This window comes from Hymenobacter elongatus (assembly GCF_004745955.1).
Taxonomy (GTDB): Bacteria; Bacteroidota; Bacteroidia; order Cytophagales; family Hymenobacteraceae; genus Hymenobacter; species Hymenobacter elongatus.
In genome coordinates this window covers 1-56,834 of sequence record NZ_SRLD01000028.1, presented here as the reverse complement: position 1 = coordinate 56,834, position 56,834 = coordinate 1, and the positions used below count along the sequence as shown (strand labels likewise).

The following is a 56,834-nucleotide window of genomic DNA, read 5'->3' as shown; positions in this document are numbered from 1 at the left end:
GACGGCGTGCTTCGGCGGCGCGGGCATCAGCAGCCCGCAATTGCTGATCGTAAGCGGCCCGCCGATTAGCGTCGCCCAGCACCCGATAGGCCGCGCTAACGGCTTTAAATTGCTCTTCGAACCGGGTGTCGCCGCCGTGCTTATCGGGGTGAAACTGAATAGCCAACCGCTTGTAAGCCAGCTTTATTTCCTGCGCATCAGCAGTGGTCGACACCCCTAATACCTGATAATGATTTTGGCTCAAAGCGCGGCAGTATATAGTAAAAGTAACGCAAATCTCAGACACAGACTGCGCTTTTGCGTATGAACGGACAAACCGTAAACTGGCTTGTGAGCTAGATTTACGGGTTCGACCTTACTAACATCTTTTCTCGCTATTCTTCTCCCCGCCGTATGGCTTACGACGACGACGATTCTAAAACGCCCCGCAACGACAGCTTGGTAGGCAATCTTAAAGGCTACCTCGACACCCGCATCGACTTGGTGCGCCTCGAAGTACAGGAGAAAGTCAAGCTGGCTTTCGTGGGCACGGTGCACGGGGCCGCTATGGGCCTGATCGGGCTACTGTTTCTGGTTTTCCTGAGCATCTTTGCCGGCCTAGCCTTAAATGAGGCTTTCGACAGCTCTTACCTGGGATTTGGGGCCGTAGCAGGGTTTTACCTGGTGCTGCTCATCATTTTCCTGGTGGGCGTCGACAAAAAGCTGTTCCAGGGTTTGGCTGACAAGCTCCTGAACAACACCATCTACAAATCTGACAAACGTCAAGCATAATCTACCTCATGGCTGAGCTGACCAACCCACTGTTCGACGACGAAAGAGAGTTTCTGGAGCGCCAAAAGCTCGAATATGAGCGGGCACTGCAAGGAGATGTTGATGAAATAAAGGAGAAAACCCAGCAAGTGGGTAAGTATGCCCTAATAGGTGCCGGCCTGTTGGGCAGCATTTGGCTTATCAAGAAGGCTTTCGGCAGCAAGAAGCACTCCGATTTCGATGAAGGCATGGAGGAACTTGGCTTGCACGAGCAGGTAGCCTCTTCCCGCAAAAAAAACCGTGTTGCTAACAGCCGCCGTGCCGATGTCGATACTTCGGTAGCCGATGACTTAGGATTTGGCTCTGCCCACCCGCACCAAGCCGACCGGGGCGCCATGGCCCCTATGCACGAGCGCGCCCACTTAGCGCCGGACGTATACCACACCGATTCGGAGACGGACCCTTTTTCGCCGGTAGCACCAGCGCAGCGACGGTATGCAATGCAGCCGTATCAGCAGGCTGCTCCTTCTTCGGAAGCGGCTAACCTGATGGCTTCTGCCTTCAAGAGCTTCATGCAATCCGATACCGGCAAGATGCTTCTAGCGCAGGTGACAGCGGTTTTGATGGCTTACGTAGCCAAAAGAGTAGGGGACTATCTACCTATGATCAAAAATCCCGACCTTGCGACTTCCCCGGGTTCGGCGGCTCATGAGCCCGAGACGAAGGATATCGACTTTACGTATCACCACGACGAAGCGGATGCGCCTCACCAGCCTGCATGAAACTCTTAGCAAGCGCCGCGCCCGGGGCCAGAAGTCTCTGGCCGTACTGCTCGACCCGGACCACCTGGACGAAGCGGGGTGCCGGCATTTGCTGGAGCTGAGTGAAGTAAACCCAATTGACTACTTTTTTGTGGGCGGCAGCCTGGTGATGACTTCTCACCAGGCGTCGCTCATTCGTTTGATAAAGAGTTGCAGCGCCGTCCCGGTGCTGCTTTTCCCCAGTCACAGTCTGCATCTCGATGTGCAGGCAGATGGCATTCTGCTTTTATCCCTCATTTCGGGCCGCAACCCCGATTTTCTTATTGGGCAGCATGTGGTGGCCGCTCCGCTGTTGCGGGCCAGCAATCTGCAGATATTGCCAACTGGCTACATGCTCGTCGACACGGGACGGCAGACTACGGCCAGCTACATGAGTGGCACTACTCCCCTACCCTACGACAAGCCCACTATTGCGGCCTGCACGGCTATGGCCGGTGAGCAATTGGGTTTGCGCCTGATGTATCTCGATGGCGGCAGTGGCGCCATGTATCCGGTTTCGGCCGCTATGATCCGGGCGGTGCGCCAAGCTACCGATACACCTCTGATAGTGGGTGGCGGCATCAATACCGCTGAAAAAGCACATACGGCCCTCGTTGCTGGAGCCGACGTCATCGTAATCGGCAATCAGATAGAAAAGGCTCCCGACTTTCTGGCCGAGATGTCGAAAGTGGTACGCACTTTCAACTCCGTGCTGGATATGAAGATATAGCGGGCCACAGCCAGTTCTTATCATTGCTCCCTACAGGGCAGCAACCAAAAAGCCCGGCATCAATTGCTTGATGCCGGGCTTTTTGGTTTGGATGAAACCGATTAGATATTCATAGCCGACTCACGGCGGCGCATCTTACCGGCCGGAATACCGAACATCATCTTGAAGCGGCGGCAGAAGTACGCGGTGTCTTTGTAGCCCACTTCCTTACCAATGTCGCGGATGCTTTTCTTGGTGGTACGCAGCAGGAACACGGCCCGCTCCATGCGCTGGTACTCAATGTAATCCTGGGGATTGATGCCGGTCAGCATCTTGAAGTACTGGCCCACGTAGTCTTCGCTCACGTTGGCCACGCTCGACAGCACCTTGTTGGACAAGTCGCCGCCGATGTTCTCCTTGATGTAGTTGAACAGATCGATGAGGCGCGGATCTTTGAAGTAGGTGCTGTTGGTAGCCAGCTGCTCCACAAACATCTTGTTCTTGAGAATGTAGCGTACAATCTCCACCACGATGTTCTCGGTGTAGATAGTGATGAGACGCTCGCGGCCGGGCAGTTCCTGCATGCTCTCTTCCACCACCTTAATCACCAGATTAGCCAGCTTGGAGTTGCCGGTAATCAGGAAGGCCGGCACATCCAGCGACGCGAAGAAGTTAACGGAGTCGAACACCTTGGCTTCGAAGCTTACGAAGCTATGGCTTTCCTCAGCATCGCCAATCAAGTCAAGATCGGCATTGGAGTGGAAGAACTTGTCCTTGTTGCTAATCAGGTCATCGTTGGTGATAATCTTACCGGCCGCTTCGCCGTAGCTAACCTTCGTAGCCCGCCCGCCGGGAATGAAGAGCATTTCGCCTTCCTCCACTACTTGTTCTTCTTCGCCGAAGGCAACGCGGCCCTTGTGCAGCAGAATCAGGTTGTTGCCAACGTCGTAGTAATTCCGAACGGTAAAGGGCTGCTGCAGAACCAGATTTTTCGCTTTAATGTATCGTACACCAAGCGACTCTATCACTTTATTGTAATCTTCCATATTCTAGGGGGTGGTTGGGGTACCGGGATAAAACCGGCCAATAGACGGCCTGGATTTAGACAATGCAAAATAACATATAAAAATTCACAAAAACGAAAAACCCAGCCAAATTATGGCTGGGTTTAATGCAATGATTCTGACTTTTAGGCAATTCCAGTTTTACTTGAGCAATTCACGAGAGATTACAATTTTCTGAATCTCGGAAGTACCCTCATAAATTTGGGTGATTTTGGCGTCGCGCATCATGCGCTCCACGTGAAACTCTTTCACAAAACCATAGCCTCCGTGGATCTGTACGGCTTCAACGGCCGTGTCCATAGCAGTTTTAGAAGCGAACAGCTTGGCCATGGCTCCCGACTTGGCGTAGTCATTGTGCGCGTCCTTGTCGTGGGCCGCTTGCAGGCACAGCAGACGGGCAGCGTCGATAGTGGTAGCCATGTCGGCCAGCTTGAACTGAATGGCCTGGTGCTTGGAGATTTCCACGCCAAAGGCCTTGCGCTCTTTCGAGTATTTGAGCGACAACTCAAAAGCACCGGAAGCAATACCCAGCGCCTGGGCAGCAATACCAATGCGGCCACCCGCCAGCACCTGCATGGCGAATTTGAACCCGAAGCCGTCGTCACCGATGCGGTTTTCCTTGGGCACCTTCACGTCGGTGAACATCAGCGAGTGGGTGTCGGAGCCACGGATGCCGAGCTTATTCTCTTTCAGGCCCACCACGAAGCCAGGCATGTCCTTCTCCACGATCAGCACGTTGATGCCGCGGTGCTTCAACTCAGGGTTGGTTTGGGCTACTACCAAGTACACGGAGGCCGAGCTGCCGTTGGTAATCCAGTTTTTGGTGCCGTTCAGCAGGTAATGGTCGCCTTTATCCTCGGCCGTAGTGCGCTGCATCGTCGCATCGGAACCCGCCTCGGGCTCCGATAGACAGAAGGCCCCAATGATTTCGCCGGAGCACAACCGGGGCAAATACTTACGCTTCTGCTCTTCCGTGCCATATTGCTCCAAGCCCCAGCATACCAGCGAGTTGTTTACCGACATGATAACGGAGCAGGAAGCATCGACCTTGGAAATTTCTTCCATTGCCAGCACATACGACACGGTATCCATGCCGCCGCCGCCGTATTCGGGGCTCACCATCATGCCCATGAAGCCCAGTTCGCCCATCTTCTTGATTTGCTCAGCGGGAAATTTCTGGTGTTCGTCGCGCTCAATAACGCCGGCCCAGAGTTCGGTCTGCGCAAAGTCGCGGGCAGCAGACTGGACGGCGAGTTGTTCTTCGGTGAGCTGAAAATCCATCGGTAATAGGCTTGGGTGGGAGAGAATTGCACTGCCCGAAGGCGGCTGAAGTAGAGTTCAAAATTAACCCGTAGATGTTGGACAATAAGCAGGTGGCCTGCATTTTTTATTTAACGGCTACCCCGTAATAACTGTGAGCCGCCCGACAGGTTTAAAGCCGATGGCTACCCCAGGGCGCCAATTGGGAGCGACTGAAGACGACGTAACAGGGTAAGGTTGGGTTTCCATAGGCTGGCAACGCAAGCGTACCGCCTAAAAAGAAAGCCACTTCAGCAACTGAAGCGGCTTTCTTTGGAAGCAGGAAGCTTACCGGACTCGTGCACTAGCGCCGGTCGCGGCCGCCCATGAAGATGCTGACATAGTACAGCAGCGTGGCCAGGGAGCTGAGTGCGGCTACAACGTAGGTCATAGCGGCCCACCAGAGTGCGTCTTTGGCCATGGCATGCTCTTGGGGTGTCACAATGCCACGCTTGTCAATCCAGGCCAGAGCCCGGCGGCTGGCATCAAATTCGACGGGCAGCGTGACAAATGAAAACAGGGTAGTGAGCGAAAACAGTGCAATACCCAAGCCCAACGGTATCAGCGTGGTCCGAATCATGAAGACGCCACCCATCAAAATCCAGGGCATGTAGGTAGCAACGCTGCTCAGGGCCGGTACCATAGCCGAGCGAAACTGCAGCATGCTGTAGGCAGTAGCGTGCTGCACGGCGTGGCCGCACTCGTGGGCAGCTACGGCAGCGGCGGATGCGCTACGCTCTTCGTAGACAGCCTCGCTGAGGTTCACGGTTTTGTCGGCGGGGTTGTAGTGGTCGGTGAGGCGGCCTTCGGTCGAGATGACGCGCACATCCGTGATGCCGTGGTCAGCGAGCATCAGTTCAGCAATCTGTTTGCCCGACAAACCCGATTGCAGGCCGATCTGGGCATACTTGGCAAATTTGCTGCGCAGGCGCCACTGAATGAGCCAGCTTACCAGCATTGCCCCAATAACGAGGATGTAGATAGGGCTTATGTTGTGTAACATGGATGAAGTTGCTTAAGAGTGAAGTTGAGCCTGAATCCGCTCGACGATACGACTGGTGCTGTAGCCTGCCACGAGGGGCACGGTGAGCACCTGCCCGCCAGTAGCTAACACCAATTCGTGACCGACAATTCCGCTGATAGCATAGTCGTCGCCCTTCACCAAAATATCGGGTTGTACTAGAGTAATGAGCTCCAGCGGCGTCGGCTCGTCGAATAGGATGACAGCATCCACGAACAAAAGGGAAGCCAGAATTCGCGCACGTGACACTTCGTCCTGTAGTGGCCGGCCGGGCTTCAGTCGGCTTACTGAGGCATCGGTATTGAGGCCCAGCACCAGTACGTCGCCGAGGTGACGGGCTTTTTCCAGGTAATCGACGTGGCCCAGGTGCAGCAGATCGAAGCAGCCGTTGGTGAATACGACTCGTTTGCCTTGGGCGCGCCACTCGGTCAGCAGCGGCAGCAACGTCGCCGTACTCACAATTTTAGCTTGACTCCACATCGGTTGCTACGGCTAGGGCTGGGGTGGCTGCGGTCTGCTGCCGTGTTCTGCCTGATTTCATCATACTTACCGCGAAGCTAACCCCGCCCATGAGCACAACCAGCAGGGTTTGGGAGCCGTGTACGACCAGCGCGTAAGCAATGCCGGCTTCCTTGCTGATACCATAGGCCAACAAAATACCCTGCACCATCACGTGAAACGGCCCGATACCGCCCGCAACCGGCGCGGCCATGCCAAAAGCACCGAAAGTGAGTACGGCCAATCCGGCACGCATATCCAGCGAATAGGTGGCCGGAAAACAGCGAAAGGCCAGATAGTCCATCAGGTAATAAACAGCCCAAGTGAAGAAGGTATGGAACAGAAACAGGCTCTTGTTCTTCATTTTCAGCACGCTGAACACGCCGGCCAGCAAACCTTTCACGAACAGAACCACCTTATTGAAGAGAGCATTCTGCCGCAGCCGCTCCAGATTCTGGAACAGCGCGTAGGCCAGCCCTGCTACGAGCAGCAGCGCTATACCAGCCGCTACCAGCAGCGGGGTGCGGTTGCGGGCCAGCTCGTCGTAGCGCCCTCCCATCACTTTGTCGGTAACAAACGACCAGAACGTGTCGAAATCGAGCAGCAGCGTGCTACCCAGTAAGCCAAGCAGCACCAGCACGTCAATCACGCGCTCCGTCACGACCGTACCCAAGGCTATCTGTACCGGCACTTTGCTGGTGCGCTGCAAGATGGAGCAGCGGATAACTTCGCCCATGCGCGGCAGCACCAGATTGGCCAGGTAGCCAACCATCATGGCGTGGTACACATCCCAGAAAGGCGCTTTATACTTCGTCGCGTCGAGCTGCATCTTCCAGCGGTAGGCGCGGCTGAGGTAGCCCAGCGCCGACAGCGCCATGGTAATGGCGAGCCAGGAATAGTTGGCTTCCCGCACGTGCCGGCCGATGCTATTGAGGTCTTGCCCCTGCACGGCATACCACATCAGCAGTCCCGAAACAGACAACAGCAAGGCGTACTTCAGAATAGTAAGCAGCTTTTTCATAAATACCCTACACGCAACAAATACCGAACAATGGCCCGCAAAATAGCCTAACAGCTACCGGCCACAAGCGTTTTCTGACTCGTTTGACCCGGCGCTATACCAGCCGGTTGTGCTGATCGGGAAACACGAGCGTCGGCTTGTGGGCGCGGGCTTCAGCGAAGTCAATCAGACCGTACGAGAAAATAATAACTATGTCGCCCACGGCCACTCGCCGGGCTGCCGGGCCATTGAGGCACACCATGCCCGAGCCCCGCTCACCGCAGATGGTGTACGTCTCGAACCGCTCGCCGTTGTTGACATTGACGATAGTGACCTTCTCATTTTCGACCATGTTGGCCGCATCCAGCAGGTCTTCGTCAATGGTGACACTACCGACATAATGGAGCTCTGCCTGCGTAACCTTGGCCCGATGAATCTTGGACTTGAGAACTTCGATATGCATGGGTGAAGAAGGGGGTGATTTTCAGCGCGCAAAGGTAACTAAATCACGCCTAACCCCTCACTACCGCTCTGGGCCAAAGACCCTACGGCAACGGCACCACCACATTGTCGATTAAACGCACGCCCCCTACGTGCGCAGCCAGGCACAAAGCTACAGTGCTGCCGGCAACCCAACCACCACTTACGGGCTGCAGCGTATGGGCATCGGCCACGGCAAAATACTCCAGCTCAATAGACGACTCCTGGGCCAGATAGTGCGCTACCGTCTGCTGCACGGCCTCTGGGCTCAGCTTTTGCTCCTCCACCAAGGTAGCGCCAAGCGTCAGGGCTTGGTACAAGCGGGGCGCGACCAGTCGGGCATCCGGCGCGAGGCGGCGGTTGCGCGACGACATGGCCAGCCCATCGGCCTCCCGGATGGTCGGATAAGCGACCAGCTCCAGATCAAAGGACAGGTCGGCCACCAACTGCCGGATGATGGCTACCTGCTGCAGGTCTTTCTGCCCGAAGTAGGCCCGGTGCGGACGGCTCATGTGAAATAGCTTGCTTACCACCGTAGCCACCCCATGAAAATGGCCCGGCCGGTGCTCCCCTTCCATCACTTGCTCCAGGGGGCCAAAGTCGAAGCGCAACACCGTAGGCTGGGCGTACATCTGCTCTACAGAAGGCAGAAACAGCGCCGTGCAGCCTGCCGGGGCCAGCAGCGCGGCATCGGCTTCGGGCACGCGCGGATACAGCCGGAAGTCTTCCGCGTTATTGAACTGCGTCGGGTTGACAAATACGCTGACCACCACGACATCATTCGCCTGGGCGGCGGCTCGCACCAGCTGCAAATGCCCTTCGTGCAGGGCCCCCATAGTAGGCACCAGCCCAACTCGCAGCTTGGCCTGACGCCAACTTTCGGTTTGGGCTTGCAACGCGGCGGCAGATTCCAGTATCACCATAGGAGGAAGGCCCGCGGGCAGGGTGCCCAGGCTCGTTTTATTGATAATTCGCTCAAAAATGCTTAATTTTGTGCATCCCAAAGTGTTGCCCTATCCCAATCACACCAACTGACTCTATATGTCCAAGTTGAGAATACTCTACGCTGCCACGGAAATCAACCCGTTTCTGCAGACGACCAAGGTAGCGGAGTTTCTGCGTATGCTACCGCAGGGAATGCAGGAGATGGGGATGGAAATCCGCATTTTCGTGCCTCGTTTCGGTATCATCAACGAGCGTAAAAACCGTTTGCATGAAGTAGTACGCTTGTCGGGCATCAACATTGCGGTAGGAGAAGAAGAAAAGCCGCTTATTATTAAAGTGGCTTCCATTCCGAATGCGAAGCTGCAAGTATACTTCATCGACAATGAAGATTACTTCCACCGCAAGTCCGTGCTGGTCGACAAAAACGATAAGTTCCACGCTGACAACGATGAGCGCGCTATCTTTTTCTGCAAAGGCGTTCTGGAAACCGTGAAAAAGCTGGGTTGGGCTCCCGATATCGTTCATTGCAACGACTGGATGACGGGCCTGATTCCGATGTATCTGAAGACGACCTATAAGAAGGACCCGATTTTCAAGGATGCCAAGTCCGTGTTTACGGTCTACAACAACGAGTTCAGCCACAAATTCGAAGGCGACATCATCGAGAAAGCCAAAATGCTCGACATCGATGACGAAATGCTGGCCGCTCTCAAGTCGGCCGACTTTGGCGGCTTCATCAAAGTGGGCATGGAATATGCCGACTCCGTGGTGAAATCGGATGAGGACTTCAGCGACAACCTGAATGCCTTGTTCACCGAGTACTCGCTGAAACGTCAGATTGGCCAGGTTGGTACTGGCGAAAACCTGCTTTCCTCCTACTACACGCTTTATAATGAATTGGCTAATTAATAGCGCCTGCCGAATAGCCTCGGTTCCTTTTCTTTCCTCGGTACTGCTGTTTGCCGCGACCAGCTGCGAAGATCCCAATGACTTGGGAGTGGAGCTACCGGGCACCTCGCCTATCAACACGGAGTTTAAGGATTATCAAGTCCTTGCCTCTACAATCCTGCAGGATTCCGTCGAAACCCTGAATGCGGACCGCACCTTGGTTGGACGTGTAACAGACGTTACCCTGGGAACGACTATGGCCAGCGCCGTCTATAATCTGCGGGTCAGTGCGGATGTCCTGCCCTACAAGTACCGGGATTCCAAACTGGACTCTGTCGTCATCGTTTCGAGCTTCGACCAGGTATATGGCAGCGCCGCTACTCCGGTGCGCTTCGATGTTTACAATATCGCGGAGCCGCTGAACGACAAGAAAACGTACAACGCCGGCGTTATTGATGCTCCGTCGGGCACTTCGCCTGACGCGGGCCTGACTAGCTCACTGACCAGAACCAAAACCGAGGAACGACCCAATGGGCTCAAGAAGCTTATCAAGGATGCCAACGGCGTTAAAGTGCCTGGTACGGTAGATAGCACGAACACCGTTGTGGTGCCCGATGCTACGATCCGCTTGGTACTGCACAAGGATAAAGTTCGCAACTCGGCCTTGGCGACTACCTTATTCGCAGCCCTGAATACCTCATCGTTCAACCAAGCCAAGCTGAATGAGGTTTGGAGAGGGCTCCGCATTGCTCCTTCCGATAACCACGGCAACTCGATAGTCGCACTGAACCGGGGCACCGGTAACCGGGTTTTCGTTTACTTCCATGCCACCGATACTACGGCTGGCAGCACGAAGCCAATAGTACCTAAACCCTATACCATTCGCCTGGGCACCTCGTATGGCATCAACGACCCTAACGCGCCCCGCTACTACACCCAGATTTCGACAGACCTGAAGGCACCGTTCAACCAACTGGTGGACGGCACCAAATCGGTGAGCGTGGCAGACAACGTGACTTACATGCAAGAAGGCCTGGGCCTGGCTACCAAGCTGGAGATTCAGGGCTTGGAGGCACTTAAGGCGCAGTCGGCACTGGCTATTAACCGCGCCGAGCTGATTATCCCGATCAAATCGAGTGGCACTATTCTGTTTCCGAACCCGACACAGGCTTTCCTATACGAGATAAACGCAAAGAACCGGGTATTGCAGCGTACGGTTAATATCTCGTCTGTAGAGCGGATTGTGCAAACCAACTTAGCGAACCCGCTGGGGCAAGGCAACGAGGCAGTCGTCACGCTCTTTGACTTTGGCCCGGACAATAAGTACTACAGCGTAGTAATTACCACTTACCTGCAGGCGTACCTGGCCAATCAGCTAGGCGAACAGGCGGCGGCCCTTATGGTGAGTCCTGTATTGCGGCGCTCCCTCACCTTGAATCTGAATCGGAGCATACTTGATGCCCAGAACATCAAGTTACGCGTATACTCTTCCAAGCTGCGCTAAGGCTCAGCTACATTCATACGAATCACTCCGGCACGGCCTTTGTTGAAGGGCCGGGCCGGAGTGATTTTTCTCTCAACATCTCTTTCTCTGACACACTATGTGCGGAATTGTCGCTTACATCGGGTACCGTGAGGCCTGCCCTATTATTCTGAAAGGCCTGCGCCGCCTGGAATACCGCGGCTACGACTCAGCGGGCGTAGCCTTGCTGAATGGAGCCCTGAACGTATATAAGAAGAAGGGCAAAGTAAATGAGCTCGAGAAGTTCATTGCTGAAAAAGACACCCACGCCCACATTGGCATGGGCCATACGCGCTGGGCCACCCACGGTGAGCCGAATGACTCGAATGCCCACCCGCACTACTCTACTTCCGAGCGAATCGCCATCATTCACAATGGCATCATCGAGAACTACGCGGCGCTGAAAACCCACTTGCAGAAGCAAGGCCACGTATTTCAGTCGGATACGGATACGGAAGTGTTTGTTAATCTGATTGAGGAAATCCAGAAGCAGAACAGCTGCTCGTTGGAAGAAGCCGTACGGCTGGCTCTGCACGAAGTAGTTGGGGCTTATGCCATTGTAGTGCTTAGCAAAGATGACCCAGGGCAGCTGATTGCAGCTCGCAAAGGCTCTCCGCTGGTAATTGGGGTGGGCAAAGACGAGTTCTTCCTGGCCTCGGATGCTACCCCCATCATCGAGTATACCAATGAAGTCGTGTATGTGAATGACTACGAAATAGTAGTTATCCGCGACGGCAAACTGGATATCCGCAGTAAGGAAGATGTGCAGCAAACGCCGTACATCCAGAAGCTGGAATTGGAGCTGGACAGCATTGAAAAGGGCGGCTATGAGCATTTTATGCTCAAGGAGATATTTGAGCAGCCCCGCTCTATCCTCGATTCTATGCGGGGACGGTTGGAGCTGGAAGCTGGCCATTTGAACATGGGTGGCATCCGGGCGTACGAGCGGAAGTTCATGAACGCCGAGCGTATTCTCATCGTGGCCTGCGGCACGTCGTGGCACGCGGGCTTAGTGGCCGAGTATCTGATTGAAGATCTGGCCCGCATTCCGGTGGAAGTGGAATACGCTTCCGAATTCCGCTACCGCAACCCTATCATCACCGAGCGGGACATCGTTATTGCCATTTCCCAATCGGGTGAAACGGCTGATACCTTGGCGGCCATTGAGTTGGCCAAGAGCAAGGGAGCTACCATTTTCGGTATCTGCAACGTAGTGGGCTCCAGCATTGCCCGCGCGACCGACGCTGGTGCTTACACCCACGCGGGTCCGGAAATCGGGGTGGCTTCTACCAAAGCCTTCACGGCCCAGGTAACGGTGCTCACGCTGCTGGCCATGATTGTTGGCCACAAGCGCGGTGCGCTCACCGATTCGAAGCTGCGCGAATTGATGGTGGAGCTGAGCAACATTCCGTCGAAAGTAGAGAAGGCCCTATTGCTCAACAACGAAATTGAGCAGATTGCCGAAATCTTCAAGGATTCGACCAACTTCCTGTATTTGGGCCGGGGCTATAACTTCCCAGTGGCGTTGGAAGGAGCGCTGAAATTGAAGGAAATTAGCTACATCCACGCCGAGGGCTACCCGGCGGCTGAAATGAAACACGGTCCGATTGCCCTTATCGATGAGAACATGCCGGTGGTCGTAATTGCGACTAAAGACAGCTCCTACGAGAAAGTGGTGTCGAATATCCAGGAAGTAAAAGCGCGCAAAGGCCGCATCATTGCCGTCGTGACGGAGGGTGATACGGTGATTCCGTCGATGGCGGAGTTTGTGATTGAAGTGCCGGCTACCAGCGAAGTACTCATGCCGTTGGTATCGGTAGTGCCGCTGCAGTTGCTATCCTACCACATTGCCGTACTGCGCGGCTGCAACGTCGACCAGCCCCGTAACCTAGCTAAGTCGGTGACGGTGGAATAACCCGTATTTGCACACAGTATAAAAAAGCCTCGCTGAATGATTTTAGCGAGGCTTTTTTATGCTTCAAAGTAGTGCACAACCTAGTGCAGGGCTAACCCTCGGCGTTACTCCAAAAGAAACGACTGGCCGCGCAGAAACATGGTTTTAAGCAGCGGGGCTATTCTGTAACGGTCATCATGCGTGTCCTGATACAGCGCCTCCAGGGTTTCGTACACCCGGTCGACACCGATGCGGGTGGCCCACTCGAAAGGCCCATAAGCGGCCGTTGTTGCTTGCTTTATTGCTCGCTCTATGTCGCCGATGCTGGCTAGGCCTTCCTGCAGCGCGTGGCAGGCTTCATTAATAGCCATGCACACCACCCGGGGCGTCACGAGTCCCACCCGATCCTGCACTACGCAATACGCCGTGCCAAGCGAAGCCGCCAGCGGAGCCAGTAGTGCCGCGTCTTCGGGTCGGTACACGCTAATTTCGAGAAGCGGCCGGTCCAGGAGGGTTGGTAAGGCGCAAAAGCCAAACACGGGCCCGAAAGGCAGCGCCTCACCCCGAAAAAGCCGAGCCAACGTCTGGCTGGTGGTATGATAAAAAAGTGGCTGGCGGGGTTGCTCGTAGTGCAGTTCGGGCCAGGCGCGCAGGTCGAAGGCCACATCGGCGGCGGCGAGGCGCACGAGCAGGTCGGGGTCGGTAGCCGAACAAAAATCGTAGGTGTGCGCCGGGCCAAACTTACGGCGGAACTCGGCGGCCAGGTAGTCGCCCTCAACGATGAACAGATGCATGTTTTTCCGCTTACTTTTGACCTAAAGATCCCACAAATAGACATTCCATCTGCTCTGCTGTCAACTTATGGCCAACTCCATCATTTACTCGCCCGATGCCCCCGCTCCTATCGGGCCCTACAGCCAAGCTATTCAAGCCGGCAATACGGTATACGTTTCCGGTCAGATTGCTCTGGATGCCGCCTCGGGCCAGCTAGTGGGTAATGGCGACGTGGCCGCCGAAACACATCAGGTAATGCGCAACCTGCAGGCCGTGCTGGGAGCAGCACAGCTAACGCTGCGTGACGTGGTAAAATGCAGCATTTTCGTGAAGGACCTCGGCAACTTCGGGCTAATCAACGAAATCTACGGCAGCTACTTTGACGCTGAGTATGCTCCGGCCCGCGAGACGGTGGAAGTAAGCCGGCTACCGAAAGACGTACAGGTCGAAATTTCGTGCGTCGCCGTGAAATAGCGCAGTGGCGCGGTAGCGAAAAGGCGTTTACGTTTCGTTTACGCAAGTAAAGCAGCACTTTCTCATCTCCTTACTTCACTACTTCCTGTATGAAAGAACTTGGCTTGGGCCTGTTATTACTCGGCGTACTTTCCTTGATACTGCCTTTCGTGGGTATGAAGTCGATGCTGCTGACCTGGGTTGACCAGTGGGGCACTACTGCTTCGTGGGTTATTCGCGGTGGCATCACGCTGCTGGGCCTCGCTTTGTACCTTACCTACCGCAACCGCGACTAACGGGCAGCGGAAAGGCAGCGTTGAGGTGGTATCGGGCGCAACGGCTCGGCTTTTCACGAAATCCCCGTCTCATCTTTGTACCTTCGCTGCGCGTTTTGGTAAGATTCGACGCGAACTTTTGTTTTTATGGAGAGAGAAGTACGGGTGCGTTTCGCGCCCAGTCCTACGGGACCGTTACATATTGGCGGCGTGCGCACGGCGCTGTATAACTACTTGTTTGCGCGCAAAATGGGCGGCAAAATGCTGTTGCGCATCGAAGACACCGACCAGAACCGCTTCGTGCCCGGCGCGGAAAAGTACATTGCCGAGGCCTTGCAGTGGTGTGGTATTGAGCTCGACGAGAGTCCGTGGTCGGAAACGCCCGGTCCGCACGCGCCCTACCGCCAAAGCGAACGGAAGCCGATGTATATGGCCTATGCCATGCAGCTCATCAACAGCGGCCACGCCTACTATGCCTTCGACACACCCGAGGAACTCGACGTGATGCGGGCCCGCCTGACGGCCGCTAAGGTGCCTAACCCACAATACAACAGCATTACGCGCACCCAGATGCGCAATTCGCTCACCTTGCCTGAGGATGAGGTAAAGCAGATGCTCGACGGCGGCTCGCCCTACGTGATTCGGCTGAAGGTGCCGCGCAAGGAAGAAGTGCGCTTTAACGACATGATTCGCGGCTGGGTAGTGGTCCACTCCAGCAGCATCGACGACAAGGTGCTGATGAAATCGGACGGCATGCCGACCTACCACCTGGCCAACATCGTGGACGACCATCTGATGGAAATCACCCACGTCATCCGGGGCGAGGAGTGGCTGCCCTCGGCTCCGCTGCATGTGCTGCTCTACCGCTATTTTGGCTGGGAAGACACCATGCCGCAGTTTGCCCACTTGCCGCTGCTCCTCAAGCCCGACGGCACCGGCAAGCTCAGCAAGCGCGACGGCGACCGGCTGGGATTTCCTGTATTCCCGATTGAATGGCACGGAATCGACGCCGAGACCGGTGCCCCAACCGTGAGCAGCGGCTACCGCGAAAGTGGCTACCTGCCCGATGCTTTCATCAACTTCCTGGCTTTCCTGGGCTGGAACCCTGGCTCCCAGCAGGAGATTTTCTCGCTGCCGGAGCTGATTGAGGCCTTCAGCATCGAGCGCGTGAGCAAGTCGCCGGCGCGCTTCGACCAGAACAAGGTGCGCTGGTATAATGAGCACTATTTGCGGGCTAAGCCCGACCAGGAGCTAGCGCAGTTCCTGCTGGCGGCCTTGCAGGAGCACAACATCGAGTGCCCGGAAGAAAAGGCGGTGCAAATCGTGGCGGCAATGAAGGAGCGAGTAACCTTCCCGAACGATTTCTGGCGCGAAGCCCAGTACTTCTTCCTGGCTCCCGAAGGCTACGATGAGCAGGTAATCGGCAAAAAATGGACTGCAGCCACCGCCACCGCCCTGCTGGCATTTGCCAAAGATCTGCCCACGCACTCCGACGCCACCCCTGACGGCATCCGGACGCTGCTCACCATGACGATGGAGCACCAAGGCATGAAAATCGGACAGGTACTGCAGGCGTTGCGCGTGGTTGTGACCGGCGTTGCCGCTGGTCCCGATTTGATGGCCATTATGAGCATTATCGGCCCGGCAGAAACGGCGCAGCGCATTGAGGTGGCCGTGCAGCGCCTGGCAGCAACGACCACTGCGTAGCCGCACTTGAAAATTTGTGTATCCGGCACCGGGGCCGCTTCGTACTGCTTGGTACGAAGCGGCCTTCGTGTTTGAGGAAGGCGCCAGCGGAGCAACTTTCTTCCACTACGGACGACATCATGGCTAAGAAACCCGTCAACAAGAGCAAAAAAACCGATCCGGAAAAGAAAGCCCGGGTGCACAAAGACCTCGAAGGCTTCGAAATCAAGGTGAACCCGCTGGGAGAAATCACCTCCAACTACTCGATTGAAGACATCAACAATTTCCTGAACCAGCACGTGCGCGACAAAAAGCTGGTGAATCGCGACGGACAGTTCGGGGAGAAAGTGGAAGAGGAAGAATTTCCGCTCGAAAACGGGGCGGCTGAGCCGGAAGAATCGGAAGAGGACTTCATGCGCCGAACCAGCAGCGAAGCCAAGAAGAAGGGCGCGAAGAGTGAGCCGGAGGCATCTGCCGACTCGGATGTAGGCCGGGAGTTAAACGAAGAATAGGCGCGTACCAGCGCATCCTATTGCTAGTTGAGGCCATTCTTACCCGAGAATGGCTTCTTCATTTCCGGCAAATCCCCGTTGATTATTGCCAGTTTACTATACTTGGGTTCTTTTATTCTTCCTAACTTTTCTGCTTATGCTTTCCCACGACGTAGACTACCGCATTCTCGGCTCCGACATTCAGGTTCTGGAAGTGGAGCTGGACCCCAACGAAACCGTAATAGCCGAAGCTGGGGCCATGGTGTACATGGAAGAAGGCATAGCATTCGAGACGAAAATGGGCGACGGCTCGGAGCCCGACCAAGGTATTCTGGGCAAGCTGTTCTCGGCTGGCACCCGCCTGATGACGGGCGAGTCGTTGTTTATGACGCACTTCACACACCGGGGAACCACGGCCAAAAGCAAGGTAGCCTTCTCCGCGCCCTACCCCGGCACCATCATTCCTATCGACCTGGGCACAATGCCCAATGGCCTGATCGTGCAGAAAGACGGATTTTTGGCGGCGGCCCGGGGCACCAAGATTGGTATTCACTTCAACCAGAAGTTCGGTGCCGGCTTTTTTGGCGGCGAAGGATTCATCCTGGAGAAGCTTACGGGCGACGGCAAAGCCTTTATCCATGCCGGGGGCACCATTATCGAAAAGCAGCTCAACAATGAGTTATTACGCGTCGATACCGGCTGCGTGGTAGCGTTCGAGCCGAATATCAACTTTAGCATCGCGCGGGCCGGTGGCCTCAAATCGATGATTTTTGGCGGCGAAGGCCTCCTACTAGCCACCCTGCAGGGTACCGGCCGGGTATGGCTACAGTCGATGCCCGTGAAGAAGCTGATTCAGGCGCTGGCTCCTACTGGCGGCAATGCCTCCAAGGAAAGCGGCGGAGTGCTGGGCCGCTTGGTGGGCGGCGCATTAGACCAATAGGCCCGTTTTGGGCGAGCCAGTGCTGCTATTCCCGGTTCGCAGGCGAATCGGGAATAGCAGCACTGGCCGTTTGGGCCGTTTCGCTGCTCCCACCCTCGTTGGTTAGGGTGGCGGCTATGATGGCCAAGCTCACCAGCAACGCAACGATCAGCAGACTCAGCAGACCAGCCGTGGCTTTTGTACTTAGCGCAGAAGAATCGGACGAGCGGCTACGTTTCCGGCGGGAAACATACGGGCGGGAGGAAGAGGTTGGAATAGCGGGCACGGGTGTGGGCGTGAACGTTAACAATTCCACAATATAGAATTTAATGCGGTATTTCAGCGCCTATGGGCGAGCCAGCAATGACAAGAGGCAAACAACCTTGCAAACAGCCATAAACCTTGATTTACAAGCGAATAGCAGCTAATTCTACTACAAGCCGAGATTTACTCAATCTTCACTTTGCGGGTAATACTAAGCCACCTTATTTTTTATACGACTCCCATAAACTAGCACTATGCCGGGAGAATTGCGCCAACGCCACCTGCTACAGCTGACATAAAACTTCCTCGATAATGGCGCGGGAGTTACTCAGGCGTGGCACTTTGTGCTGGCCGCCCAGCTTACCTTTGCTGGCCAGCCACCGCGTGAAGACTCCCGTACTGGCAATGGTTAGTACCGGCGGGCTGAGGGCCAGGTCGCGGTGGCGCTTGGCAGCATAATCCGAGTTCAGCTCGCGCAGGGTTTGGTCGAGCGTGGCCGTAAAATGCGCCGGATTCGGTGGGCTCTCGTTGAATTCTATCAGCCATTGGTGGCCCCCACGCGAAGTATTGGCAGCATCGAAATAGATGGGGGCAGCGGTGTAGTCGCGCACGGTGGCCCCGGTGGCCCGGCAGGCGGCGGCTATGGCAGCATCGGCATTTTCGATGACCACTTCCTCGCCGAAAGCATTCAGAAAATGTTTGGTGCGGCCCGTAATCCTGAGGCGGTAGGGAGCCAGACAGGTGAAGCGCACGGTGTCGCCGATGGCGTAGCGCCACAGGCCGGCGTTGGTACTGAGCACCAGCGCGTAGGTGCAGCCCAGCTCCACTTGCTCCAGCGACAAGGCCTGCGGGTTTTCGCTTTCTACCTGCTCAAGGGGGATAAACTCGTAGTAAATACCGTGGTCGAGCAGCAGCAGCAAGTCTTCGGAGTCGCGCTGATCCTGGAGCGCTATGTAGCCTTCGGACGCGTTATAGATTTCCAGATAGCGCATCTGCTCGGCGGGGATAAGCTGCCGGAACAGCTCCCGGTAGGGACCGAAGGCCACGGCTCCGTGCAGAAACAAGCTCAGGTTGGGCCACACCTCCGTAATGTTGCCGGCCCCGGCCAGCTCCGTTACCCGGCGCAGCAGCACAATCATCCAGGTGGGTACGCCGGCCAGCACCGATACATTGATGCTGAGCACGTGGCGGGCAATGCGCTCTATTTTCTCTTCCCACTCGTCCAGCAGCGCCATTTCCAGCGGCGGCGTGCGCAGGTATTCGGCCCAGGAGGGCAGATTCTGCATGATGACGGCAGACACGTCGCCCACGCGGGACGCTTCCTCCGTCGGGCGGAATGGGTTGGGCGCATGCGTGCCACCCAATGACAAGGTTTTACCGGCCAGCACGCGTTTTTCCGGGTATAAGGACGTGGCCAAAGCCGTCATGTCGCGGCCGGCGCGGTAGTGGCATTCCCGCAACGATTCGCGGGTGACGGGAATGTACTTGCTACGGGCATTGGTCGTGCCGCTGGACTTGGCAAACCACTGTACTTGGCCGGGCCACAGCACGTCAGGCTCCCCCCGCAACACCCGCTCGATGGCCGGATACAGCTGCTCGTAGGTACTGACCGGCACCCGCCGGGCAAACTCGGTCCCACTGGGCGCATCGGCAAACCCGTAGCGCTGGCCCCATTCGGTAGCGCGGGCTTTGAGCAGCAGCGCCTGAAGCACCCGCGCCTGCACCTCATGCGGATTCTGGCGGAAATACTCGATGCTGGCCAACCGCCGCTGTACGGTCCACGTCAGAATAGAATCAATCATGCAGAATTCGGTGCCGGGTGATGACGAAGCTGGCGGGCAACTCCGCGGAGCCTATACGCAAGCCCACCTGCCAAGGCTGTGCAGCCGCTCCCAGGTAGGTGAGACGGAGGTTAAATCTTCCGCTTGTATTCGAAGTGTTTGCCCAGATACACGCGGCGCACGGTTTCGTCGGCGGCCAGCTCCTCGGCCGTACCAGCCTTCAGCAACTTGCCTTCGAACAGCAAGTACGCGCGGTCAACGATGCTCAGCGTCTCGTTCACATTGTGGTCGGTGATGAGAATGCCGATATTCTTGTGCTTGAGCTTGGCAACAATGCCCTGGATTTCTTCCACGGCAATGGGGTCGACGCCGGCAAAAGGCTCGTCCAGAAGCACGAATTTGGGGTCGACGGCCAGGGCGCGGGCTATTTCGGTGCGCCGCCGCTCGCCGCCGCTCAGCACCCGACCCAGGTTCTTGCGCACGTGCGTCAGGCTGAACTCGTTCAGCAGTTCCTCCACCTTATCGCGCTGGGCTTTTTTGGGCATGTTGGTCATCTCCAGCACGGCCAGAATATTCTCCTCCACCGACAGGTCGCGGAAGACGGAAGCTTCCTGGGCCAAATAGCCGACCCCCCGCCGGGCGCGCTGGTAGATGGGCAGCTTGGTAATCTCCTCATCATCCAGAAAAATCTTGCCGCTGTTGGGCTTCACCATACCCACCGTCATGTAGAAGCAGGTGGTTTTGCCAGCGCCGTTCGGCCCCAATAGCCCCACGATTTCGCCCTGCTCCACCGACAGCGACATGTCGTTGACAACGGTTCGGGATTTGTAGGTTTTGACTAAGTGTTCGGCGCGCAGAATCATTGGGGTAAAGGTAGGCGTTAGAAAGTAGAAGCCGGAGCGGCAAGGCTCGACGGCTGCCAAGCGCGCCACCACCGCTAGGTGCTGGCCGCTGTAGCTACCCCAACGGCGTCAGAACCTGGGCGCGCAGCCGCAACTGGGCCGGCGTGGGCGCGGGAGTTTCATCCAGCGCGTTTTTAATGTCCACTTCGAATTCGCGGGGGGCCGCCTGCCGTTCCTGGGGCGTTTTGGAAGCCGCCGACTGAAACCGGACGTTGACCACGTCGCTGCTGGTCGGCTCTACCAACGGGCGCAGCAGCTTCTCGGCGTTTTCCATTCCGACGGGCATTCCGTTTACGGCCAGTATTACGTCGCCTTCCTGCAGCCCAAAGGCGTTTTGGTCGGGCTTGGTGCTGGCCACCAGAAACTGCTTTTTATCGGTGTCGTAGCTGAAGCCCAATTGCCCGAAAGCCTTGACGGTAGCGTGGCTCGTGGCCCGGTAGCGCCACCCGATTTTGTCGAAGTAGTCGGCGTAGGGCAAGGGCTGGTTGCCGATGACGTACTGGTCGAAAAACTGTTGCAGGGCGGGGTTGGTCAGAGCTACTACTTCCGGAATCAGGGCGGCATCGTCGAAGGAGCGCGTGGGGCCGTAGGTAGTGCGCAGGGCCAGCAGCACGTCGCGCAGGGTTTGCCGGCCCTGGCTTAGCTCCTGAATGCGAATATCGAGCAGCAAGCCAATGAGCGCCCCTTTCTCATACACGTTGTCGTACATATCCTTGTAGGGCGCGACGAGAATGTTGCGGCTCATCTCGGTGAAGGAAACCGTGGGGTGCTTGGCCGCTTTGTCGATTTTTTCCTTCATTCGCTCCCGAAACTCGGTGGGCGTACTCAGGCCGCCGCGCACCTGCACCAGCTGGGCCAGGTATTCCGTCACGCCTTCGTAAAGCCACAGGTGCTGCGACATTTTCGGATTCCGGAAGTCGAACTCGCCGATTTCGCGGCTATGAATGTTAAGCGGCGCCAGCATATGCAGAAACTCGTGCGAAGCTACTTCCTGCACCATGCTGCGCAACCGGTCTTCGGAGGGCACCTCGGGTAGAAAATACAGGGAGGAGTAGGAATGCTCCATGGCCCCGTAGCCGCCGTTTTTGCTGGCCAGCGGCGACGAAAAGCTCGGGAAATACATCAGAAAATGGTAGGCCGGCACCGGCATTTGCCCGAAAAATTTCGTCAGGGCCCCGGCCATAGGCCGCATAATCTCGCGCACCTGCGTGGCCTTCACCGCCCCCGTCTCCGACACCACCGACACCGAAATGCGCGCCCCACCCGTGGCGAAGCTGGCCGTATCGGGCTTGCTGTACAGAATAGGGGCATCGGCCAGCTCCACGTAGCTGGCCGCCGTGAATACGTCCTGGGTGGGCGTGGCACGGCGCACCGGCAACGAGGTGGCCCCGTACAGTGCCGCCGGCTTGGCTACCGTCACCTGGTAAGGCTGCATTTTGTAGCCTTCGAGGTAGCCATAGAGGCCGTAGTGGTTCAGCACAAAGTTCTGGCCGGCTTCGAAGTTGGTGCCCCCCGGCTGGAAGATGAATCCGTCGTCCTGCTTGCTGTCCCAGGTGTCGTCCACGAGGTATTCGATGCGGGCCAGGCTCGGGGCTTTGTCGATTACAAACAGATTGGGCCCCTGCTGCTTCACCTTCAGCTTCTGGCCTTTGCGGTCCAGGGCCGTGAAGCCCTGGACGAAGCGGCCGTAGTCTTTTTTGGCATACGAGCCGGGCACCACGGAGGGCATCACGTAGGTCGCCTGGGCTTCCTTCACCGGGGGCGTCAACATAACGACCCGGACCTGGTCGTTGGTGGCATGCTCCAGGTCGAGGGAAATCTGGTAGCCCGCAGGCTGCTGGGCTACGGCCGGAGCCGCCGTAGCTAGCCCTAGAAGGGCAAGAACAAACAGTTTCATTCGGATAGAAACAAGATAGTTAAGCAGGGCTACAACGCCTGGCGAAGGTACCACAGTACGCGGGGGCAGCCAAAGTTGCCCCGTGAATACGTAAGTTGACGGCCTTTCGAGCCGGTGGTTTTCTGCTGCGCCCCGCCCAAGCCAGTGGCCGCACCGTACGCTGCCCTACCCTATCTGCTTCTACCGCTGCCAATGTCCCGCCTCAAAACCATCAGCCTCTACACACTAGCCGTTCTGTTCGTAGCGGCCGGAATCCTGCATTTTCTTCGCCCCGAGCCCTATCTGCGCCTCATGCCGCCCTACCTGCCGTGGCATCGGGCGCTTGTGTTTGCGAGTGGCGTCGCGGAGGTGGTCCTGGGGCTGCTGCTGCTGCCCCGGCGCACCCGGCGCTGGGCCGCCTGGGGTCTGATTGCACTGCTAGTGGCCGTATTTCCTGCTAATGTGTACATGGCCCAAACGGGTGGGGCCGGAATGGGCGTAGCGCCCTGGCTGGCGTGGGCCCGGCTGCCGCTGCAAGCCGTGCTCATCCTTTGGGTGTGGTGGCATACCAAGCCCGATGCACAGCCGAGGCAGAGAAATTGACCCTCACTTTCTCCGTTGACCGCAGGGCGCGCTACTCCGCCCAGCGGATATCCTTTACGCGCAGCTGCAGGGTCTTATGCCCCCGGTACTCGTTGATTTCCACCGTGTAGCACACATTGAACGGGTGCCCGTCGGTAATCCGCTCGTGATATTCGCCCAAGCCAAATCCGATGGCGTCCACGGTATGGTGACCATCCTGGGTTAGGGTAAGCTTCAGATGGGAATTGCCCACAATCCGAGCCGAATCCGGGGTGGCGTATACGCACTCCGACTCAAAAACAGGGTTGGAATTTCCGGGGCCGAAAGGCTCCATCTGATGCAGAAGCTTGTAGAAGCTATCCGTAATTTCGTCGAGCCGCAGAACGCCATCGATTTCGACGGGTGGAATCAACTGCTCCGGCAGAATGCGGCCGGCCACGACCTGCTCAAACCGCTCCCGGAACTTCGACACATTTTCGACGGGCAGCGTGAGGCCGGCCGCGTACATGTGGCCGCCATACTGGTCGAGCAAATCGGCACACTCGCTAATGGCCTGATGCACGTCGAACCCCACCACGGAACGCGCCGAGCCGGTGGCTTTGCCGTTGCTGTGAGTCAGAATGATGGTCGGGCGGTAATATTTGTCGAGGCAGCGCGAGGCCACGATGCCGATGACGCCCTTGTGCCAGTCTTCCTTGTAGAGCACCGTCGAGTGGGCATTGCGCAACGACAAGTCGTCTTCAATCATACTCAGCGCCTCTTTCGTGATGCTGGTGTCGAAGCCCCGACGCTCCATATTGGTTTTGTCGATTACGCCGGTTTTTTCCACGGCCTCTTCCTTGGTTTCGGCCAGCAGCATCGCCACCGAGCGCTTGGCGTCGCCCATGCGTCCGGCCGCGTTGATGCGCGGCGCGAATCCGAAGACCAGGCTGCTGATGGTCAGCTCACCATCACGCATGCCCGCCAGTTCGCGCAAGGCCTCGATGCCCGGCCGCTGCTCGCGCTGGCGGTCATTGAGCAAGCGTAGCCCGTGGTACGCCAGAATGCGGTTTTCCCCGCCAATGGGCACGATATCGGCCGCAATACTCACGGCCACTAAATCCAGTAGCTCGTGCAGCGGCGCTTCGTCGAGCCCCAAGTGCTGGCTCAGCGCCTGCATCAGCTTAAAGCCCACGCCACAGCCCGAAAGCTCCTTGAACGGATAGTCGCAGTCGGTGCGCTTGGGGTCCAGCACGGCCACGGCCTTAGGCAGCTCGGCGCCGGGCAAGTGGTGGTCGCAAATGATAAAATCGACGCCCCGCTCATTGGCGTAGTCAACCCGGTCAACGGCTTTTACGCCGCAGTCGAGGGCAATGATGAGGCTGAAATTCTGGGCCGCCGCGTAGTCGATGCCCATTTCCGAAATGCCGTAGCCTTCCTTGTAGCGGTCGGGAATGTAATAGTCGATTCGCTCGGGGCCAAACAGCGTCCGCAGGTACGAGTAGACGACCGCCACGGAAGTAGTGCCATCGACGTCGTAGTCGCCAAATACCAGCACTTTCTGGCCTTCGTGCAGGGCGTGCAGCAGGCGCTCCACCGCGCGGTCCATGTCGCGCATGCGGAGCGGGTCGGGCAGCTGGTCGAGGCGGGGCCGGAAATACTGGAAGGCGTCTTCGTAGGAGCATACCCCGCGCTGGCACAAGAGCGCGATGATGGTTTCATTTACGCGCAGGGCGGCGGCCAGGTGCCGGACCTGCGTGGGCTCAGGCGCAGGCTTGCGAATCCATCGTTTTTCCATAATCGGCAGCAGACCCTTGCGGGCGTTATCTTCAAAAGTAAGAAGAAAACCCCGTCCGCCCGATTGGTACCCGTCGCACCAGGTACGAATGCGTAGTTTTGCGCTCCGCCGACTGAATCCGTTCCTATGAAGAAGCTGCTCGCGTTTTACCAGAAATACAAACAATACATCCTCACCGACGGGCTGATGTACGTGGTATTTCTGCTGGCGCTGGCTATCATGTTTATCTTCTTTCGGTAGCCACCGGGCAGCGGCGCGGCTGCCGCGCGAAGTCTCACTCCGCGTTATACTTCCATCCTAGTTTACGGCGTCGCCGCGCAGCTTACGGAAGCGCTTGCGAGCCTCAGCCGTGTAGATGCTCCCCGGATACTTTACCAGCAGCTGGTTGTAGAGCAGCTTGGCCTTCTCCCGATCCTGCAGGTTTTCTTCCGCGATGCTGGCCGTCAGAAACAAGGCGTCGTCGCTGAGCACATCGTACTTGGGGTTAGCCGTAATCTTCTCCAGCGTAGCTAGAGCGGCGGGATAGTCGCCCATTCGGCGCTGGAGCTGAGCCTTTAGGTACCAGGCATCGTCGGTGAGCGCGTGGCCGGGGTACTTCTGCAACAGGTTGTCGAGGCCCCGTAGCGCCTCGGGCAGCTTGTTCTGGAACACGAGTAGCTCCACGCTCGAATAGTCGCGTAGCGCCACGCCAGCGGTATCCATAGCCGTGTTGTCGGTGATGAGCAGACTCAGCTGCATGGCATCGTTGGCAATTTCGCGGCTGGTGGCTTCCTTCAGAATGTCAAGGTGGCTTTTGGCCAGCTTAAAGTCGCCGGCGTAGTAGCTCAGGCGGGCATTGCGCAGCTTGGCTTCGTAGCCTACCGGCGAGTCTTTGTGGGTCTTTTCTACCTGCGAATACAGCAGCGTGGCTTCCCAGGGCTCACTGCGCAGCAGATAAATATCAGCCAGGTTAATCTTGGCCTCATCCACTACGTCGAGGCTGGCGCGCGGCATGTCGATAACCTCCTGCAGCATCGTCATGGCCTGGGCCTTCTCGTCGAGCTGGAAGGCGTGCAGAGCGGCCATGTTGCGCAGCACCGATGCCGTTTCGGGCGTCTTGCCCAGCTCGGTCAGCACCTGCTGATACTCACCGATAAGCCCCCGAATCTTGGCCGGATCGACGGGATACGTGGAACGCACCTGCTCCTCGCGGGCCTGCACCAGCCGCTGCCGGGCCAGCCTATAGTACATGCCGCCCCGGTATTCCCGAATCACGTAATCATAGCCACTTATCGCGCTTTCGTAGTCTTTGTTGCGCTGGGCAATGGCGGCTAGCTCCATCACGCGGCTGCCTTCGGTACGGCCGCGCCGGTCAAGGGCTTTGGCCTGCACCAGGGCCCCGGTGAAGTCGCGGCGCTGCATCTGCAGCCAGAGCAGCAACTCACTATACACGGCCCGCTCCGGGAATTTTTGCACGTTGGCAAACAGCACTTTCTCCAGCGCATCGAAGTCCTTGTCTTCCCGCAGGCTGTTCTGGAGCATGTTTCGCACAAACGGCAGCTGCTGCTCGTCGTCCTGCACCAAGCGTAGTGTCTCGGCCATCACCTTGTCGGTTTGGCCGGCCTGGGTATAGAGCTGAATGAGCTGCGGGGCAAACTCGGTTTCATTCTTGGCCAAAGTCCGGCCGCGCATGTAGGCTTTCTCAGCCCATTCGGGCAGGTCGCGGCGGGCAAACTCGGTAGCGACGGGCACTACCTGCGCAGCCGTGAGCTGCCCCACCACGCGCTCATACTGCTTGGCGGCGGCGGGTGGGTCGCCGGCGGCGGTGTAGAGGCTGCCCAGCGCCACGCCGTAGGACGTCTCCTCCGGGCGCTGGCGAATAGCCTTTTTTACCAGCTTCTCCGCGTCTTTGTAGCGCTTCAGGTTTTGTAGCACCGTCAGGTAATCGGGCAACACGTTGGGAGAAGCCTGCTCTTCGGTGCGCAGGCGACCGAAAAGAAAAGCGGCTTTCTCATTCTCGCCTTTCCGGGCATACTCCCGAGCCAGGGCTACTCCCCCTTCATCCTGCGCCCACCCCGGTACCATTCCCAAGCACAGGCACAGCCCCAGGGCCACACCATTTTTCACCAAGCGACGCACAGAAAAAAGACGCATAACGCAGAATCCAGTAGAGTACAACTGTAATGCAGTAAACCGGACCCGGCATACTTTCATTCCTTCGGCTCAGAAAACCAGCTGCACCTGTCGCCAGGTAGTTGAACCGCCTTACGGAGAGACAGACGCCAACCCGACGAAGCAGGATGGCTGTGGGGCCAAATAAAAAGGGCCGTATCCGAAGATACTGCCCTTTTCGTGCTCTTGGTCTTTTGGTGGCTTAAAAGAACTTCGTACGCTCGTCCTTGATTTTGGCGTTGTCCTTCACAGCTTCGTAGATAGCGCCATCGGCCCGGGCCGACCGTTGCGCCGTCAGCTGCTGACGAATGGCTTTCACGTCGGTCGGGATGGTGGGCTTTTCTACTTTCACGGGCTCCACAATCAGCACGCCCTGCTCACCCTGGAACGGGGCCGACTGCTGGCCAGCCTTCAGGCCAAATGTTTTGCCCACGGCCAGCGGCTCGCCGCCCAGGCCCTGTACTACGCCCGAACCCAGCACCACGTTATCGGCTGTTTTCACCTGGGCCGTAGCGCCAAAAGCGGCGGCAATTTGCTCCAGCGTGCCCTTCTTGCCTTCCAGCTTAGCCATGATCTGCTTGGCCTTTTCTTCGTTGCGAACGGCGGCCGTCAGCTCCGGCTTCAGGCTAGCCACGTCAGCGGTGCCTTTGGCACGCTCCCCGGTGAGAACAGCAATAACGTACTGGTCACCGATTTCATAGACTTCCGATACTTCACCGATTTCGGTCTTCTTTCCGCCCTGGCCTGCATACGCCCAGCGCACTACTTCCCGCGCGTTCTGCAGGTTGTTCACGGCACGGTCGCCACGGCCCAGGCCTTTGGCTTCCTGCTTCTGCAAGGTTTTGTCGGCGGCTACGGCAGCCCGGAACGAAGCCAGGTCAGTGGCTTTGCCCTTCAACTCCTGGGCCCGGGCATAAGCGCCTTCCCGCGTAGCATCCGAAGGCACGATGTTCTTCTGAACGGCGGCAATCTGATAGGTCTGGCTGGTTTTCGGAGCCGTTATTTTGATGATGTGGTAGCCAAACGAGGTTTCTACCGGATTGGGCAGCAAGCCAACGGTGGTAGCCCCGAATACGGCTTTCTCAAACTCGGGTACCATGCGGCCCTGCGTGAACCAGCCCAGGTCGCCGCCGGTGGCCGTCGTGCCATCGGTACCGAACTGACGAGCCATGGCAGCGAAGTCGGCACCGCCTTTGATTTTGGCTAAAATGTCTTTGGCTTTGGCCAGCGCTACGGCTTTGGCTTCGGGCGTAGCGCCTTCCGTTTTAATCAGAATGTGGCTGGCGCGAGCGGCTGACTGTGCCCCGGCCTTTTGGCCCGTCACCTTGAAAATGGAAGTCACGCCGTTTTCGGCGTAAGGGCCATATACCTGACCAACCTGCAGCGGCAGCTGCTGGCGCAGCTTCTCGGGCATATCGGCCGGCGTCACGTAGGCCGCACTGTAGGGCTGATCCGAGTTGAGCTTCACGAACAGCGAATCATTGGGAGCAGTACGAAACTGGGCGGCCAGCTCGTCTACCGACTTCTTGACGGCGCTGCTGTCATCTACCGAGGCCGTTACCGGAATGGTGACGTACTCGAGGCTGCGGCCATCTTCTACCTTATAGCGGCCTTTGTTTTTGTCCAGATACGCCTGCAATTGGGCATCCGTCACTTTGATGGCCGAATCCGAAATCGAGAAATACGGCACGAACAGGTAGCGCATGCTGGCGCGGCTGTTCTGGTTTTCGTTGTACTGCTTCACCTCCGCGCTGGTCACGTAGGTCGAAAGCTTAAGCAGGTTGTTGTACTTGTTGCCCATGCGCTCCGGCCCCAGGTTGGCTTCGAAGCTATACCAGGCATCCCGCGACTGAGGAGGAAGCTTATCGAGGTTTTTCAGGTATTCTACCACCTTGTTGCGGTCGAACTGGCCCGTTTGCTGGTCGGTGAAGGCCTGACGGATGCTAGGATGCACATTTTTGCCCTGCACCATGTCCGTCAGCTCGTCATCGGATACCGCGAGGCCCAGCTTTTCGAATTCCTTGCGGAAAGCAATGCGGTAGATGGTTTGATTCCAGGCCTGGTCGCGCAGATAGCCGAGTGCCTGCTCATCGGGCTGGCGGCCCTGCTGCGAAATATAATTTTGCTTGGCCTGCTCCAAGGCGGCCTGAAAGTCAGCGTAGTCTACTTGCTCACCGGCTATTTCGCCTACCGAATTCTCATTGCGGTTAAACAGACGGTTTTTACCGCCTATCAGGTCTCCCCCGACGATAAAGAGCAGCAAACCGATGGCAACGATGCCAACAGCCCAGCTCGATTTTTCTCGGATCGTGTTAATTAATGCCATTTACTTGAAAAAAAGCGCGGTAAGAAAAGTAGAAAGAGGCGCAAAATAACCAGAATCCACGGGACATTCAAAGCGAAGCTTCCCGGAAGCCGGGTTGACGAGCAGTAAGCTGATAGAAAGCCTGTTGCCGAACCGTCGTTTGCCTGGAAAGGGCGGTTCGGTTTTTAGCGCTTCCGCTTTCCGCCGGCCGATGGCTTCGGCTTCTTGCGCGCCGCCGGCTTAGCAGCCGGAATGCTACCAGCCGCCGGCTCCTCTGCGCGGCCCATATAGCGGTAGCCCATCGTGCAGGCAAACGAAATCATAAACAGCCAGTAGTTACGCTTCAGGCTTTCCATGGGCACTTGGGGATTGTTCTCCACCAGCGTCTGGTACACGCCAATAACAAAGGCGACGACAGCCAGCGAAAACAGAACAGTGCGCCACAAAGACCGGTCGATGCGCATAGGGAGCAGTTAGTTAGCCGGAGCCGGCTGGGTGAGGGTAAAAATACCGGTCGGCTTCAGAATACTGTAGCGCGAAAAATCCTGGGTGGCCGTGAGGCCGTTGCCGGTCAGCACTTCCGTCTGGGTCTGGACGCGCACGGGCATTGCCGGCTGGGTATAGATAATAGCCTTCACCCGGTCGTAGAACAGCTCCTCGGTGTTCATCGTTTGCTGCTTTACCTGGTTGGCCACGCGCACGTCGCCGCGCACTACATAAAGGTTTTTGGCCTTGTCGAACTTGGCATATTTGCCTTGCAGCGTGTTTATCACCGTCTGCCCGTCGGCGTCGTAGAAATTGACTTTGACGCCTTTGGGGTAAATCTGGTCGCCGGTTTCGAAGGTCTGCTCCACGGGAGCCGTCAGCCGAACCTGCAGCTTGGCCGAGTCGCTGAGCAGGGTCAGCACGTTAGTCGTTTCGGCGGCCGGTCCTTTGTAGATGATCTTCTTGGCGACTTCCACGTCCTTTTTCTGGCACCCGCTGGCAGTGGTCAGTACCACAGCCAGCAACCACCACCTCGCACGCGGACCCAACATGGCAAAACGATGCTTACTCAATCCGACGTTTGATAAACCAGCGGTTGTTGAGCGTCACGCCCAGCTGCATCCGGATGTAGTCTTCCTTCACGTTGCTGATTGTGCGCGACACGCCGTTTTCGACGAGCGTGCTGTTGTCCGTGTTGCCGCGCTGCCCATAGGTGAAGGCCAGGCTGACAATGGTAGCGTCGAGCGGCGTGGCCGAGGGCATCGGCAGGGCAAAGCCCCAGCTAACGGCCCGATCATACAGGACCTTGTTATCGGGCCGGTAGGGCAGCTGATTTACGCTCAGACCTGCCCGGTAGCTGATGCGCTTGAAGTAGTTGTCAACGGCTGTAGCATCGGGCGTAAACTCACCACCCACGCCCACGCGCACGGTGTTATCGAGGGCCGTGGCAGTAGCGGCATTGCGGAAGCTTCTGAAGTTCGACCACTGTTGCCGCGCTATATCCAGGCTCGCGCTCCAACTCTTGTTGTTGTCGAGGCTGAGCCCAACCTGGGTGAGGGCCGGCAGCGAGGAGGAGCCTTTTTCGTCTTCCGCCACTACAATCTCTTCCACGAGCAGCCCGGAGACATCCTCCCGGCGAAGTGTAGTGCGCCGCGTGCCGTTGAGTTTCGTCTGGAAGCTATAAACGCCCGCCAGATTGTAGTTCAGCTTTTCACTGACCTTGCCACGATAATGCAGCCCGCCCCGAAAAGCAAAATCTGAATAATGAACCTGGTCGGCAATAGCCGATTTGGTGATGTCCGCAGTGGACGTTGTGTTAGCCGGCACCACGGTGCTCCCAATCGACTCGTCTATCGTGCCGAAGATGTAGGAGGCCGTTACCCCCAGCGTCAGCCCTTTGCCCAGGCTGTAGGCCTGAGCCACGTAGGCTTCCGTGACTTCTCCTTCGCCCTTTTGCTGCTTAATTACCCGGGCGTTATTCGGGTCGCCGGGCACCATTTCAATGGTATTCGACTCGTAATCGACGGAGCTGAGTGGCTTAATGCCGGCGGCGGCAGCCCAGTTTTTGGAAATGGGGAAGCTCAACGCCAGATAGCCCAGCGTGGCGCTGCCCGTCTTATTAGACGACGTAGCGTTGCGCAGCGTTTTATACTGTCCATTAAAGCCCGCCTCGTAGGTTGTGCGGGAAGTATAATATAGCAGCGCCGGATTGATGTCGTTGACGTTGGTGCTGTTGGGAGCCGCCAAGCCGACGCCACCCATGCCCTGCTGCCGGACCCCACCCAGGTTGGGGGTGTAGTCGCCCAGCCCCAAGCGCGAATAGGGTGAGTTGCCCAGGCCTTGGCCTTTAGCGTGCGATGCGGCCATCAGGCCCAGTACTACCAGCCCTACGCAGCCAGCCGATTTAGTTTTCAACATTATGCACCAATATTCGGTGAAGTCCGATGAGCACAAGCTCCGGAATGACAAAGATACGGCCTTTCAGCCGTGGTTGAAAAAAGCCGGCGTCGCCCCCGGCCAATACGATCTGCAGATCTTGCTTTTGAGCCCGGTAGGCTTCAATTATTCCGTTCACCTCGGCCACGGCCCCATTTAGCACGCCACTACGAATAGCGGCCTGCGTATCGTCGCCGGTTAAGGGCACTGGCGCAGCGGTTTCGGCGGGCATCGCTACCAACGGCAAACGGCCGGTAAACGTGTGCAAGGCCTCAAAACGCATCCGCAGGCCCGGCGCAATACTCCCGCCCCTGAACGTACGCCCCTGCTCTACCCAGTCGCACTTAATGGCGGTGCCCGCGTCAATGATAAGCGTATCGTGACCGGGCCAGAACCAGGCCGCCCCCACGGCGGCGGCCAGCCGGTCGGCCCCGAGCGTGTGCGGCGTAGCATACGCATTTTCAATAGGCAGCTTGGTAGTCGCCGGCTGAAACGCCAACACCCGTCCACTCACCTGGCTTTGCCACTGCGCCACCACTGCCGTTGTATCCTCCGCGACGGAGCTTACGATGACATGGGCGGGCTGGAGCTTCTCCAGTAGCTCAGGCACAGCAGCCACCGAGTCGACCACAGCCGTTTCAAAGAGCAGGTCGCCTTCGAAGCAGCCATATTTCACGGCGGTGTTACCAATGTCGAGGGCCAGCGTCCGCATGGAGTGGGTCAGGAGAGTTCTGCGTGCTTGGGCCAGCAGGCTTTCACTGCCACTGGTAGCGGCACGAAGCCAAACAGGCTGGCTGTATGAGTCAACAGCCAGCCCGTAGGTTGCTTCTTAAAGGAAATACTTCAGGCGAATTACTTCCTTTTCGCTCAGGAAGCGCCATTTGCCGCGGGGCAGGTCTTTTTTGGTGAGCCCCGCGTACTGTACCCGGTCCAGCGTCACAACCTCATAGCCCAGATGCTCGAAGATGCGCCGCACGATGCGGTTGCGCCCCAAGTGCAGCTCGATTCCTACGAAGTGGGCATTACCGGCTACTACGGCCACGTCGTCCACATCTGCTTTGCCATCTTCCAGCTCTACGCCTTCGGCAATCTGCCGAAGGTGCTCTTCCGTCAGCGGCTGGCTCAGCTCGACTTGGTAGATTTTCTTGTTTTTATGCGAAGGGTGCGACAGTTTCTGGGCTACTTCTCCATCGTTGGTAAAGAGCAGCAGGCCCGTGGTGTTGCGGTCGAGGCGGCCCACCGGAAAAATCCGCTCTTTCGACGCGGTAGCCACCAGCTCCATCACCGTCCGGCGGCCTTCGGGGTCATCTGTCGTCGTCAGGAAGTCTTTGGGCTTGTTGAGCAGCACGTACACATGCTTCTCCCGCTTCAAGTTGGTCTTGCCGTATTGCACGGTATCGGTGGGCTGCACCTGGTAGCCCATTTCGGTTACTACCTGGCCATTCACCTTTATTTCACCGGCGGCAATCAGCGAGTCGGCTTCCCGACGTGAGCAAATACCCGCGTTGGCAATGTAGCGGTTCAGACGCGTGGTATCGGCGCTAGCCTCTTCCTCAACGCGCCGCCGCTTGTTGCCCCGGTTTTTGTCTTCTTCGTAATGCCGCAGGCTGTTGTAGTCGGGCGCTTCACCTGCTATTTCTCCCCGCTTCGGCTTATCGGCCCGGTTGGAGGGAGCTGGCTTCTCCGAACGCTCGCCGTAGGGCCGCGCCTCACGCTTATCGCCGTAGGGTTTGTCGCCAAAAGCGCCGCGTGGCTTGTCGTCCTTCCGGAAAGCGCCTTTGTCACCGTAAGGCTTATTCGCAAAATTAGGTCGTTCCCCAAAGCTGCGGTTACCAGCGCTGCTTTCGCGGCGGTCTGGAGTTCCACGGCGCTCAGGGCGGTCAACGCCACTGTCGCGGCGGTCCGGCGCACTGCGGCGCTCATCCCGGTCGCGCGAGAAGCCCGTGTCCCGACGCTCCGGCGTAGGCTCTTCACGATTGAAGCCTTCGGGCACCGACCGGAAATCGAAGGGACGCGCCGGACGAACAGCCCGGTTTGGTCCCGTATCAGCATCGCGCTCTTCCGGCTGGAAAGCTACCGGTGGCACTGGCACAATGGGTTTCGGCTGCTCAAACGGGCTGACCTTATTAAACTTTCGGTTCCGCTCGCCCGAACCGCCGCGCGGTACGGCGGGCTTGCCTTCCTGCCGGTACGGCTGGCCAGGCCAGTTGGCTTTGGGTTCGTACGGACGGGCGGGGCGCTCGTCGCGCCGCTCCTCGTTGCGGTCGTCGTACCGGCGAGGGGCGTTGCGGTCATTGTCCCGACCAAAGGAGCGGCGGTCGTCGCCACCCTCGCGGCGTGGCCCACCAAAACCGCCCCGATTGCCGGAAGCCTCGCCCCGGCCAAAGCTGCCGGGAGCACCACCAAACTTCTTAGGGCCGCCTTCGCTGCCGCCAAAGCGCTTGTTGCCACCGAAACCGGAGCCAGGACGGCTCGTGGAACGGTCGGCGGAGGGACGGGAGGAGGAGTCGCGGCCGCCAGCGTCGTTGCCGGAGCGGCTGCCACTACCGTAGCCGCCTTCGCCGGGGCGGGCCGAGAACTTGCGCGGACCACCGCTGTTGCCAAAATTACCGGTTGGCCGGTCGCCGGGGCGGCCGCGCCGGGCGGAACTGTCTTCGTTGTGTTTCTTGCCCATGGTTGCAAGGTATAAGTGCCGTATCGCTACGGTACGAAATGAAAATAAAATCGGAGGAAAAATCAGTGAGCTAACGAAGTAGCCCGGAAAACAGTGCCCGGACCAGCGGCGCGGCCCGTGAAGGTCGCCTGCCGAAAGTCCGGGCAAGGATGTAGATACGGAACGGGGTTAGTCGCGCCGGGCCATTTTGGCCTCAATAGAATGTTGCGTATGCGGCACAGCTCGCAGCCGCTCCTTCGGAATCAGCTTGCCCGTGCCGATGCACACACCATAGGTTCCGGTTTTGATGCGGACCAAGGCGTTTTCGAGCTGCTGAATGAACTTCATCTGCCGGGAGGCTAGCTGGTTCATGCTTTCCTTTTCAGCGGTGTCAGCCCCATCTTCCAGCACTTTGGCGGAGGAAGCGGTGTTGTCGGTACCCGAATCGTTGCGTCGACTCAAGGTTTCTTTGATGAATGCTACTTCCTTGCGGGCGGCATTGAGTTTGTCCTGGATGATCTCCGCAAACTCAGCCAGTTCTTCCCTGGAATAGCGTAGGTTTTCTTCACTCATGGGGTTTCAGGGAGAGGTTAATAAATTGATTATTAAGTTCTTACCAAGCAAGGTCTTAGCAAAATCCCGGCATATTTGGCATCTCAACAGCAGACCTCATGAATAAGTTTGCCGAGCTGCCCCATAGAGATTGGGTTTCCGGTTTTGGCGTTGTCCCACGGTATTTGGCCGCAAAGCTACGCTTTTGTCCGATACTCAGACTGCAACGGCTATTCTTAAACGGGCCCTGGCTACCAATTTACGCTTTTAAAAGCCCAGCATGTGAATGGCGGCAGCAGCAGCCTCTACACCCTTGTTGCCATGCTTCCCACCGGCCCGATCCAGCGCTTGTTCCAGAGTATTGGTGGTCACCAACCCGAAAATAACGGGTTTGTTGAACTTCAGCCCGACGTTGGTCAGCCCATGCGCTACCGCATGGTTGATGTAGTCGTCGTGCTTCGTATCGCCTCTGATAACGACACCCAGGCAAATTACCGCGTCAATTTCTTCGTGCTGGGCCAGAAACTGCGCCCCCAGGGTAAGCTCGAAGCTGCCCGGCACGGTGTTGCGGTAGATGTTCTCTTCCTTGGCTCCGTGCTTCAGCAGTGTGTCGTAGGCTCCCTGGCTAAGAACATCCGTTATTTCGCGGTTCCACTCGGCTACAACCAGCCCAAAGCGCTTCTCGGAGATATCGACGAAAGTGGCGGCGGTGTAGTCGCTTAGATTTTTGAGTGCAGTAGCCATACTGGGCTTCGTTAGGTTGGAACGGTGTAGTCTAAAAACAAAGCTGCGCCTCCCTTGCGGAAAAGCGCAGCCTTAGTTGGTCGGGATGCTCTGCTATTTGCTGGTCATGGCTTCGGCCCGCGACTTGAGCTGCTTGGCCTCGCTTACCTCCTGGGCATTTTGGTAATCAGTCAGGATTTTGTCGTAGGCCTTAATGGCACCGTCGTAGTCCTTGAGCATTTCGCGGGCCGTGGCTTCCTTCATAAGGTAGCCGGGGGTGAAAAACTCGTTGGCATTGTAGCTACCAGCCTTGCTATACAGGTCGGCCGCTTCCTTGTACTTATTCAGTTCCATGTTGGCATCACCCAGCAACGCATAGGCCCGGGCTTGCACCAGCAGGTCATCGGAGCTGAAGTCTTCCAGATAGTCAATAGCCGCTTGAAACTTACCCTGTTTCAGGGCAGCCACACCGGCGTAGAAGTTGGCCAGGTTGCCTGCTTTCGTGCCACCGTACTCCGAAGCTACTGCTTCCAGACCATCGTACTGGCCGTCGCCTTTCATTGCCTTGTTCAGCGAGTCGGCTTCCCAATAGTTCACAGCCTGAAACATGGCAGCCTGAGCCTTCTGGTCTTGGGAGGAGCGCCAGGTATAGTAGCCAAACGCGCCAACTACCGCCAGTACCACCAGCGTCAGCAAACCGAGCAGCACGCTCTTGTTGCGGCGCAGGAAGTCCTCCGAGTTAGCAAGGCGGGCAGCCAGGGCATCCGGGTCTTCCAGCAAAGGGTGTTCGGGCACCAACTCGCCTTCGACAGGCTGGTTAGGGTCGGCCGGGACCTGAGACTGCTGCGGACGGTTCTGCGGGCTATTGCGCGTGTAGGGAATCTTAGACATTACTGGGCTTTCAAAAAGGGCGGCCGGACAGCCGGGTAAAACTCCGCGTGGTAGTTAGTCGCGGATGTAAGGATAATCCTGCTGCACGTAGACGTCTTTGTACAGCTCGTCAGCGGTTGGGTAAGGCGAGTTTTCGGCAAACTCAACCGACTCATTTACCTGCGCTTTTATCTTCTCATCAATAACGCTCAACTCTTCCTCCGTCGCCATGTTGTGGGTCAGGATAGTGTCGCGTACTGATTCGATGGCGTCGCGCGAACGGTAGTCCTCCAGTTCTTCCTTGGTCCGGTACTTGGCGGGGTCACTCATGGAGTGGCCTTTATAACGGTAAGTTTTGAACTCCAGGAACGTTGGTCCTTCTCCGGCCCGGGCTCGCTCAGCGGCCCGCGCTACGGCATTGTGAATATCCTCCACAATCATCCCGTTCACAGGCTCCGACGGCATGTCGTAGCCCCGGCCAATGTGGTGCAGCTCCGTAACGTTGGATGTGCGCTGCACCGAAGTGCCCATGGCATAGCCGTTGTTTTCGACGACGAAAATGACGGGCAGCTTCCATAGCATAGCCATGTTGAAAGCTTCGTGCAAAGCACCCTGCCGGACGGCCCCATCACCCATGTAGCAGATGCAGAGGTTGCCGGTCTTGTTATACTTCTCAGCGAAGGCAATGCCGGCCCCCATGGGCACCTGGGCACCTACGATGCCGTGGCCTCCAACGAAGTTTACCGCCTTGTCGAACATGTGCATAGAGCCACCCTTGCCTTTCGAGCAACCGGTAGCCTTGGCAAATAGCTCAGCCATGATGGCATTGGGAGACGTGCCCAGCGCCAACGGGTGCGCATGGTCGCGGTAGGCCGTAATCCATTTATCGTCCTTAGTCAGGGCCGACACGGCACCGGCTACGCACGCTTCCTGCCCAATATAAAGGTGACAGAAACCCTTAATCTTCTGTTGGCCGTAGAGCTGACCAGCTTTATCCTCAAACTTGCGCATGAGCTGCATTTGCTCGTACCAGCGCAAGTAGGTCTCTTTCGGGAACTGTGGCTCGGTTGACGGCGAAGCCTGGGGAGTAGTTTCTTCCGGGGGTGCGTCGTTTGCGGGAGGCAATACCGGGTCGGGTTGCTTCACCGTTTTGGTGGCAATATCCGCTGCAGGGGTAGCCTTCGGGGCCGACGATTTTTTCGCCGAATTGGAAGCGCTTGGGGTAGCCTTTACTTTCGTCTCCGCCATCGTACTCTCGGTTGTTCGCGTTTGGGATGCGAAAGTACGTAAAAGGATTGCAATTCCGAACCCCGAATGATTCTTGAAACCCTCCACCTGCTGTTCTTCAAAAACTACGATGAGGCGACGCTGCAGCTCTCGCCACACATCAATTGCTTCGTAGGCGACAATGGCAGCGGCAAGACCAACCTGCTCGACGCCATTCACTATCTGGCCCTGACCAAAAGCGCCTTTACCGTTTCGGACGCTCAAAGCATAAAACAGGGGGAGGAGTTCTTCGTGGTGAAAGGCCGCTTCTGTACGCCGCCCGATGATGCGCGCGAAACGATTCAGTGTAGCCTGCGGGCCGGGCAGAAGAAAGCCGTGACGCACAACAAGCAGCCCTACGAGCGTATCTCCGACCACATCGGCCGCTTCCCCGTCGTGCTTATTTCTCCTTATGATACCGACCTGATTCGGCAGGGCAGCGAAGAGCGCCGGCGCTATTTTGACAGCCTGATTTCGCAGCTCAATCATGAGTACTTGGAGCTTCTGATATCCTACAACCATATCCTCCGCCAGCGCAACGCGCTGCTCAAGCAAGCCGCCGACCGCCAGGGCTACGACCGCGACTACCTGCTGGTGCTGGATGAGCAGCTCGCGCCGGTGGGCTCGGAGCTGGTGCAGCTTCGGCAGCAGTTCCTGGCCGACTTCACTCCTATCTTTCAGCGCCACTACCAGCAGCTGGCCGATGGCCGCGAAGACGTGACACTGGACTACAAAAGCCAGCTCCCTGATGCCGACTTCGGGCAGCTATTGCGCGCAGCCGAGCGCAAGGACTTGGCCTTGCAGCGCACCACCGTTGGACCGCACAAAGACGACTTCGTATTTCTGATGAATGGCGTGTCAGTTAAAAACTATGGCTCGCAGGGCCAGCAGAAATCGTACGCCATTGCCCTTAAGCTGGCCCAGTTTGAAATAGCTGCTACCCGCAAACAGCACAAGCCGATCCTGCTGTTGGATGACATTTTTGACCGACTCGACGAGAAGCGCATTACCCGGCTGCTCCAGCTGGTAGCCGATCAGACCTTTGGCCAGGTCTTCCTGACCGATACGCACCTGGAGCGCACCGACAGAGTGCTGGCCAATCTCTCGGAGCAGATCAGCCGGTTTCGGGTAGAAAAGGGTCGCGTGACGGCACTCTAGCCGCGCTTCTGCCTACCTTTACTGCTCAGCACAGCCGCTGCCGAAAGGCCTGGCATTGGCCTTTCGGCAGCGCGTAGTTTATACTCCAGTTTTGAAAAAATACAACTCGCCCGAAAATTCCCGTAAAGCCGATATCCTCACCCTGAAGGAAGGAATTACGGCCCTGCTGAAGGCGTACCGCTTACAAGGCAAGCTCAACGAAACAATGGTAGTTTCGAGCTGGGAGCGAATCATGGGCAAGGCTGTGGCGTTGAAAACGCAGGAGGTATATATCAGCCAAGGCAAACTATTTGTCCGGCTCAGCTCGGCGCCGCTTAAGCACGAATTGGTGATGGCCAAAACCCGAGTACTGGACCTTATTAACGCTGAGGTCGGTGAACAGGTGATTAAGGAAGTAGTATTCCTGTAGAGCATCCCTCTCTGCCAACAAGCTTCCTGTACCACGCTACCACGCTGCTTGCCACCTTAGCGACCCCTGCTCTTCAGGCATCAGCCGATCCAAGGTGGTGAGTAGTGCAGTCTGTACTTGGGTCCTTTAGATTCGGCGGGCCGCATTTTGCTTTTGGGTCTGTACTACTTGTCATCACCACAAGATGTCAGGTCTATTGTAGGTAGCGACGCCTTACTGATTTCCTTCTTTGGGAGCAGAGCTCACAGGCTGTCATTTCTTAGTGTGTAGCACGAAGGTCCGAGGCAATTCTCCTATTTGCCCCCCTACCCTTCCTGACCAATTACCTCTTTCTAACCTATGGATTTTCTCAGACCTGATTTCCGTCCGGTGTCTTACTCGCGCGTCACTCTTACGGAGTTGATGATTCCAGCTTACGCGAATTTCGGCGGCAAAATTCATGGTGGCATCTTGTTGTCGCTGATGGACAAGGTAGCCTATGCTGCCGCCTCTAAGCACGCCGGAAACTATTGCGTCACGGTCAGTGTAGACGGCGTCAACTTTTTGCAGCCGGTGGAAGTCGGCGAGTTGGTGTCGCTACTGGCGTCGGTCAATTATGTGGGCCGTACCTCGCTTTTGGTTGGCATCAAGGTCATAGCGGAGGATGTGCGAACTGGCACCGTGAAGCACACCAATACTTCCTATTTCACGATGGTTGCCAAAGATGATTCGGGGCAGCCCACGGCTGTACCAGGGCTCACGCTAGAAACGCACGAAGACAGTCGGCGCTTCCTGGAAGCTATCAAAAGGCGGGAGTTTCGGGAGCGGAACCGGGCTGAATTTGACAATGCTTTGTCGACGCTGGCCGTGCAACAGGAGATGTATCTATTGCGCCAAGAACGGTGTCAAATAGCGTATTAGCAGCAAAGCAACACCCCAGTCTAGTGCTCCCAGAACGCCTGGGAATAAAGAACCCAAACAACGGCCCTAAATGACAAAAATGTTTCACGTGGAACATTTTTGTCATTTAGGGCCGTACACCTTCATCAGAAGCTCATTATGAGCCTCTAGAAGGGCTATATACTTCGTTTGTAACGCCATAAGCTGCTTTACAGGATCTATTTCAGCAGCCTGCAATACACTTGTACGCTGTGTTACATTTGACAGCGGGCTATTAGTTACAACAGGTGCAACAAAAGGCAGGACACCCTGCTGTAACACCGTAAATTCATTCGAGAAGTCGTGGCCGATTATATCACCTATCCGCTTTACAAATGCGTAATCCAGACGCTCCTCCTTGAATTTACGATAGATGGTTGGTCGTGTAATACCGAGTTCCTCCACGATACGCGTAATCGAAATACCGCTGTTTTTGATGGATTCTTGCAGGATTTCACCGTGGTGGGACATGTTGTTCAGGTTGTAATAAGGAGCGGAATGTAAAGATGTTAAATACGTATCAATCTCCCATCACAGGGAGCAATAATATTACACGATTACACTTGTAACACAAACACAACCGAGCATCGAACAATAACAACAATGTATAACATTACAATACTGTGTAACAAATCAAACGTGTTACACGGAGACTTTTGTTGTAATAAAACACAACACCAATGTGTACATCATTACACCATAGCGTGCGGCATTACACTCCTCTTCTCTCTTTCGGGATATTCCAGTCGACAGTTAATTCAGTGTGCCCGGCATTGTTGTGCGCCGTCATATCAAATAAACACAGCGTACGAACAGCGTAACAGCCAGCTATCCTATTCTTGGAGCAGCAGAGCCTGTAGCACATCCGGATAGTCGGTGGTTATGCCATCGACGCCATACCGAATGAGGTCGTGCATGGCCGCTATATCGTTTACCGTCCAGGGCACGATGCGCATCCCGAGACGCCGAGCCTGCCGCAACAGATCAGGCGTAAGCAGCCGATAATCGGGCCCATATACGTGGGGCGTGAAGCCCAAGCGAGCCAGATGTTCTGCCAGGGGAAGCCGATCTTCTACCAGCAGACACACGGGAATATGGGGAGCCTGCACCCGGGCATTTTGCAAAATCCGGGGGGCGAAAGACAGCAGTGTCACTCGGTCGGCGATGCCTTCCTGCTCTATCAAAGCTAGCACCAAGGCCACGTACACTTCTGGGGCAGGATGGAAAACACCGTCGCCCGCCGGCTCGGTTTTCACTTCTATGCTATAGTGAATCGGGGGGCGGCTGCTTCGCAACACCTGTTCTTCCGCGCTACGAATAACGTCTCGTAGCAACGGCTTGTAAGCCGGTAGGGAGTGCTGCCGCGGGAAGCGCGGATGCGGCGTCAGCCCACAGTCATACTCCCGGATCTGGTTGTATGGGAGACGGTACAGGTTATGCTCCCGCTCCCGAGCAGGGTCGATGCGTTGCCCATCGGGCAGCCGGCAAATGGCAGCAGAAAACCACGGCTCGTGGGAAACGACAACCTGCCCGTCGGCCGAAACGACTACATCCAACTCCAGAGCATCGACTCCCAAGGCAAGCGCATGCTGAAAAGCAGGCAGTGTGTTTTCCGGGAACAGCCCCCGACAGCCTCGGTGGCCATGGATTTCAGGGCGCGGGAAAGAAGAAACTGGGGAGGAAAACGGTCCGTTCATACTCCTTGTACGCAGCAGCGGGGCAACAAAGCTGCTCGGAGCCTTGTCAGAAAAGCGGTGAGTCAACTGCGGGTGTGGGTGCTGGCCCCGGGCGCAGCTGGGGCAGGAATAAGGTAACCGACCGGCTACTGCTGCTCTGGACGTGGAATGGGCGGCAAAACCGATATTTTTGCGGTTCAAACCTTTACTTCTTCTGACACCTTTATGAAAAAGATCTTTCTGCTGTTCCTGTTGGCCGTACTAGGAGTGGGTGGGTATCTGTATTACCGCAGCCTGACAACCGGACCGGAATATTCGCTGATGCAGGCCGCCAAGGCAACCCAGGACCACGATATGACCGCCTTTGAGCAGTATGTGGATGTGAACAGCGTAACGGGTAGCTTGGTGGATCAGGTGACGGCACAGAGCTCGGTGCTGGGCATGCTCAATCCCGGGTCGTTTGCTTTCAAAGGAGCGCTGCGCCTGCTGAAGCCGCAGCTGGCGAAGGCAGCGCATAAGGAAGTGGAGAACTACGTGCAGACCGGCTCATTGGCCGCCGCCGCCGAGGCGCAGCCCGAGCGCACGATGAAGGTGTCGCTAGCAGGCCTGGCGAGCAAAGTGGTGAGCACCGACAGCAAGTTCAAAGACATCAAGTACGTGAACGAACAGGGCGGCCAGGCGCTGGTTGGCATCGAGATTACGCAGCCGAAATACGACACCACGATGGTGATTGAGGTGAAGATGCAGGACAAGGGCGACTACTGGCAGGTGAAGGAAATCACGAACACCGGAGAGCTGCTGAAGCATGTGGCGCGCATGGAAAAAGACAGGCTCCTGAAGCGCGACTAGCCGCCGAAAAAGTACCGTTTAAAAGAGAAGCCCCGTCACGAAAATCGTGACGGGGCTTCTCTTTTAAACGGTAGCGTTGGAGAATGTGGTCGGGCTATTTGCGGCCCGAGAACAAGAAGTAGATGATGGAGCCACCAAAAGGAAACAACCAAATGATGATTCCCCAGATGATCTTCTTGCCAATGGACCAATCCTGCTTAATCAGGCTCAGAACAGCCAGAACGGCCAGGATGAGATAAGCAACGCCAACAATCGTGAGCGAGCCATCGGAGCGGCGACCCGAGCAGCTCGAGAGCAGCGACGTGACGGTGAGCAACAGGGCGCTAACCGGAATACGGTTGGTGAGGGCAGTAAGTCTGGTCATGGTACAGTCGGAAGGTGGAAGAATAGGGAGTTATGCCGGTCTTTACGCGCTACTTCCAGAATGGATATAGATGCCGCTATACTTAATGCACAAACAATTGATTGTCAATATATTAAAAAATAAATTGTTGGATTTCGCTCCAAAAATGAGGTGCTGCTTCCGGTAAGAAGATGAGGGCGAGAATAATGCCATAGAGCGCCCCATAGAAGTGAGCATCGTGGTTGATATTGTCGCCGCGCCGCCGGCCCATGTAGTAGGAATACCCCAGATACAGGAAGCCGAAGATGAAAGGCTTGATGGGAAAGGGAATCGGGAAGATGATAATACCCTCGCCCTCGCCGCCCACAGGATTGAACAGAATGCTGGCAAACAGCACGGCCGCCACACCGCCCGAAGCGCCCAGGCTGCGGTAGTCGGGGTCGTCGCGGTGGCGGAAGTAGGTGGGCAGGTCGGAAAGGATGATGCCACCGAGGTAGAGCGCCAAAAATTGGAGCAAACCCATCGTCGGGCCGCTGGTAGCAACCAGCGTATCTTCTACCGACTGCCCGAATGAGTAGAAGGCAATCATGTTGAAGATAAGGTGCATCCAGTCGGCGTGCAGGAAGCCGGAAGTGAGCAGACGATACCACTCGCCTTTCTCCCGGATCCGGGTCGGATTCATAATCCAGCTTTCCATCAGCGTCTGATTGGACCAGGCATAGATGGAAATACCGGCGGTGATAAGCAGCAGGACAAGGGGGGCACTAAGGTTGAGCATGAGCGTGGGTTCGAATCGGGGAGGCAAAAAGAGAGTATAGCGGCTTCAGGCGGCCTGGCAAGCCTACAAACGCACGAAGACACGGCTTGTGGGGCCTAGTCTGCGTGACGGGGCTTAAGAACGGGTTATTCGGCGGGCTTAGCTTTCGCGCTCCATCAGCTGCAACGCCACGCGCCGCAGCGGCTCCTTCCGCTCGGCCGGAGCCTGGGTGCGGTCGAGATGCTGGAGCGCATCCTGGAAGTAGTCGTTGATCAGCGCTTCCGTCTGGGAGCGAATATTGAGCTCATCATATACGGCGCGCACGGCCTGCACTTTGGTAGCGGCATCCACCACGGGCTGGCCGATGTACTGCGCCAGCGTGGCGCGCTGGGCCTCGGTAGCCTGAGCCTGGGCCGTGAGCAGCAGAAAGGTTTTCTTGTCCGAAACGATGTCGCCGCCGACGCGCTTGCCGAAAGTAGCTGCGTCGCCGTACACGTCGAGCAGGTCGTCGCGGAGCTGGAAGGCAATGCCGATATCGGTACCAAACTGGCGCAGGTGGTCGGCATCGACGGCGGTAGCGCCGGCCAGCAGCGCGCCCAGCTCCAGGCAAAAGCCCAGCAGCACGGCCGTCTTCAGCCGAATCATATCCAGGTACTGCGCAATGCTGACCTGCTCGTTGGTTTCGAAGTTCATATCCCACTGCTGGCCCTCGCAGACCTCGGCGGCCGTTTGGCTGAACTTGCGCAGCACCACTGGGAGCAACTCGGGGCGCACGTCCAGAAACAGCTCGTAGGCCCGCACCAGCATCACGTCGCCGCTCAGAATAGCCACGTTGGCATTCCACTTCTCGTGTACCGTGGGCTGGCCGCGCCGCAGCGGGGCCTGGTCCATGATGTCGTCGTGGAGCAGGGTAAAGTTGTGAAAAACCTCGGTGCCCAGCGCCGGCTTCAGAATGGCATCGAGGTCGTCGGTGAAGAGGTGGGCTCCAAGCAGCGTGAGCAGCGGCCGGATGCGCTTGCCGCCCAGCGCCATGATGTAGCGAATGGGTTCGTAGAGGGCTTCCGGAGCCTGGCCATAGCGCTGTTGGGACAGGGCGGCAGTGATTTTATCGGAGAAAAAAGAGAGGTCCACAGGGCAGCTTAGAGGTGGGGCGGAAAGGTACGGAGGAAATGGCGGAGCCGAAGAAGCCGGGCTGTGCGGGGCCGGGCTTCCTCTGTTTGAGCGAACAGACTGTTCTCTTACGTAGCACGACACTATGCTTAACCACAAAGCCCCGATGCATTCCTACATCGGGGCTTTTCAGGTTAGAAATGTGCGCACATCTCAGAAAACAGATTGCGTCGGCTTGTGCCTAGCGGCGGCGCTTATCACCGGCACCGCCGCGGCCGCCGCCGCCGCCGCCACCTTTGCCACCAGGGCCACGGCCACCGCTGGGCTTCTCGCCGCGCGGCCCCCGGGCCGGACGGTCGCCGCGGCTGCCCCGGCGCTCTTCCTTTTCGCGGAGCTTCACAGAATCGGGACGATCATCGACCACTTCGAAGTCGATGGTGCGGTCGAGTAGGTTGGCCGCTTTCACGATAACCTGCACCTCGTCGCCAAACTGAATGATCTTCTTGTTGCGCTGCCCGATGATGCGGTAGTTGTCCTTGTCGAGCTCGTAGAAGTCGCCGGGCAGGTCGCTGAGGCGAATCATGCCCTCGCACTTGTTCTCCTCAATTTCGACGTACAGGCCCCACTCGGTCAGGCCCGATACGACGCCCTTGAACTGCTCGCCAATCACGTCGGCCATAAATTCGACCTGCTTGTACTTGATGCTGGCACGCTCGGCATTGGCGGCCATCTTCTCGCGCTCGGACGAGTGCTTGCACTCTTCCTCCACGGGCTCGGTCTTCACGTTTTTGCCGCCTTCCAGGTAGTGTTCCAGCAAGCGGTGCGCCATCATGTCGGGGTAGCGACGGATGGGCGAGGTGAAGTGCGAGTAGTGCTCGAAGGCCAGACCAAAGTGCCCCAGCGGCTCGGTGGTATACTTGGCCTTGGACATGGTGCGCACGGCCAGCGTCTGGATAACGTTCTGCTCGGGCCGGCCTACCACCAGTTGCGACAAATCGTTGAGCTCGGTGCTGAGCTTCTTCGGGTTAGTCAGGTCCAGGTTATGGCCAAACTTCTGGGCGAAGAGGGCAAAGTTCTGAAGGCGGTCGGCGTCGGGCGCTTCGTGGGCGCGGTACACCATCGTGAAGCGCGGCTTGGTCTTTTTGAGGCCATACACGAACTCGGCCACCTTGCGGTTGGCCATCAGCATGAACTCCTCAATCATCTTGTGAGCATCCTTGCGCTCCTTCACGTACACGCCCAGCGGCTTGCCGTTCTCATCGAGGCGGAATTTCACTTCCTGGGTTTCGAAGCTGATGGCTCCTTTGCGAAAACGCTCGGCACAGATCTTCTTGGCCATATCGTTCATCAGTACGATTTCGGTGGCGTATTCGCCCTCCCCGGTTTCGATGCGCTCCTGAGCTTCCTCGTAGGAGAAGCGGCGGTCGGAGTGGATGATGGTTTTGCCAAACCACGACTCGTAGAGCTTGCCCTTTTCATCGAGCTCAAACACGGCCGAGAACGTCAGCTTGTCTTCGTGGGGCCGCAGCGAGCAAACGCCGTTGGAGAGGCGCTCGGGCAGCATCGGAATCACGCGGTCGACGAGGTAGACCGACGTGGCGCGGAACTTAGCTTCCTTCTCCAGCATGGTGCCGGGCGTCACGTAGTGCGTCACGTCGGCAATATGCACGCCCACTTCCCAGTGGCCGTTTTCCAGCTTCTGAATCGACAAGGCGTCGTCGAAGTCCTTGGCGTCGGCGGGGTCAATGGTGAAGGTGGTGATGGGACGGAAGTCGCGGCGCTTAGCAATTTCCTCCTGCGGAATCACGTCCGGAATAGCCTCTGACTCCTCTTCCACATCCGTCGGGAATTCGAAGGGCAGGCCAAACTCGGCCATGATGGCGTTAATCTCGGCCTCATTCTGCCCGGCGGGGCCAAACGAGCGTACGATTTCGCCCACCGGCTGGCGGGTGCTGTCCTCGGGCCATTCCGTAATGCGCACGAGTACCTTTTCGCCATCGTTGGCGCTGCTCAGCTTCTCGAAGGGCACAAATACGTCGAAGTAGAGCTTGCGGTGGTCGGGCGACACGAAGCCGAAGCCGCCCTGCACCTTGAGCTGGCCCACGATTTCGGACTTCACCCGCTTCACCACCTCTACCACGTCGCCCACGGGACGGCCGTCGCGCTGGCCGCGCAACCGGATGCGGACCGTGTCGCCCTGCATGGCAAACTTGAGCCGGTCGGTGAACACGCGCACGTCGGTTTCGCTCTCTTCGCTAATCACGAAAGCGTACTGGCTGGTGGCCAGCGCCACGGTACCCGTGATGGTGTCGGAGCCAGGCTGGCCCCGCTCCCGATACGGGCCGGGCGAGGGCTGCCCGTCGCCGGGCTCGTCGAAGCCCTGGGTGCGGCGGCGGCGTACGATGGGGTCGTTGCCGAACTCGGCCTCCACGGGCCGGCCGCCTTTGGCCGTTACCTGGCCGCCGCGCTCGGGGCGGTCGGCGGCCAGGGGCTGCACCTTCAGCGCTTCGGGGTCGGTGAGGCGGTAATCGTCGTTTTGGAGCAGCGTGAGCTGGCCCGAATTCTTGAGGGCCTTGAGGTGAGCAAACACGTCTTCGCGCTGCTCTTTGGTGGTCACGCCCAGGCGGCGCGAGAGTTGACGGTAGGAAAATACTTTGCCGGGGTTATCGGCAAAAATGCGGAACACCAGGGTTTTGGTTACTGGGGCAGGCTCACTTTTTGGAGCGTGGGAGGCTTTCGCGGAAGCGCGGGGAGCCTCAGATTCGTCTTTTTTCTTCATTAGAAAACAAGGGTGCCGCCAGTGGTTTTCGGTTTCGCAGGCGGCGCAGATAGATGGAAAGTACGACTGGTGCGAAAAGGCAGGTCGCGGGAAAGGAAGTAAGAGTTGAACGCGGCCCAGGTGGCCAGGTTTTGGCCGCAGCAAAAAAGGCGCAGCGGCGGCAGATGAAAGATAGTACGCAATAAATTCAAAATGGACTATATGCGGAAAGTTACGAAACAGTGATGCGGTTGATTTGATAGGGGTTGGATACTAGCAGCTGTCCTATAAGGGCTGTCATCCTGAGCTGGCGAAGGACCTTGCTCCGGGTTGCGACCAGCATTCTTCCGTGTGACCCGACCTGCGCTTGAGTATGCTACATTGAAGTAGCCTTTTCACCGAGGTGAGGAAGGTCCTTTGCCAGCTCAGGACAACAGGGTAAACAACGACAGCACGCGAGAGGTCCCGCTTTGCTCGATATGACGGTTTTTTAAAAAAGCCTGCTATCCGCACTACCCCGCTTCCATGGCCCGACGGGCTACGGCGGCGCGGATGTCGCGGGGCTCGTCTTTGGGAATGGCGGCCAGCAGCTGCTTGGTGTACTCGTGCTGGGGGTTGGCGTAGACGTCGGCAGCGGGGCCGCTTTCCACGATTTTGCCCTGATTCATGACCAGCAGCCGGTCCGACATAAAGCGGGCCACCGACAGATCATGCGTAATGAACAGGTAAGTGATACCGAAGTCGCGCTTGAGCTGGTTGAGCAAGTTGAGCACCTGCGCCTGCACCGACACATCCAGGGCCGACACCGATTCGTCGCAGACGATGCACTTGGGCTGCAGCGCCAAGGCGCGGGCAATACAAATGCGCTGGCGCTGCCCGCCCGAAAACTCGTGCGGATAGCGCAGGTAGTGGTCGTCTTTGAGGCCCACGGTGCGCAGCAGCTCCAGCACCCGGTCCTTTTGCTGCTGTTTGGTACCGCCCACGTTGTGCACGCGCATCGGCTCCAGAATGGCCTCGCCCACGGTCATCATCGGGTTCAGGGCCGCGTACGGATCCTGAAACACCATCTGAAATTCCTTGCGCCGTTTGCGCAATTCGCCGGCGGGCAAGGCCGCCAGATCCGTCTCTTCGAACAGAATACGGCCCGCCGTTGGTTCCACGAGGCGCAGCAAGGCCCTGCCCAGCGTGGTTTTGCCGCAGCCCGACTCGCCGACCAAACCCACGGTTTCACCCCGGAAAATATCGAAGCTGACGCCATCCACAGCCCGCACGAACTCGGGGTGGCGGTTGAAGAAGCCCTTGCGGATGGGAAAGTGCACGTTCAGGCCGTCAATGCGCATCAGCACCTCGGCGGCTACGGCGGGAGTGGTTGGGAGTGGGGCTGGTTTTCCGAGGGCCTCTTCTCCCCCACTTTCCCCGGCCAAAACCGCCTCATTTTGTTCCACGGGGAACGTTTTGGTGGTTACAAGGGAAATGTTATCAGCGTTAGCAGTTACGGCAATAGTTGAGCTATCCGGCGTGGGATGCAGGAGCCGTTCCACTAGGTTGCCGGCCGCGTCTTCCGTCATGAAATCGGCGACGACCGGCAGCCACTGGCGGCCCACCGACAGCTTCGGCCGGCAGGCCAGCAGGCCTTTGGTGTAGGGGTGCTGGGGGTTGGTGAAAATATCGAGCACGGGCCCCTGCTCCACCACCCGGCCCCGGTACATCACCAGAATCCGGTCGGCAATTTCGGCCACTACGCCCAGGTCGTGGGTGATGAAGAGCACGGCCGTATTGTGCTGGCGACGCAGCTCGTCGATGAGTTGAAGCATACGGGCCTGCACCGTCACGTCGAGGGCAGTGGTGGGCTCGTCGGCAATGAGAATGGCGGGGTTGCAGGCCATGGCCATGGCAATCATGACGCGCTGCTTCTGGCCCCCGCTGATTTCGTGGGGGTATGCGTTCAGGATTTTCTCGGGTCGCGGCAGCTGAGCCATCCGGAACAGCTCCACGGTGCGGGCCTCGGCTTCCTTCTGGTTGAGCGTGGTGTGTAGCCGCAGAGCTTCCACCACCTGGCTGCCGCAGGTATACACGGGGTTCAGGGACGTCATCGGCTCCTGAAAAATCATGCTGATGTCGTTGCCGCGCACTTTTTGCAGCTGCTGGTCGCTGAGCTGGAGCAAATCCACCTCGCCCAGCGCTTCCGATTGAAACCGGGCCTCGCCGGAGGTAATGCGGCCGGGCGGCAACGGAATCAGCCCCATCAGCGCCAGCGACGTCACCGACTTGCCCGAGCCCGACTCGCCCACAATAGCCACCGTTTCGCCCCGGTGCAGGTCGAACGATACGTCCTGCACGGCCCGCACGTCGCCGCGGTGCGAGCGGAAGTCGATGGTCAGGTTGCGAACGGAAAGAATGGGCTGGGACACGGGCAACGGTTGGTTAGGCACTACGGGTAAAAGTAACGCGAACTTTACTCTTCGCGCGGCGGAAGACGTACCCGTTCGCCTTCCCATTCAAGCACAGGCAGCACAAAGGGTGCGCTGCGGCCAGCAAAAAGGCCGGCTGAATTGCTTCAGCCGGCCTTTTTTACTCTTAAAATCAGTATTTACACTACTTCGGAGGCTTCCGTGTCGCGGCGGGGCACTTCCGGAGCCGCAACTATGGCGGGCTCTTCGGTAAAAAACCGGTTCTGGTTGAAGAGAATCAGCAGTACACCCACGAAAATAGCGGAGTCGGCGATGTTGAAGATAGGCCAGAGGGAAAGATGGTAACCGCCTACCAGGGGCCAAGCAGCGGGCAAAAAGCCTTCGTAGAGGTCCAGATACAGCATATCGATTACCTGCCCGTGGAACCAGGGCGTCGGGGCGCTGAACGGGGCGTTATCGTAGATTTTGCCGTAAAAAATGGAGTCAATCAGGTTGCCGACGGCCCCGCCCAGAATCAGGGCTACGCAGGCAATGAGGCCCCGGTGCGCCCGGCGGGCCCAGAGCTTGTAGATGTAGTAGCTGATGCCGAACATGGCCACCAGCCGGAAGCCGGTCAGCAGCACCTTGCCGTAGGGCGGCGGCAGCTCCACGCCAAACGCCATACCGGGGTTCAGGGTGTAGTGCAGCTTGGCCCAATCCCCGATCAGCGGGATTTCGCCGGCCATACCGGGCTGCATGTAGGTGTGCACGGCCCACTTGGAGAGCTGATCGATGAGAATGACCAGCAACGCCAGCAGGTAATATTTCCAGTATTTCATAAGCACAAAGAAGAGCGGAATTATAGACCAACCCGCCCCGGAAGAAAAGCCTTGGGTATATGTTTGTGAGGCCGTTTTGTGCCAGTTTAAACCAGGATTTCCAGGGTTTGTGCGGCACAGTACCAAATGCATCAGAGAGCAAACTTACGGCAAAGCCAGCGGTTTTCGGCCGTCCGCCCGCGGGTGAGCTGCCGTTGACAATTGCGTAGCTTACGAAAGACAGTGCCTGCGTTGAATTGAGAGACCAAAACGGAATGCAAAATGAGAAAAACACTGGCGGCAACGGTCGTTTTTTGGTGGAGTCTGGCCGGAGAAATTTGGGGCCAAACACCTGTGCCAGTAGCCGATACGCTGGCGCAGGCCTACACCGATGCGCGCCTGGGACTGGGGCTACCCTTGCCGGCCAGCTTCCTAGTAGAGCCCTACCCCAGCAGTCCGCCCGAGGCGGCGCTACTCCGCCAGCTCCATCAGCTAGCCGGCGAAAATGCCGCTGGTGCTTCGGTGGTAGCCCACATCCGGCAGCAGACCGCGCCACGGAGTGTGCTGACCGTGACGCAGCTGCCGGCCAGCCACCTGAATTGGCTGGCCGCGGGATTTCGGGCGTGGCGGCCGGGGCGCTATTACCGCAGCAGCACCGTGCCCCCGATAGCGCAGGAGCTGGTGTGCGCGCTGCCGGGCGGCGGCTGGCTGTATCTGCGGGCCGAGCTGCCGCGGGAACCCGCCGACCGCTCGGATCTTAATTTTTCGCGGCTGGGCCGCACGCTGGAAATCCTGTATGGCAGCCGTATTTTTCCCGCCCTGGCGTTAGACTCTGCACCATCGCCGCGCACTCCGGCGCAGTTTGCCCGCTCTGCCGACAGCCTGGTGCGCCACACGCCCGGCGGCAACCCGCTGCCGGCGCTGGCCGCGCTGGAAGAAGGCCGCCGCGCGGCGGGAGCCAGCCTGATTACGCCTGCTGAGAGTCAGGCCAATCCGGCCCTCACGCCGTATCAGTCCCGGTTTGGCCCCCGGCTACCCGCCGATTTTTGGTACCTGGGAGATGCCGTGGATAAGGTGGAATCCTGGACGAATGCGCCGGCCCAGCGGTGGCTGTTCAGCGCAACCAACCTGGATTTTATTTCGCTGCCCACACCGGAGTATGGCGGTGATGCTACATATGCCTGCACCGCCGGGGCCGTGTACTCCGCGCGGGAGGCGCTGGCTGATATCCGGCAGCGGGCCCGCGGCAAGCAGGTAGTGCTGTTCAATGAAAACGTGTACCGCCCCCAGCACCGCACGCTGCTGGCCCTGGCGCTGCCCGATCTGTACGCCCAGGGATTTCGCTACCTGGCCGTGGAAACGCTGAACGGAACCGATGCCGACCTGAACCGACGAGCGTATCCCGGCCTGCGGCAGCACGAATACGCGCCCGACTACCAGTTTGCCAACCTCATCCGCACGGCCCGCCGGCTGGGCTTCACGCTGCTGGGCTTCGCGGATACCACGCAGCCCGCGGGCTTCCAGCAAACTATGCCGCAAGGTATTTCGGAGGCTTTTGATAAAGCCAGCTGGGCGCGGCGCTACCAGCCCATCCGGAAGCTGCGGCGGGTGCTGGATACGCTGCCGCCGCAGGCGCGCGTAGTGGTGCTGGCCCCGGGCCTGCAAACCTTGTGGGAGGCAGATAGCTACGGCCGCAAAACCGCCGTGCGCCTGCTCGATGGCTGGGGCGGAAAAGCCGTGCTGACCATAGACCAGCTGCACATAGAGCAGGACGTCTGCGTCCGGTTCGGGGTGTTGCCGCCGTTGCAGCTACCGCCACCCTGGCAGCCGCTCGATTCGCTGGCCCGACCCGATATAGCCCGCACGCTGTACGTGCGCTACCCGGCCATCGACGGGCCCGGCCTGTCGCCCGCGCGGCCCCTGACCGATGCGGCCGACCTGACGGTGTACAACCGCCTCGACGCCCAGCGGCTGCCCCTGCCCTACCCCGCCGCCACCAATGCCCGGCCAATAGTGTTTGATCTGAGCCCCTACCGCGCCACCAGCGCCACCGGCCGCCGCGTGCTGCAGCTCTACCTCCTTAGCGAGCTGAGCGGCCCCCACCCGGACCAGGTACCACCGGTTTTCACCCACGAAATCGGGCCGCTGGCCGGGCCCCTCACGCTCCGGCTGTGCCCGGGCCGCTACCGCTACCTCATTCGTTCCTCCGGCCCGGCCACCGAGGTGCAGGCTGATCTGACGGTGCCGGAATAAGAGCCGCGCTGGTATGCGGAGCTATGCCTGCAGCGGCTCCATACACCATACGTGGTCAGCCGTAAGTATTGTGGTCAGGCCGTTCTGACGGTCGCCTCACCCCCCAGCCCCCTCTCCGAAAAGGAGAGGGGGAGCCAGACGATAAAGACGACGTTACATTCACCTGACCACTTAAAAAGCCCCGAAACTTTCGTTCCGGGGCTTTCTGTAGGATGAAGTAACAGTGGGGAGTTTAGCCTTTTGCCACGCTCAGCTGTACCGGCACCGAATAGTCGTCGAATTCAAGCACCGAGCCGCCGTTGACATCGGCCGCGAAATCCAGGGCCAGGGCCTGCACTTCGGTGCGGATATAGTCGCCGAACGAAAGCACGGCGGCCTGCAATTCGGGCTGCTGGCCCAGGGTGACGCGGATTTTGTCCTGGACTTCCAGGCCGCTGTCCTTGCGCAGGTTCTGGAGGCGGTTCACCAGCTCGCGGGCCACGCCTTCCTGGCGCAGCTCGTCGGTCAGGGTCACGTCGAGGGCTACCGTCAGCGGGCCGTCGGTGGCTACGAGCCAGCCGGGGAGGTCGTCGGTGCGGATTTCCACGTCGTCGGGGGCGAGAGTGTAGGTTTCGCCGTCGATGTTCACGGTCAGCTGGCCGGTTTTTTCGAGGGTGCTGATTTCATCGGCCGTCATCTGCTGGATGCGGGCTCCTACTACCTTCAGCTTCGGACCGTACTGCTGGCCCAGACGCTTGAAGTTGGGCTTCACCGACTTCACCAGCACCCCGCTGGTGTCGTCGAGAAACTCCACGTGCTTCACGTTCACCTCGGCGCAGATCAGGTCTTCGACCAGACCAACCTGGGCCCGGGTCGTGTCATTCAACACCGGCACCAGGATGCGTTGCAACGGCTGGCGCACCTTCAGCACCGATTTCTTCCGTAGCGAGTGGGTAAGCGAGGAAATCCGCTGGGCCAGTTCCATGCGCTCTTCCAAAGCCTTGTCGATACGAGCCTCATCGGCCTGCACCAGCAGCGTCAGGTGCACGGATTCGGGCGCGAACGGGGTGTTGTTGGTTATGGCTTCGGCACGCATGCCGTCGGTCATGTTCTTGTAGAGCCACTCGGCGAAGAAGGGCGCGATGGGGGACATTAGCTGCGAAACGGTTACCAGGCATTCCTGCAGGGTTTCGTAGGCGGCGCGCTTGTCCTGGGTCAGCTCGCCCTTCCAGAAGCGGCGGCGCGAGAGGCGCACGTGCCAGTTGGACAGCTGGTCCGTCACGAAATCCTGGATGGCCCGGGCCGCCTTGGTCGGGTCGTAGGCGTCGTAGTGGCCGCGCACTTCCAGAATCAGGGACTGGAGCTTGCTCAGGATCCAGCGGTCCAGCTCGCCCAGCTCGGCGTGGGGCGTGCGGTCGAATTCGCGGGCCTGGAAGCCGTCGAGGTTGGCGTAGAGGGCGTAGAAGGAGTAGGTGTTGAAGAGCGTGCCGAAGAAGCGGCGCTGCACCTCGGTGATGCCGGCCAGGTCGAACTTGAGGTTGTCCCAGGGCTGGGCGTTGGCAATCATGTACCAGCGGGTGGCGTCGGGGCCGAACTGGCTGATGGTGGCAAACGGGTCGACGGCATTGCCGAGGCGCTTGCTCATCTTGTTGCCGTTCTTATCCAGCACCAGGCCGTTGGCCATCACGTTTTTGAAGGCCACGGAGTCTTCCAGCATCACGGCCAGCGCGTGCAGGGTGAAGAACCAGCCGCGGGTCTGGTCCACGCCTTCGGCAATGAAGTCGGCCGGGAAGTTCTGCTTGAACTTCTCCCCGTTCTCGATAGGGTAGTGCCACTGGGCGTAGGGCATGGCGCCGCTGTCGAACCACACGTCGATGAGGTCGGTTTCGCGGTACATGGGCTCCCCGCCGGGGCTCACCAGGAAGATGTCGTCCACGTAGGGACGGTGCAGATCCACCTTTTCGCCGTTGGCGTAGGGGTTGTGGGTCATGACTTTGGCCGCTACGGCCTTGTCAATCTCCTGCTTCATCTGCTCGATGCTGCCGATACAGATTTCCTCGGTGCCGTCCTGGGTACGCCAGATCGGGAGCGGGGTGCCCCAGTAGCGGGAGCGGCTCAGATTCCAGTCGACCAGGTTTTCCAGCCAGTTGCCGAAGCGGCCGGTGCCGGTGCTTTCGGGCTTCCAGTTGATGGTTTTATTCAGCTCGATGAGCCGGTCCTTTACCGCCGTGGTCTTGATAAACCAGGAGTCGAGCGGGTAGTAGAGCACGGGCTTGTCGGTGCGCCAGCAGTGGGGGTAGGTGTGCTCGTACTTCTCCACCTTGAAGGCCGTGCCGTCGCCCTTCATTTTAATGACGATGCTCTCGTCGAGGGTTTTGTAGTCGGCGCCGGACTCGTCGTGGCCATCGTAGTTTTTCACCCAGCGGCCGCCGAATTCACCCATCTGCTTCACGTAGCGGCCGGTGCGGTCCACGATGGGGCCGAGCTTGCCTTCATCATCGAGCACCATCAGGGCCGGGATGTCGTTTTGCTGGGCTACGCGGAAGTCATCCGCGCCGAAGGTGGGCGAAATGTGCACAATGCCGGTGCCGTCCTCGGTCGTCACGAAGTCGCCGGGGATAACGCGGAAGGCCCGCTCCTGCCCTTCAAACGGCACGAAGTCGAACAGCCGCTCGTAGTTGATGCCGACCAGATCGGAACCTTTGAAGCTGCCTTCGAGGTGCCAGGGCAGCACTTTGTCGCCGGGCTTGAAGTCCTCAAACGAGGCGTCCTTGCCCTTCTCGGAGAAGTAGCGGCTCACCAGCGCCTCGGCCAGCACCACCCGGATGGGCGCGTAGGTATACGGATTAAAGGTGCGCACCAGCGCGTAGGGAATCTTCGGCCCCACGGCCAGGGCGGTGTTGGCCGGCAGCGTCCAGGGCGTAGTCGTCCAGGCCAGGATAAACACCTCGGGCTCGGCGTTATCGTCGCCGTAGAGCTGGGCCAGGGGCACTTCGTCCAGGCTCACGTTGTCGAACAGCATCTCCGATTTCTCGTCGCGCTTCACCCGGAACTGAGCCACCACGGTCGTGTCCTTCACGTCGCGGTAGGTGCCGGGCTGGTTCAGCTCGTGGGAGCTGAGGCCGGTGCCGGCGGCCGGGGAGTAGGGCTGGATGGTGTAGCCCTTGTAGAGCAGGCCTTTGTCGTAGAGCTTTTTGAGCAGGGCCCAGCAGCTTTCGATGTATTCCGGCTCGAAGGTGATGTAGGGGTCGTCGAGGTCGACCCAGTAGCCCATCTTCTCGGTCAGATCGTCCCATTGGGCCTTGAAGCGCATGACCGTTTCGCGGCAGCGCTGGTTATAGTCGGCGATACTGATTTTCTTGCCGATGTCCTCCTTGGTGATGCCCAGCTCCTTTTCCACCTGCAGCTCGATGGGCAGGCCGTGGGTGTCCCAGCCGCCCTTGCGGTGCACCTGCTTGCCCAGCAGCGTCTGGTAGCGGCAGAAGATGTCCTTCACCGTGCGCGCCATCACGTGGTGGATGCCGGGGGCGCCGTTGGCCGAAGGCGGGCCTTCGTAAAACACGAACGTGGGCTGCCCCTCGCGGGTGCTCACGCTTTTCTCAAAGATGCCGTTCTGCTTCCACCAGGCCAGGATATCGGTGCCGACCTGGCCGTAGTTGAGCGGCTGCTTGAATTCGGGGTAGTTCATTTGGGTTGATTCTTAGCTTGACTTTAGCCTTTTGGGGGTTGGTAAGGAGGCAAAAAAGAAACCCGCCGGGTAGGGCAGGCTTAGCTTTGGGTAACGACACCGTTCTGCTATGCCCACCTTCCCCCGCGAGTTTCAGA

Annotated in this window: 51 protein-coding genes (1 of these 51 running past the window's edge); 17 read left to right on the top strand and 34 right to left on the bottom strand. The window is 58.1% G+C overall.

Annotated features, from left to right (window positions below; translation table 11 throughout):
- Positions 1 to 244, bottom strand: partial view of a DnaJ domain-containing protein gene (locus tag E5J99_RS14280; RefSeq protein WP_167852142.1) — the beginning only. It extends 899 nt beyond the left edge of the window; the window shows 244 of its 1,143 coding nt (coding positions 1-244); it begins with the start codon at positions 242 to 244; its stop codon lies off the left edge, out of view.
- Positions 245 to 393: 149 nt separating this feature from the next.
- Here E5J99_RS14280 and E5J99_RS14275 point away from each other — a divergent pair, with 149 nt between their 5' ends.
- The 3 genes from E5J99_RS14275 to E5J99_RS14265 are packed head-to-tail and all read left to right on the top strand — an operon-like array spanning position 394 to position 2,280.
- Positions 394 to 771, top strand: a complete 378-nt coding sequence (locus tag E5J99_RS14275) for a phage holin family protein (protein WP_135498492.1) — start codon at positions 394 to 396, stop codon at positions 769 to 771.
- 8 nt (positions 772 to 779) lie between these two features.
- On the top strand, positions 780 to 1,532 hold the full coding sequence (locus E5J99_RS14270) for a hypothetical protein (protein WP_135498491.1): 753 nt from the start codon (positions 780 to 782) through the stop codon (positions 1,530 to 1,532).
- Positions 1,510 to 2,280 (top strand): geranylgeranylglyceryl/heptaprenylglyceryl phosphate synthase, encoded by a 771-nt coding sequence (locus tag E5J99_RS14265; RefSeq protein WP_135498490.1) that lies wholly within the window; start codon positions 1,510 to 1,512, stop codon positions 2,278 to 2,280. Before E5J99_RS14270 ends, E5J99_RS14265 begins: the two co-directional genes overlap by 23 nt.
- Before the next feature lie 101 nt (positions 2,281 to 2,381).
- Here the strand turns inward: E5J99_RS14265 and E5J99_RS14260 are convergent, their stop codons facing one another.
- From E5J99_RS14260 to panC, 7 genes are all read right to left on the bottom strand, one after another.
- Positions 2,382 to 3,305, bottom strand: a complete 924-nt coding sequence (locus tag E5J99_RS14260) for a helix-turn-helix domain-containing protein (protein ID WP_135498489.1) — start codon at positions 3,303 to 3,305, stop codon at positions 2,382 to 2,384.
- A gap of 159 nt (positions 3,306 to 3,464) precedes the next feature.
- Positions 3,465 to 4,604, bottom strand: a complete 1,140-nt coding sequence (locus tag E5J99_RS14255) for an acyl-CoA dehydrogenase (protein ID WP_135498488.1) — start codon at positions 4,602 to 4,604, stop codon at positions 3,465 to 3,467.
- Between the two features lie 322 nt (positions 4,605 to 4,926).
- Positions 4,927 to 5,625: a zinc metallopeptidase gene (locus tag E5J99_RS14250; RefSeq protein WP_135498487.1), complete on the bottom strand. Its 699-nt coding sequence runs from the start codon at positions 5,623 to 5,625 to the stop codon at positions 4,927 to 4,929.
- Between the two features lie 12 nt (positions 5,626 to 5,637).
- On the bottom strand, positions 5,638 to 6,123 hold the full coding sequence (gene rfaE2, locus E5J99_RS14245) for a D-glycero-beta-D-manno-heptose 1-phosphate adenylyltransferase (protein WP_135498486.1): 486 nt from the start codon (positions 6,121 to 6,123) through the stop codon (positions 5,638 to 5,640).
- Complete coding sequence (locus E5J99_RS14240) at positions 6,107 to 7,162, bottom strand: lysylphosphatidylglycerol synthase transmembrane domain-containing protein (protein WP_135498485.1); 1,056 nt, start codon at positions 7,160 to 7,162, stop codon at positions 6,107 to 6,109. Before E5J99_RS14240 ends, rfaE2 begins: the two co-directional genes overlap by 17 nt.
- Before the next feature lie 94 nt (positions 7,163 to 7,256).
- A complete protein-coding gene (gene panD / locus E5J99_RS14235) occupies positions 7,257 to 7,604 on the bottom strand; it encodes an aspartate 1-decarboxylase (protein WP_135498484.1) in 348 nt (115 codons plus the stop codon).
- An 82-nt stretch (positions 7,605 to 7,686) separates the two neighbouring features.
- On the bottom strand, positions 7,687 to 8,544 hold the full coding sequence (gene panC / locus E5J99_RS14230; protein WP_135498483.1) for a pantoate--beta-alanine ligase: 858 nt from the start codon (positions 8,542 to 8,544) through the stop codon (positions 7,687 to 7,689).
- A 118-nt stretch (positions 8,545 to 8,662) separates the two neighbouring features.
- Between panC and E5J99_RS14225 the strand changes: the two genes are divergently transcribed.
- The 3 genes from E5J99_RS14225 (at position 8,663) to glmS (ending at position 12,891) form a co-directional block, all read left to right on the top strand.
- Positions 8,663 to 9,475, top strand: a complete 813-nt coding sequence (locus tag E5J99_RS14225) for a glycogen/starch synthase (RefSeq protein WP_135498482.1) — start codon at positions 8,663 to 8,665, stop codon at positions 9,473 to 9,475.
- Positions 9,459 to 10,958: a DUF4270 family protein gene (locus E5J99_RS14220; RefSeq protein ID WP_135498481.1), complete on the top strand. Its 1,500-nt coding sequence runs from the start codon at positions 9,459 to 9,461 to the stop codon at positions 10,956 to 10,958. Before E5J99_RS14225 ends, E5J99_RS14220 begins: the two co-directional genes overlap by 17 nt.
- A gap of 97 nt (positions 10,959 to 11,055) precedes the next feature.
- Positions 11,056 to 12,891, top strand: a complete 1,836-nt coding sequence (gene glmS / locus E5J99_RS14215) for a glutamine--fructose-6-phosphate transaminase (isomerizing) (protein ID WP_135498480.1) — start codon at positions 11,056 to 11,058, stop codon at positions 12,889 to 12,891.
- Positions 12,892 to 12,995: 104 nt separating this feature from the next.
- Here glmS and E5J99_RS14210 read toward each other — a convergent pair whose 3' ends face one another.
- The gene (locus tag E5J99_RS14210; protein ID WP_135498479.1) at positions 12,996 to 13,664 is read right to left on the bottom strand and encodes a 3-hydroxyacyl-CoA dehydrogenase family protein; all 669 of its coding nucleotides are present in this window, start codon (positions 13,662 to 13,664) and stop codon (positions 12,996 to 12,998) included.
- A gap of 67 nt (positions 13,665 to 13,731) precedes the next feature.
- Between E5J99_RS14210 and E5J99_RS14205 the strand changes: the two genes are divergently transcribed.
- The 5 genes from E5J99_RS14205 (at position 13,732) to E5J99_RS14185 (ending at position 17,489) form a co-directional block, all read left to right on the top strand.
- Positions 13,732 to 14,118, top strand: a complete 387-nt coding sequence (locus E5J99_RS14205) for a RidA family protein (RefSeq protein ID WP_135498478.1) — start codon at positions 13,732 to 13,734, stop codon at positions 14,116 to 14,118.
- 89 nt (positions 14,119 to 14,207) lie between these two features.
- On the top strand, positions 14,208 to 14,393 hold the full coding sequence (locus E5J99_RS14200) for a hypothetical protein (protein ID WP_135498477.1): 186 nt from the start codon (positions 14,208 to 14,210) through the stop codon (positions 14,391 to 14,393).
- Positions 14,394 to 14,519: 126 nt separating this feature from the next.
- Positions 14,520 to 16,079, top strand: coding sequence for a glutamate--tRNA ligase (gltX, locus tag E5J99_RS14195; protein ID WP_135498476.1), 1,560 nt, complete (start codon positions 14,520 to 14,522; stop codon positions 16,077 to 16,079).
- Between the two features lie 119 nt (positions 16,080 to 16,198).
- Positions 16,199 to 16,570 (top strand): hypothetical protein, encoded by a 372-nt coding sequence (locus tag E5J99_RS21605; protein ID WP_210114452.1) that lies wholly within the window; start codon positions 16,199 to 16,201, stop codon positions 16,568 to 16,570.
- Between the two features lie 136 nt (positions 16,571 to 16,706).
- Positions 16,707 to 17,489, top strand: coding sequence for a TIGR00266 family protein (locus E5J99_RS14185; protein WP_135498475.1), 783 nt, complete (start codon positions 16,707 to 16,709; stop codon positions 17,487 to 17,489).
- A gap of 25 nt (positions 17,490 to 17,514) precedes the next feature.
- Here the strand turns inward: E5J99_RS14185 and E5J99_RS14180 are convergent, their stop codons facing one another.
- The 4 genes from E5J99_RS14180 to E5J99_RS14165 all read right to left on the bottom strand — a co-directional run bounded on the left by E5J99_RS14180 (position 17,515) and on the right by E5J99_RS14165 (position 22,312).
- Positions 17,515 to 17,784 carry a hypothetical protein gene (locus E5J99_RS14180; protein ID WP_135498474.1) on the bottom strand — a complete coding sequence of 90 codons (270 nt, stop codon included), beginning with the start codon at positions 17,782 to 17,784 and terminating at the stop codon, positions 17,515 to 17,517.
- 232 nt (positions 17,785 to 18,016) lie between these two features.
- The gene (locus E5J99_RS14175) at positions 18,017 to 19,534 is read right to left on the bottom strand and encodes a GH3 auxin-responsive promoter family protein (RefSeq protein ID WP_135498473.1); all 1,518 of its coding nucleotides are present in this window, start codon (positions 19,532 to 19,534) and stop codon (positions 18,017 to 18,019) included.
- A gap of 110 nt (positions 19,535 to 19,644) precedes the next feature.
- The gene (lptB, locus tag E5J99_RS14170; protein ID WP_135498472.1) at positions 19,645 to 20,376 is read right to left on the bottom strand and encodes an LPS export ABC transporter ATP-binding protein; all 732 of its coding nucleotides are present in this window, start codon (positions 20,374 to 20,376) and stop codon (positions 19,645 to 19,647) included.
- A 94-nt stretch (positions 20,377 to 20,470) separates the two neighbouring features.
- Positions 20,471 to 22,312, bottom strand: coding sequence for a M61 family metallopeptidase (locus E5J99_RS14165; RefSeq protein ID WP_135498471.1), 1,842 nt, complete (start codon positions 22,310 to 22,312; stop codon positions 20,471 to 20,473).
- A gap of 192 nt (positions 22,313 to 22,504) precedes the next feature.
- Here E5J99_RS14165 and E5J99_RS14160 point away from each other — a divergent pair, with 192 nt between their 5' ends.
- Entirely contained in the window at positions 22,505 to 22,894 is a 390-nt protein-coding gene (locus E5J99_RS14160) for a DoxX family protein (protein WP_135498470.1), read from the top strand.
- A 31-nt stretch (positions 22,895 to 22,925) separates the two neighbouring features.
- On the opposite strand, the gene recJ is transcribed toward E5J99_RS14160, so the two are convergent.
- From recJ to pdhA, 12 genes are all read right to left on the bottom strand, one after another.
- On the bottom strand, positions 22,926 to 24,650 hold the full coding sequence (recJ, locus tag E5J99_RS14155; RefSeq protein ID WP_210114451.1) for a single-stranded-DNA-specific exonuclease RecJ: 1,725 nt from the start codon (positions 24,648 to 24,650) through the stop codon (positions 22,926 to 22,928).
- Between the two features lie 297 nt (positions 24,651 to 24,947).
- Positions 24,948 to 26,783, bottom strand: a complete 1,836-nt coding sequence (locus E5J99_RS14150) for a tetratricopeptide repeat protein (RefSeq protein WP_245318987.1) — start codon at positions 26,781 to 26,783, stop codon at positions 24,948 to 24,950.
- A gap of 220 nt (positions 26,784 to 27,003) precedes the next feature.
- Positions 27,004 to 29,127, bottom strand: a complete 2,124-nt coding sequence (locus tag E5J99_RS14145) for a peptidylprolyl isomerase (protein ID WP_135498469.1) — start codon at positions 29,125 to 29,127, stop codon at positions 27,004 to 27,006.
- A 164-nt stretch (positions 29,128 to 29,291) separates the two neighbouring features.
- A complete protein-coding gene (locus tag E5J99_RS14140; protein ID WP_135498468.1) occupies positions 29,292 to 29,570 on the bottom strand; it encodes a hypothetical protein in 279 nt (92 codons plus the stop codon).
- Between the two features lie 9 nt (positions 29,571 to 29,579).
- On the bottom strand, positions 29,580 to 30,143 hold the full coding sequence (gene lptC, locus E5J99_RS14135) for an LPS export ABC transporter periplasmic protein LptC (protein WP_135498467.1): 564 nt from the start codon (positions 30,141 to 30,143) through the stop codon (positions 29,580 to 29,582).
- Positions 30,144 to 30,156: 13 nt separating this feature from the next.
- Entirely contained in the window at positions 30,157 to 31,509 is a 1,353-nt protein-coding gene (locus tag E5J99_RS14130) for a hypothetical protein (RefSeq protein ID WP_135498466.1), read from the bottom strand.
- Positions 31,496 to 32,239, bottom strand: a complete 744-nt coding sequence (locus tag E5J99_RS14125; protein WP_135498465.1) for a type III pantothenate kinase — start codon at positions 32,237 to 32,239, stop codon at positions 31,496 to 31,498. Before E5J99_RS14125 ends, E5J99_RS14130 begins: the two co-directional genes overlap by 14 nt.
- Positions 32,240 to 32,356: 117 nt before the next feature.
- Positions 32,357 to 34,201, bottom strand: a complete 1,845-nt coding sequence (locus tag E5J99_RS14120; protein WP_135498464.1) for a pseudouridine synthase — start codon at positions 34,199 to 34,201, stop codon at positions 32,357 to 32,359.
- 168 nt (positions 34,202 to 34,369) lie between these two features.
- On the bottom strand, positions 34,370 to 34,753 hold the full coding sequence (locus tag E5J99_RS14115) for a TraR/DksA family transcriptional regulator (protein WP_135498463.1): 384 nt from the start codon (positions 34,751 to 34,753) through the stop codon (positions 34,370 to 34,372).
- Positions 34,754 to 34,999: 246 nt separating this feature from the next.
- Entirely contained in the window at positions 35,000 to 35,476 is a 477-nt protein-coding gene (ribH, locus tag E5J99_RS14110) for a 6,7-dimethyl-8-ribityllumazine synthase (protein ID WP_135498462.1), read from the bottom strand.
- A gap of 93 nt (positions 35,477 to 35,569) precedes the next feature.
- Entirely contained in the window at positions 35,570 to 36,346 is a 777-nt protein-coding gene (locus tag E5J99_RS14105; RefSeq protein ID WP_245318985.1) for a tetratricopeptide repeat protein, read from the bottom strand.
- A gap of 54 nt (positions 36,347 to 36,400) precedes the next feature.
- Positions 36,401 to 37,573 (bottom strand): pyruvate dehydrogenase (acetyl-transferring) E1 component subunit alpha, encoded by a 1,173-nt coding sequence (gene pdhA, locus E5J99_RS14100; RefSeq protein ID WP_135498461.1) that lies wholly within the window; start codon positions 37,571 to 37,573, stop codon positions 36,401 to 36,403.
- Between the two features lie 66 nt (positions 37,574 to 37,639).
- Between pdhA and recF the strand changes: the two genes are divergently transcribed.
- From recF to E5J99_RS14085, 3 genes are all read left to right on the top strand, one after another.
- Positions 37,640 to 38,749, top strand: a complete 1,110-nt coding sequence (gene recF / locus E5J99_RS14095; RefSeq protein ID WP_135498460.1) for a DNA replication/repair protein RecF — start codon at positions 37,640 to 37,642, stop codon at positions 38,747 to 38,749.
- 91 nt (positions 38,750 to 38,840) lie between these two features.
- A complete protein-coding gene (locus E5J99_RS14090; RefSeq protein ID WP_135498459.1) occupies positions 38,841 to 39,158 on the top strand; it encodes a DUF721 domain-containing protein in 318 nt (105 codons plus the stop codon).
- Positions 39,159 to 39,497: 339 nt separating this feature from the next.
- Entirely contained in the window at positions 39,498 to 40,058 is a 561-nt protein-coding gene (locus tag E5J99_RS14085; protein WP_245318982.1) for an acyl-CoA thioesterase, read from the top strand.
- Between the two features lie 102 nt (positions 40,059 to 40,160).
- Here the strand turns inward: E5J99_RS14085 and E5J99_RS14080 are convergent, their stop codons facing one another.
- The gene (locus E5J99_RS14080) at positions 40,161 to 40,547 is read right to left on the bottom strand and encodes a helix-turn-helix domain-containing protein (protein WP_135498458.1); all 387 of its coding nucleotides are present in this window, start codon (positions 40,545 to 40,547) and stop codon (positions 40,161 to 40,163) included.
- Positions 40,548 to 40,909: 362 nt separating this feature from the next.
- The gene (locus tag E5J99_RS14075) at positions 40,910 to 41,773 is read right to left on the bottom strand and encodes a glycerophosphodiester phosphodiesterase family protein (RefSeq protein WP_135498457.1); all 864 of its coding nucleotides are present in this window, start codon (positions 41,771 to 41,773) and stop codon (positions 40,910 to 40,912) included.
- Positions 41,774 to 41,977: 204 nt separating this feature from the next.
- Here E5J99_RS14075 and E5J99_RS14070 point away from each other — a divergent pair, with 204 nt between their 5' ends.
- The gene (locus E5J99_RS14070; protein ID WP_167852141.1) at positions 41,978 to 42,601 is read left to right on the top strand and encodes a DUF2939 domain-containing protein; all 624 of its coding nucleotides are present in this window, start codon (positions 41,978 to 41,980) and stop codon (positions 42,599 to 42,601) included.
- A gap of 94 nt (positions 42,602 to 42,695) precedes the next feature.
- Here E5J99_RS14070 and E5J99_RS14065 read toward each other — a convergent pair whose 3' ends face one another.
- The 6 genes from E5J99_RS14065 to E5J99_RS14040 all read right to left on the bottom strand — a co-directional run bounded on the left by E5J99_RS14065 (position 42,696) and on the right by E5J99_RS14040 (position 50,798).
- Positions 42,696 to 42,965, bottom strand: a complete 270-nt coding sequence (locus tag E5J99_RS14065; RefSeq protein WP_135498455.1) for a PLDc N-terminal domain-containing protein — start codon at positions 42,963 to 42,965, stop codon at positions 42,696 to 42,698.
- A gap of 112 nt (positions 42,966 to 43,077) precedes the next feature.
- Complete coding sequence (locus E5J99_RS14060; protein ID WP_135498454.1) at positions 43,078 to 43,722, bottom strand: rhomboid family intramembrane serine protease; 645 nt, start codon at positions 43,720 to 43,722, stop codon at positions 43,078 to 43,080.
- Positions 43,723 to 43,860: 138 nt separating this feature from the next.
- Positions 43,861 to 44,832 carry a polyprenyl synthetase family protein gene (locus E5J99_RS14055; RefSeq protein WP_135498453.1) on the bottom strand — a complete coding sequence of 324 codons (972 nt, stop codon included), beginning with the start codon at positions 44,830 to 44,832 and terminating at the stop codon, positions 43,861 to 43,863.
- 220 nt (positions 44,833 to 45,052) lie between these two features.
- The gene (gene rnr / locus E5J99_RS14050; RefSeq protein WP_135498452.1) at positions 45,053 to 47,590 is read right to left on the bottom strand and encodes a ribonuclease R; all 2,538 of its coding nucleotides are present in this window, start codon (positions 47,588 to 47,590) and stop codon (positions 45,053 to 45,055) included.
- A 491-nt stretch (positions 47,591 to 48,081) separates the two neighbouring features.
- Entirely contained in the window at positions 48,082 to 50,001 is a 1,920-nt protein-coding gene (locus E5J99_RS14045) for an ABC transporter ATP-binding protein (protein ID WP_245318980.1), read from the bottom strand.
- A 158-nt stretch (positions 50,002 to 50,159) separates the two neighbouring features.
- Positions 50,160 to 50,798 (bottom strand): lipoprotein signal peptidase, encoded by a 639-nt coding sequence (locus tag E5J99_RS14040; RefSeq protein WP_135498450.1) that lies wholly within the window; start codon positions 50,796 to 50,798, stop codon positions 50,160 to 50,162.
- Positions 50,799 to 51,131: 333 nt separating this feature from the next.
- Here E5J99_RS14040 and E5J99_RS14035 point away from each other — a divergent pair, with 333 nt between their 5' ends.
- Entirely contained in the window at positions 51,132 to 53,030 is a 1,899-nt protein-coding gene (locus E5J99_RS14035; RefSeq protein ID WP_135498449.1) for a hypothetical protein, read from the top strand.
- 232 nt (positions 53,031 to 53,262) lie between these two features.
- On the opposite strand, the gene ileS is transcribed toward E5J99_RS14035, so the two are convergent.
- A complete protein-coding gene (gene ileS, locus E5J99_RS14030) occupies positions 53,263 to 56,697 on the bottom strand; it encodes an isoleucine--tRNA ligase (RefSeq protein WP_135498448.1) in 3,435 nt (1,144 codons plus the stop codon).
- Between the last annotated feature and the right edge of the window lie 137 nt (positions 56,698 to 56,834).

What these genes read in the sequence shown, in the direction of transcription:
- lptB (WP_135498472.1), bottom strand. Translation starts at nt 20,376, where the DNA reads ATGATTCTGCGCGCCGAACACTTAGTCAAAACCTACAAATCCCGAACC.
- E5J99_RS14185 (WP_135498475.1), top strand. Translation starts at nt 16,707, where the DNA reads ATGCTTTCCCACGACGTAGACTACCGCATTCTCGGCTCCGACATTCAG.
- E5J99_RS14175 (WP_135498473.1), bottom strand. Translation starts at nt 19,534, where the DNA reads ATGATTGATTCTATTCTGACGTGGACCGTACAGCGGCGGTTGGCCAGC.
- E5J99_RS14265 (WP_135498490.1), top strand. Translation starts at nt 1,510, where the DNA reads ATGCGCCTCACCAGCCTGCATGAAACTCTTAGCAAGCGCCGCGCCCGG.
- E5J99_RS14125 (WP_135498465.1), bottom strand. Translation starts at nt 32,239, where the DNA reads ATGCGGACGCTGGCCCTCGACATTGGTAACACCGCCGTGAAATATGGC.
- E5J99_RS14040 (WP_135498450.1), bottom strand. Translation starts at nt 50,798, where the DNA reads ATGAAATACTGGAAATATTACCTGCTGGCGTTGCTGGTCATTCTCATC.
- E5J99_RS14140 (WP_135498468.1), bottom strand. Translation starts at nt 29,570, where the DNA reads ATGCGCATCGACCGGTCTTTGTGGCGCACTGTTCTGTTTTCGCTGGCT.
- E5J99_RS14060 (WP_135498454.1), bottom strand. Translation starts at nt 43,722, where the DNA reads ATGCTCAACCTTAGTGCCCCCCTTGTCCTGCTGCTTATCACCGCCGGT.
- rnr (WP_135498452.1), bottom strand. Translation starts at nt 47,590, where the DNA reads ATGAAGAAAAAAGACGAATCTGAGGCTCCCCGCGCTTCCGCGAAAGCC.
- E5J99_RS14130 (WP_135498466.1), bottom strand. Translation starts at nt 31,509, where the DNA reads ATGTTGAAAACTAAATCGGCTGGCTGCGTAGGGCTGGTAGTACTGGGC.
- E5J99_RS21605 (WP_210114452.1), top strand. Translation starts at nt 16,199, where the DNA reads ATGGCTAAGAAACCCGTCAACAAGAGCAAAAAAACCGATCCGGAAAAG.
- E5J99_RS14250 (WP_135498487.1), bottom strand. Translation starts at nt 5,625, where the DNA reads ATGTTACACAACATAAGCCCTATCTACATCCTCGTTATTGGGGCAATG.
- ileS (WP_135498448.1), bottom strand. Translation starts at nt 56,697, where the DNA reads ATGAACTACCCCGAATTCAAGCAGCCGCTCAACTACGGCCAGGTCGGC.
- lptC (WP_135498467.1), bottom strand. Translation starts at nt 30,143, where the DNA reads ATGTTGGGTCCGCGTGCGAGGTGGTGGTTGCTGGCTGTGGTACTGACC.
- E5J99_RS14065 (WP_135498455.1), bottom strand. Translation starts at nt 42,965, where the DNA reads ATGACCAGACTTACTGCCCTCACCAACCGTATTCCGGTTAGCGCCCTG.
- E5J99_RS14225 (WP_135498482.1), top strand. Translation starts at nt 8,663, where the DNA reads ATGTCCAAGTTGAGAATACTCTACGCTGCCACGGAAATCAACCCGTTT.
- E5J99_RS14200 (WP_135498477.1), top strand. Translation starts at nt 14,208, where the DNA reads ATGAAAGAACTTGGCTTGGGCCTGTTATTACTCGGCGTACTTTCCTTG.
- E5J99_RS14275 (WP_135498492.1), top strand. Translation starts at nt 394, where the DNA reads ATGGCTTACGACGACGACGATTCTAAAACGCCCCGCAACGACAGCTTG.
- E5J99_RS14205 (WP_135498478.1), top strand. Translation starts at nt 13,732, where the DNA reads ATGGCCAACTCCATCATTTACTCGCCCGATGCCCCCGCTCCTATCGGG.
- panC (WP_135498483.1), bottom strand. Translation starts at nt 8,544, where the DNA reads ATGGTGATACTGGAATCTGCCGCCGCGTTGCAAGCCCAAACCGAAAGT.
- E5J99_RS14105 (WP_245318985.1), bottom strand. Translation starts at nt 36,346, where the DNA reads ATGTCTAAGATTCCCTACACGCGCAATAGCCCGCAGAACCGTCCGCAG.
- recJ (WP_210114451.1), bottom strand. Translation starts at nt 24,650, where the DNA reads ATGGAAAAACGATGGATTCGCAAGCCTGCGCCTGAGCCCACGCAGGTC.
- E5J99_RS14210 (WP_135498479.1), bottom strand. Translation starts at nt 13,664, where the DNA reads ATGCATCTGTTCATCGTTGAGGGCGACTACCTGGCCGCCGAGTTCCGC.
- E5J99_RS14145 (WP_135498469.1), bottom strand. Translation starts at nt 29,127, where the DNA reads ATGGCATTAATTAACACGATCCGAGAAAAATCGAGCTGGGCTGTTGGC.
- E5J99_RS14255 (WP_135498488.1), bottom strand. Translation starts at nt 4,604, where the DNA reads ATGGATTTTCAGCTCACCGAAGAACAACTCGCCGTCCAGTCTGCTGCC.
- E5J99_RS14120 (WP_135498464.1), bottom strand. Translation starts at nt 34,201, where the DNA reads ATGGGCAAGAAACACAACGAAGACAGTTCCGCCCGGCGCGGCCGCCCC.
- E5J99_RS14160 (WP_135498470.1), top strand. Translation starts at nt 22,505, where the DNA reads ATGTCCCGCCTCAAAACCATCAGCCTCTACACACTAGCCGTTCTGTTC.
- ribH (WP_135498462.1), bottom strand. Translation starts at nt 35,476, where the DNA reads ATGGCTACTGCACTCAAAAATCTAAGCGACTACACCGCCGCCACTTTC.
- glmS (WP_135498480.1), top strand. Translation starts at nt 11,056, where the DNA reads ATGTGCGGAATTGTCGCTTACATCGGGTACCGTGAGGCCTGCCCTATT.
- E5J99_RS14085 (WP_245318982.1), top strand. Translation starts at nt 39,498, where the DNA reads ATGGATTTTCTCAGACCTGATTTCCGTCCGGTGTCTTACTCGCGCGTC.
- E5J99_RS14070 (WP_167852141.1), top strand. Translation starts at nt 41,978, where the DNA reads ATGAAAAAGATCTTTCTGCTGTTCCTGTTGGCCGTACTAGGAGTGGGT.
- E5J99_RS14270 (WP_135498491.1), top strand. Translation starts at nt 780, where the DNA reads ATGGCTGAGCTGACCAACCCACTGTTCGACGACGAAAGAGAGTTTCTG.
- E5J99_RS14150 (WP_245318987.1), bottom strand. Translation starts at nt 26,783, where the DNA reads ATGCGTCTTTTTTCTGTGCGTCGCTTGGTGAAAAATGGTGTGGCCCTG.
- E5J99_RS14080 (WP_135498458.1), bottom strand. Translation starts at nt 40,547, where the DNA reads ATGTCCCACCACGGTGAAATCCTGCAAGAATCCATCAAAAACAGCGGT.
- E5J99_RS14115 (WP_135498463.1), bottom strand. Translation starts at nt 34,753, where the DNA reads ATGAGTGAAGAAAACCTACGCTATTCCAGGGAAGAACTGGCTGAGTTT.
- E5J99_RS14260 (WP_135498489.1), bottom strand. Translation starts at nt 3,305, where the DNA reads ATGGAAGATTACAATAAAGTGATAGAGTCGCTTGGTGTACGATACATT.
- gltX (WP_135498476.1), top strand. Translation starts at nt 14,520, where the DNA reads ATGGAGAGAGAAGTACGGGTGCGTTTCGCGCCCAGTCCTACGGGACCG.
- E5J99_RS14075 (WP_135498457.1), bottom strand. Translation starts at nt 41,773, where the DNA reads ATGAACGGACCGTTTTCCTCCCCAGTTTCTTCTTTCCCGCGCCCTGAA.
- E5J99_RS14240 (WP_135498485.1), bottom strand. Translation starts at nt 7,162, where the DNA reads ATGAAAAAGCTGCTTACTATTCTGAAGTACGCCTTGCTGTTGTCTGTT.
- E5J99_RS14220 (WP_135498481.1), top strand. Translation starts at nt 9,459, where the DNA reads ATGAATTGGCTAATTAATAGCGCCTGCCGAATAGCCTCGGTTCCTTTT.
- recF (WP_135498460.1), top strand. Translation starts at nt 37,640, where the DNA reads ATGATTCTTGAAACCCTCCACCTGCTGTTCTTCAAAAACTACGATGAG.
- rfaE2 (WP_135498486.1), bottom strand. Translation starts at nt 6,123, where the DNA reads ATGTGGAGTCAAGCTAAAATTGTGAGTACGGCGACGTTGCTGCCGCTG.
- E5J99_RS14165 (WP_135498471.1), bottom strand. Translation starts at nt 22,312, where the DNA reads ATGAAACTGTTTGTTCTTGCCCTTCTAGGGCTAGCTACGGCGGCTCCG.
- pdhA (WP_135498461.1), bottom strand. Translation starts at nt 37,573, where the DNA reads ATGGCGGAGACGAAAGTAAAGGCTACCCCAAGCGCTTCCAATTCGGCG.
- panD (WP_135498484.1), bottom strand. Translation starts at nt 7,604, where the DNA reads ATGCATATCGAAGTTCTCAAGTCCAAGATTCATCGGGCCAAGGTTACG.